Here is a 41,812-nt window from a genome sequence, read left to right on the forward strand (position 1 = left end):
AGTTGGGGAAGCCGTGGGTGGAGACCCCCCGATAGGCTTCGGCACCATCACGCCAGGCGTCCTGCAGGGACAAACCGTCCATTCCTTTGAATTCCACCGCGCTATGCATTTCGGAGGTGTTGAACCCGGTGGCGTAAATAACCGCATCAACGGGTCGGTCCACGCCGTCCTCGGCTCGCAGGCCTTCTTCACTAAACCCGGTAATGGGTGACGTCACCAGCTCGACGTTGTCCCTGACAAAAGCGCCAAAGAAATCATCCGATATTAAAATGCGCTTGCAGCCCAAACGGTAGTCCGGTGTTAGCTTGTCCCGAAGCGCCTGATCTTTCACTTCTTCTTCACGATAGTCCTTGCACCATTTCTCCCATTGCTTGAGCAGCCAGGTGGAACTATTACGCAGTACGGGATAGAACAACCACTCACCGCGCAAATACACCGTGGCGCGCGCGGCCTTCTGCGCCAGAGGCACATGCCGGTAGACCCACTTCTCCCAATCCTTGTAAGCACGGTCGTTCCGCTTGATCACATAATTTGCGCTGCGCTGATACACATGGAGTTGCTCGACCTCCTTGGCAATATGCGGGATAAACTGCAGGGCACTTGCTGCATTACCGATGACCGCGACGCGCTTTCCGCGCAGATCGTAGTCATGATCCCAACGCGCCGAGTGGAAGCTGTGACCTGCAAAACTGTCTCTACCAGGAAAATCTGGGACACTCGGTCGATTGAGCTGCCCCAGTCCGCTTACTACACTTTTGGCAGTCAGCGTTTCACCGTTGGCAAGCCTCACCTCCCAATGTCCCTCGTCCTCCAGCCACCGCGCTTCGTCGACCTCGGTGCTCAAACGTAAGTGTGATAGCAGGCCAAACTCTTCAACGCAGCGCTGAAAATAGGCTTTGATTTCGTTGTGGGGTGAAAACTTGCGTGACCAATCAGGGTTGGGTGCAAAGGAGTAGCTGTACAAAACCGACGCTACGTCGCAACAGGCACCGGGGTAAGTATTGTCATGCCAGGTCCCGCCGACCTCGGGCGACTTCTCGAGAATCACAAAGTCGGTAATGCCGCGCTCCCGAAGCTTGATCCCCATACACAGGCCAGACATGCCCGCGCCGATGATAACCACCTGATGGGTGGATGTTTTTGCGCTCATGCTGCCGCTCCTGTTGTTACTGTTAGCGCGGTGTTCTGGCGCGCGACTCTACATTTTTGCTCTGGCTAGAAGATGTTCCGAGTTTAACTATTGGGCGCTTTGTCGCGGGTGAAGACGAGCTCTCGAGCAGACGACTCGGCAGCGTTATAGCGATAGCCCGCTACACGATACTTTTTGAGTGCCGCTACATCGTTGACCTCTTTATCAATAATGTAACGCGCCATTTGTCCCCGCGCCTTCTTGGCAAAAAAGCTAATGATCTTGTACTTGCCGTTCTTGAGATCTTTAAACACCGGTGTGATCACTTCGCCATCCAAAGCACCGGGTTTGATCGCCTTGAAGTACTCGTTGGATGCAAGATTAAGGAGTACCGGCGTGTCGGTCTTTTTCAGTTGCTTGTTGAGACTGATGGTTAAAGCGTCACCCCAAAAATCATAGAGGTTCTTGCCTCCCCTATTTGCAAAGCGCAGACCCATCTCAAGACGATAGGCTTGCATCAAATCCAGCGGGCGCAGCAGACCATAAAGACCTGAAAGAATACGCAGATGCTTTTGCGCAAAAGCCAATTGGGTCGCATCCAGGGTTTCGGCTTCAAGCCCCGTGTAAACATCGCCCTTAAAGGCAAGAATGGCCTGACGTGCATTGCTTTTGTCAAAAGGTCGATGCCAGTCCATAAACCGCTGGTGATTGAGCGCCGCGATATTTTCAGACACACCCATAAGGGATCGGATATCGGCGGGATCCATACGTCGGGCGTCTTCAATCAGCGCTTGAGAGCGCTCCAAAAACTCCGGTTGCGTCGCCTTACGCGTTGTTACGGGCGAGTCGTAGTCGAGAGTTTTAGCCGGTGAGATAACGCTCAGCATTGTTAATGTCCTTGCTGCCTAATGAAGTGGGTTTTGATGCGCGTTTTGGCAGGGTTCTCAAGAGTCTATGCAAAGAGGAGACCACGCGCCTGGCTATGATACCCTCGCCTTCCGGCATTAAGAAAGGCAGTAAATGGGTGCTTAACTGGGCGTCTTTTATACAGACGGTTGACCGCTTTACCCTGCTGTCCGGACGACTACTCGCTTGGTGTGCCCTGGCTATGGCGCTGCTCACCGCCGCCATCGTCATCCTCCGCTATGGATTTTCCACCGGCTCCATCGCCATGCAGGAAGCCGTGACCTATCTTCATGGCAGTTTATTCATGCTCGGCGTCGCCTATGCCTTAAAATCCGGCAGTCACGTACGCGTCGACATTTTCTATCGTGAATTCAGTGTTAGAGGGCGCGCCTGGGTCAACGCTCTGGGAGGCATCGTATTTCTCCTTCCGCTCTGTGTACTGATTGTAATTGTTAGCTGGGGTTACGTTGCCGACTCCTGGGAGATTCGAGAGAGCTCTCCGGAACCCGGCGGCATTCCCTACCTATATCTGCTTAAAACACTGTTACCCCTGATGGCCATCAATCTCGCCTTGGCTGGTATGGCGGACATTTTGCGCAATGCCCAAATTCTCGTTCGTCGCGAGAACGTCTGATGGACGGAACTGTCGCTCTGTGGATGTTTGCGGCGGTATGCGGCTTGTTGATGCTGGGATACCCCGTCGCATTTACTCTGGCGGGAACCGCGCTGCTCTTCGCCGCGGTAGGGACCATAGCTGGCGGATTTGATCCGGCGTTTCTCGAAGCACTTCCCGGGCGACTTTTTGGCACCATCAGCAATGTCACTCTCATTGCAGTGCCTCTCTTTGTGATGATGGGTGTGGTCCTCGAAAAATCGAAGGTGGCCGAAGAGCTTCTCGAGAGTATGTCGGCTCTGCTGGGTCGACTCCCGGGAGGCCTGGCTATATCCGTGGTGCTTGTGGGCATGCTTCTGGCAGCAAGTACCGGCATTGTCGGCGCCACCGTTGTCACCATGGGACTGCTCTCACTGCCGACTATGCTCCGCGCGGGCTATGGGCCGAGTATCGCCACGGGAACAATCTGCGCGACGGGCACACTGGGACAGATCATTCCGCCGTCTATAGCCCTGGTACTCCTTGGCGATATTCTTTCCAGCGCTTACCAGCAAGCCCAGCTCAAGTTAGACGTGTTCAATCCCCAGACCGTATCTGTCGGCGATCTTTTTGTCGGTGCAATTTTTCCCGGGCTTTTGCTCGTGGCGCTTTACTGCCTCTACATTTTGGGTATGGCGCTACTGCGCCCGGATAGCGTTCCACCGATAAAGGCCCGCACCATGTCCTGGGGCAAATTACTCCACGGGCTTGTTCCGCCGCTCATCCTCATCACTGTAGTCCTGGGATCTATCCTCGCAGGAGCAGCTACACCCACCGAAGCCGCGGGCGTAGGCGCCACGGGCGCATTGATACTCGCGGCGCTGCGCGGTGAAGTGAATCGTAGAAAGCTTCAGGAGATTGTTACCAGTACTCTCGAAACCACCGCCATGGTGTTCATGATCCTTATTGGCGCCGCAGTGTTTTCCTTGGTGTTTCGCGGCTTTGGTGGCGAAGAGTTAATACAGGCGTTTTTTGCGGACCTGCCAGGGGGCGTTTTCTCTGCCACCTTACTGGTGATGGTGGTGATCTTTGCTCTGGGTTTTGTCCTGGACTTTATTGAGATAACTTTTGTCGTAGTCCCAATTGTTGGTCCTATATTGCTGATGATGGGCGTGGACCCTGTATGGCTGGGCATCATGATTGCGATTAACCTGCAGACCTCATTCCTAACACCGCCCTTTGGTTTTGCACTGTTTTACCTCCGAGGAGTGGCGCCGGATTCAGTGCCCACATCAGCGATTTATCGCGGCGTGATACCCTTCATTTTGATACAGGTGCTGGTATTGGCCCTGCTGTGGATGTGGCCCGCACTCGCTACCTGGCTGCCGGCACAACTCTAGGTGCTATCCCAATGCTATAGCTTGCAGCTAAACTGAATGTTACCCAACACCACTAGCTTTACTCACACAGAACAAACAGACCATGAACGACATAGATTCCACACCACTGCCCCAGGGCGAACTCGCCATACAAACCATTGCCATGCCCAAGGACACCAATGCCTCCGGGGATATTTTTGGCGGCTGGCTGCTGTCGCAAATGGATTTGGCCGGCGCGATCACCGCTGAAGAAGTCGCAAAGGGCAGGGTGGCCACGGTCGCCATTGATGGCATGGCGTTTATCACGCCAGTGCATGTGGGCGCCGTAGTGTCCTGTTATTGCGATGTGATCGAGATTGGCCGATCGTCGGTGCGCATCATGGTCGAGGTTTGGATTAACTCTCCGCACGATGGAGAACCCATTAAGGTCACCGAAGGCGAGTTTGTCTTTGTTGCCATTGATGATCAGCGGCGCACGCGGACCATCACTCACCAGTAGAGTTAGACGCTGGGGCAGTACAAGGAAGCGCTTGCCGTTAAACAAGCGGTCATTCTGCTTAACGCCGGAGGGGTCGCTTACTCATCGATCAGCGGCCCCATGAGATCCCTGCGAATATTGATGTAAGACTGCTCAGATATCTCGTGATAGGCACGCACATCTTTCAAGAAAGACTGGAACGAGGCGTTAACCTTGGCTGCCAGCGGATCATTCTCGATCATAGCGGCCATGGCCTCTTCACCACCGCGATAAAGAGCCTCAAGCACATCGTCTGGCAGACGTCGCAGTTTGACGTTATGGACTTCGATCATTTCGCGAAGAGCGCGATTATTCCGCGCAGTGAACTCATCGAGCATGTCCTGATTGGCCGCTCGCGCTGCGTAACGGACTATCGCCTTAAGATCATCAGGTAACGCCTTAAGCGCTTCTTCGTTCACAATAAACTCGAGCATAGAACCAGGCTCGTGCCATCCCGGGTAATAGTAGTACTCCGCGATTTCGTGCAGACCCAAGGCAAGGTCGTTGAAAGGCCCAACCCACTCCACCGCATCAATGACACCCGTCTGCAGAGCGGTATATACCTCGCCTCCGGGAATGCGCACCGCCTCACCCCCCGCCGCACTGAACACCTCTCCGGCTAGGCCGGGTATGCGCATGCGCAATCCCTTGAGATCTTCCAATGAATTAATCTCACGGTTAAACCACCCCGCCATCTGAACCCCGGTGCTACCGCCGGCAAAGGGCACCAGTCCTGATGGTTTATAGACCTCCTGCCAGAGCTCCATACCGCCACCGTAATGCAACCAGCCGTTCATTTCCTGCGCCGTCATCCCAAAAGGAACCGCTGTAAAAAACACCGAGGAGGGAATTTTGCCTTTCCAGTAGTAACTCGCACCATGACCTACCTGTGCCACGCCGGAGGACACCGCGTCGAATACTTCAAAGGCAGGAACAATCTCTCCCGCCCCATAGACACGGACATCCATGCGTCCCGCACTCATCTCTCGGATCATCTGTGCAAAGACTTCGGGAGTATGTCCAAGCCCGGGCAGATTCTTGGGCCATGTCGTTACCAGCTTCCACTCGATGGTATCTCCACCCTGACCTAGCTCGCCAGCATTGCCGGGCCCTGCCGCTCTGTCATCGGCAATGCGCTCCAGAGCCCACAGCGCAATCACTAGCACGAGTACACTGGCCAACAGCAGCACGGCCAGAGCTTCTCTGTTGATTCCTGCTGACTTACTCATATGGCTACTACCTCAGACCCGCGCGGTGACTTTTTATTGGTATGAATAAAGCGGCTGTTTTACAGCGCCTGCAGTTTCGCATACTGCACCACTAACCACTTAGTACCTTCAGACGCAAAGTTGACCTCTACTCGCGCGTTACTGCCACGACCTTCGAAGTTAAGAACAACGCCTTCACCGAACATCTGATGGTAAACCCGCTGACCTAGATTGAGACCGGTATCAGCTGCCGGTGTACTGCCGGACAGCTGACTGACGGGGCGACTAATCTTGGTCTGCAGTCGAACCTCGTTTACCAGCTCCGATGGGATTTCCCGCACAAAGCGCGACGGCGGATTGTAGCTGTCGCTACCGTGCAATCGGCGACTTTCGGCGTAAGTCATGATCAAACGCTCCATAGCCCGCGTAATACCGACATAGCAAAGGCGTCGCTCCTCCTCCAGTCGCCCAGGCTCTTCGATAGACATCCTGTGGGGAAACAGATTTTCCTCCATACCCGCCAGAATCACCAAAGGAAACTCCAGTCCCTTTGCCGAGTGCAGCGTCATCAATTGCACACTGTCTTCGTGGGGGTCTGCCTGTCCCTCACCCGCATCCAAAGCAGCGCTGTCCACAAACTGTTGCAATGGGGAAAGGTCTTCACCTTCAGGCACAAAAGTACGCGCGGCACTCACAAGTTCCTCAAGGTTTTCGACGCGAGCCAGTCCTTTTTCGCCCTTCTCTTTCTCGTGATAGGCAATCAGGCCGGAGCGCCGCACCGCTTGATCCACCAGCTCTTCAAGGGTCATGGGGTCAGTCAGAGTATCGAGCTCATCCACAATCACCCGAAACCCATCCATGGCCGTCAGTGCGCGCGCGGGTAGAAGCTTGTGGTCCTGGCAAGCCTGTATTGCCTGCCACAAGGAACACTGCTGTTCTCGTGCGGTGGCTCGCAGTACATCCAGTGTTTTACTGCCGATGCCGCGAGGCGGCGTATTAATCACTCTTTCAAAGGCGGCATCATCACCACGACTCACCAGTAGTCGCAGATAGGCCATGGCGTTGCGGATTTCGAGTCGTTCGTAGAATCGTTGACCACCGTAGATGCGGTAAGGCAGGCCGCTTCGAAGCAGCGCCTCTTCCAGCACTCGGGACTGTGCATTGGAGCGATAGAGAATTGCCACCGAGCGCCGGGCCTGGCCATTACTCACCCAGTTTTCGATCTGTTCGACAATAAATCGTGCTTCGTCCTGCTCGTTGAAGCCGGCGTACAGTTGGAGAAGCTCGCCGGTTTCTCCAGAGCTCCACAGCTCCTTACCGAGGCGGCCACTGTTATTAGAGATAACCCCATTCGCGGCCTGCAGAATCGTCTGGGTCGACCGATAGTTTTGCTCCAGTCGTACTACCTTGGTGCCACCAAAGTCCTCACCAAAGCGCTGAATGTTTTCGATTTTGGCGCCGCGCCACCCATAAATGGACTGATCGTCATCGCCCACAGCAACCACCGGAATCTGATCGCCCGCCAAAACGCGAAGCCAGGCATACTGAATCGTGTTGGTATCCTGAAACTCGTCTACGAGTATTTGGCGGAAGCGTCCCTGATAATGCGCCAGCACCTCCGGAGCCTTGAGCCAAAGCTCATGCGCTCGCAGGAGGAGCTCGGCAAAGTCGACCATGCCACCACGTTCGCAGGCCTCTTCATACGCGGCGTAAACACGCAACATGGTTTTGATGTAGAGATCGCCGAGGGGGGGCTCTATGTGCGCGGCCCGTAAGCCCTCGTCTTTTTGGGCATTGATGTACCACTGTGCCTGCTTGGGCGGCCAGCGGGACTCATCAAGCTGCATCTCTCTGCAAACACGCTTCACGAGTCGTAACTGATCGTCACTGTCGAGAATCTGAAAGTTTTGCGGTAGTCGCGCTTCCTTCCAGTGTGTTTTTAACAAGCGATGCGCCAGGCCATGAAAGGTACCCACCCACATACTATGGGTGGGGATCTGTAGCATCTGCTCAATGCGCCCGCGCATTTCCCGCGCCGCCTTATTGGTAAAGGTCACCGCCAATACTGCGTGAGGTGACAAACCCTCGGCACGAATCAGCCAGGCTATGCGATGAACCAATACTCGGGTCTTACCCGACCCCGCACCGGCAAGCACCAGCATATTGCCACTTTCCGCCGCTACGGCATCCCGCTGCGCGTCGTTTAAACCCGTCAAAATATCACTTACGTCCATGAGCACAGTCTAACCGCTTCGCTGGCTTCACTCACGGAAAACGGCAATCGCGAGCGTGACTGCTTATGCTCTGCTACTATCCACAGCGAGCCTCAGCCGGCAGTTAAAGTTAATGGCAGAAGACGAAAAAGATCCGGAAACAGGTGCCTCGCCCGAAGGCAACGACGTGGGTGGCGACGCAAGCAGCGGCGACCTGGAAGAAACCCAGCGCGAATGGTTTGTGGATCGCGACGACGATAGTAGCCCGGGGTTTATCGACAGCGACTACGGCGACGATTTCCCGGAGTCGGAAGATGAGCCGGAAGATGTAGACCCGGGTTACGCCGCATTCGCTAGCGAACTTGAGGACCCTCTTGCAGACTGGCCTGCGCCGGACGTGCCTCTGGATGAACTACCCGAGGTTCGCCAGCAAAAAGAGGCCTCTGTCTCGGAAATCACTCAATCCGAACCTTTGCCCGATAGCACCGCTGAAGCCTCCGACGAAGAATACCCGGTCACAGAGTTTCCGGAAGATGTAAACGGATCTCTTGATGAACTGGTCGGTGATGAAAGTGACCAGAACGGTGACGACCTGCTGTTTGAACCATCAAGTAACGATATGGATAGCAGTAGCGCGACGATGGCTGACGGCGACTATTTGTCCGGCGGCGAGACCTTTGACGAGTCCCCGGCAAACACCGACCCCGTGGAGCCAGAGGATCCCATCGAGCCCGAGGAGTCTGCCCAAGTCATTGTTCCCGACGAGCCTACCGATGGTTCAGACAATGGCGGTATACCAAGCTTTGGAGACAGTGATAGTTACCGCGAGCCCGAGCTTACTCAGGACGAGGGTGATGCAAACTACCTTGAAGAATCGCCGGTCGAGCAAACAGATACTTTTTCGGAAAACGAAGAGCACTTTGAAGAAGAGTTTGTCGATGACTTTCTCAATGATTTAGACCCACCGGAGGAAGAAGAGCTTCCTGCGGTCGAGGATTATGAGGAAGAGTTTGATTCGACACTGCTTGCCACAACCATGGCAGCAAGCAGTGTCGAAAGAGCCGCGCCTTTTGAAAGCCAAAGTATGACTGCAACAGATTCAGACGAGCCTATGCCAACCGACCCCATTCCCGTCACGGCACCAGAAAATGAAGCTGGCTCAACTCCGTGGGGAATGATCGCAGTGGTAGGCGTTGCGCTGGTATTGCTCGCCATTGGCGGCTTTGGTGTTATGCAGCAGCGGGGTGACATGCAGGCTGAAATTCGCGAATTGCAGGCCAAACTGGCCACTACCGTAAGTCCCGAAGAAGCAGGCATGGAACGAGAGCGCCAAAGGCAGGTCCAATTACAAAATGAGTCGCTGTCCACAGAGCTCGAAGCGCTCACTGCGGAAAACGATGCGCTGTCGCAGCGATTAGAAGAGCTGGAGTCGTTGCAGCTAGCGCAGGCTAACGCTGCGGCGGAAAAACTCGCCCAGGAAGAAGCCGCTGCAAAAGCGGCGGCGGAACGAGCAGCTCGTCAGGCGGCAGAGCAAGCCGCTGCAAAAAGCAAGGCAGCTTCTCCATCGGGCGCGGCTTCTTCAAGAAGCACGTCAACAGCAAAAGGTCCCTGGTTTGTTAACTTTGGATCCTATGCCGATCGCGGTATCGCTGATCAATGGGCAAATAAGTTGACGGTATCGAGTGGAGAGGTAGTGGTACAAACCGCGACCGCTGCGGGCAAAACACTCTATAGGGTTCGCGTAATCGGACTTTCCAACCAAGATTCAGCGGAGCGGGTTGCGACAGCGCTGGAACGACAATATCAATTGCCCAGGTTATGGGTAGGTAAAAACTAACCGTACAGGTACGACATCATGAAAAAGCAGTTAGTGGCATCACAACGAACAAGCCTTCAACAATGGGTAGCGACCCTAAGCCTGTGCGGCGTTATGGCTAGCTCGATAGCCGTCTCCGCAGATGCCTGTGAGCAACCCTCACGCCCGGAGTTACCGAATGGGGCAGAGGCCTCCATGGAAGCCATGCTCGCGGGACAAAAAGCGGTAAAAGCCTTTCAGGCTAGTAATATGGAATACATGAAGTGTTTGGAGGAACAATACTCCGCTGCCGAGATGGATGCTAAAAATGCTAAAGACGCCGATGCAAAGGCTCTGGCTAGTGGCGACTATGCCAAGTCAGTAGAGGCCTACAATGCAGCGGTTTCTGCCGAAGAAGACGTGGCAGGAGAGTTTAATGTGGCGTTGAGAGCTTACAAGGCAGCAAACAAATAGGTTTCTATTGCTGAAACCTTTATTCGCCGGTCTCTGGAGGAGGCTGATCACGCTTTTGATTTATGCGCCAGCGTGTGGGCATTAGCCTCCCAATCATCACCATCAAAATCTACGATAGTCATGTGCTCAGGCTTTTTGTCCAGACAGTTCACATTGACATCTACCCCATCCGGATTGGAGCGGGGAATATAGTAAGGTTTGATGCCGCAGTGACTACAAAAGTAGTGCTTGGCGACTCCCGAGTTAAAGGTATAGCAGCGTAGGTGCTCTTCGCCCTGAAGCAGAGTAAAGCGCGAAGCGGGCACGATGAGGTGTAGATAGCCGCCTTTGCTACAAATGGAGCAATTGCATCGTTCCAGCTCTACTGTCCCCGGCGCCTGAACGCTAAAGCGGACTTCTCCGCAGTGGCAGCCCCCGGTGTGGGTGAGTAGATTACTCATTAGTTGTTCGCCTTCAAAACTTCAGGCGAGTGTAAGCCCCGGTGCGTCCAGCATAAAGCGCGAACTGAAATTAGCTGTCAAAGATCCTGTCGTTCGGTCCGTAGAATCAACAATAGACAGCAGTTCGTCCATGAAAACCTTCTCGGAGGCCGCCGCCAGCGCGTCGAGATCGATGGGGCAGTTCTCCTGAACAATCGCCAGATCTCGTTCTAATCCATCGCGATCCTGAAGACCCAGAACTCGTACGACACGACTGCAGATTGCAGACACGGTCGACTGTTCCCGCTTACTGAAAGCCTGGTCGCGGCGCGCGGCAAGAGGCGCATCTATCACCGTATATTTCACAGAATCTCCAATCAAAACCATGGTGTTTTCTTAAAAACGCCATGCAAATCAAATCGGAGATTGCACCCTAGCGAAGCACTTACCTTCGAGACCACTCTGAAGAGAGGAAATTGTGGCTCAGGTCGCAGAAAAAACCGCAAAAGGGGTTAGCTAGGCGGTGTTTCCCTGATCACGGCACTACCTACGCGGTTTTCAGCCGGTCCGTTGCCAGATAAAGAAGCGGGCCGAATGACCCAAGAGCGAGGGTAAGAACTACCCAAATCCAGGGGTTTCGTCCGCGGGATCGAGCATGGGGCACTAAAAAGGTAAGCAGCAGAAGCAAAGCAATAACCAGGTCGACAAAAACCTGCAAACCACCGGGAGTTTTGTGTGTAGCAAAGATGCCTGCGACCCCGCCATTCATTAACGACCAAGTGGTCAGGGCGGCAAATGGAACAAGGATGATCAGGGCGAGAGTACGTTGGTTCATTTTGAATTCTCCGTTAAGAAGGTAAGAGCCTTGATAGGTTCAGCACATAGAGTGAATCGTCGGCGGAGGCGACTCAATAACCTCTGAGGTTATTGAATTGATCCGCTGCGTCGCGGCACACTGAAACCCCAGGATTAGTGTCAGCGCTTCGATTTACTGGCGCTTGGGCGACTACCGGAGTAATGCATGAGCTCACTGAACGCCTTCCCCAATCTGTGCAAGCAATGGCGGCAACGGCGACATCTGTCGCAGCTGCATCTGGCAGAGACCGCAGCCATTTCCCAACGTCACCTGAGCTGGCTTGAGACGGGCCGCAGCCAACCCAGTCGCGAAATGGTGCTCAAGCTCGCTGACGCGATGGAAGTTCCTCTGAGAGAGCGCAATACGCTGCTAAATGCCGCAGGCTTTGCGCCGCAGTATCTGGAGTCCAGTCTTGAAGAGCCGCATATGGCGCCTGTCGGTGAGGCGCTGACAGCTATTCTTGAGCATCACATGCCGTTTCCGGCTGTCGTCGTTAACCGCAAGTGGGACCGGATAATGGCGAACGCGGCGGCAGATCTGATGTTTAGCCTGGTCGACGCGAACACGGAGAAAACCGATAGAAAAGAAACGTTCAATCTGGCTGAAGCTACGCTCGCACCTCATGGACTGCGACGATATATCACCAACTGGGAGACCGCTCTGCCGATGTTCGTGAACCGTTTGCGCAGTGAGGCGCTCGCTTCCGGAGAAACGTCCACCATCGCGCATGTCGAAGCACTCATACGGAGTGCGGGAGAATTTCCCAATACTGTGCCTACGCCAGAACCGCTACTTCCGGTAATGCCGCTGGAGCTTGATATAGACGGGCTGCAGCTATCCCTGTTTACCGTAATGTCGACCTTCGGCACGCCCCAGGACATAACCACAGACGAACTGCGCATTGAGGCTTTTTACCCGGCCGACGATGCCACGCGTAATTTCTTTACAGGTACAAACGAATGACCACGCTATACATCACCGGCGCCGGCGTTAGTGCTGAAAGTGGCATTCCCACCTTTCGGGGTGAAGATGGGTTTTGGACCATTGGAAGCCGAAACTACACCCCGCAGGAAATGGCGACACGGGCAATGTACGAGCAGGATACCCTGCAGTTTCTGCGTTGGTACTATCATCGATTTGCCACATACAGGCATCACGGACCTAACCCCGTGCATCACTGGTTAGCCGACAAAGACCTCATTACTCAAAACATTGACGGCTTGGATGGCAAGGCAGGAAACAAAGACTACATCGCTATTCATGGGCGCTTGGATCAGATGACTTTGTTCCACGATCAAGCAATGGCGGAACAGGTTTCTTCGATAGAGACGCCCTGGGATGATGTCGATGAAAGCGCGCTGGATGCGAGCTTAAAATCGGTCTTTCGGATCGAAGACAAGCCGGTTCTTGGCGAGTCCTACAAACCCTACGTATTGCTCTTTGATGAGTACTACACAGAGCTGTACCGAATCTCAGAAGCAAGAGCACGAATGCTGGCTGCGCAACGGATGGTGTTCATGGGCACGTCATTTAGCGTGAACATTACGATGATGGCTTTGGACATCGCCATGGCCAGGGAAACGCCGATAGAAATAGTAGATCCGCAGCCCGTGAAGGTACCCTACGAGAACACCACCTATCATGCGATGACGGCATTGAGCTACATAGAGCAGTCATAAGTGATAGTGAGACAGGTGCCATGACGAAGCTCACAATTTACCCTTTAGTGACCGTCGCATGTAGTGGCCGTCGCGTGCATTACGACAAGCTTACTCGCGACCAGGCAGCGCAGGCTTTATGACTAAACCAGAGCATAGCTGATGTTCTACAATGAAGAGGCACTCAACAATAAACCGTAACCGGAGAAGCGCATGACATTAACTAAAAAACTGGGCGCCGAGTTTATCGGTACCTTCTGGCTGGTTCTTGGGGGCTGCGGCAGTGCCGTACTTGCGGCCGCTTTCCCTGATGTGGGCATTGGCCGTCTTGGCGTTTCTCTGGCCTTTGGACTCACGGTGTTAACCATGGCCTTCGCCATCGGACACATCTCCGGGTGTCACCTCAATCCAGCGGTCTCTCTCGGTTTGTGGTCAGGAGGCAGGTTTCCGTTATCAGAGCTGGGGCCCTACGTAGCGGCGCAAGTTGCCGGTGGCATTGCCGGAGCGGCTATTCTGTATGTCATTGCGACAGGGCAGGCAGGTTTTGATGTTACGGCAGGTTTTGCATCCAATGGCTTTGGAGAACACTCGCCGGGCGGCTACAGTTTGACTGCGGCATTAGTCACAGAGCTGGTCATGACCTTTATGTTCCTCATGATAATTTTGGGAGCCACTGATCAGCGCGCGCCTGCGGGATTCGCACCCATAGCGATTGGATTGGGACTTACGTTAATCCATCTAATCAGCATTCCCATCACAAACACGTCGGTAAATCCTGCTCGCAGTACAGGCGTTGCGTTGTTTCAGGGAAGTTGGGCGATCTCACAGCTGTGGTTGTTCTGGCTTGCTCCGCTAGGAGGAGCCCTGTTAGCAGGTCTTTGCTATCGATGGTTCGAAGCAGAAGACTGAGGACGCCAGATCGCACCAGGATCGCTGAGCGAATAGTCGTTTTCACAAAGGGGCCCGCGGTCCCTTTTTTCTGCACTCTTTAAGAGTGACCGTCAGAGAATTGCGCCACTGTCTTCCAATAACTCCGCCACGGCCGCTGCCATAATCCGGTAACCCCTCTTATTAAAATGCACAGCGTCGCTTTTTACAGACCGATCCCGCATGAGACGCGGCAGAACGGCGTCATCCATGGGCACCTCAAGTCGATCGGCAACTTCTTCGTAGTAGCTTGGCACTGACAGGGTTAAGTTTCGGCCGGGTACGCCGAGCATCATCACTTCTGCTCCGCTTTTGCGAATTGCCTGGATCATTGAGACAAGGTTCGCCTGAGTAAGGCTCGGGGAGACGTTGCGCAAGGTATCGTTACCGCCATGCACAAGCACAACCAGATGGGGTTTGTGTTCTTCAAGGACCCGGGGCAAACGCATTAAACCCTCGGCGCTCAGCTCGCCTGGAACACCCGCGTTGGTAACCTTAATGCCTGTGAGTTCCTCAAGGATCGCCGGGTAAGCATGCTGGGGGGCGGCGCCGGTGCCATAAGTTAGGCTGTCGCCAAAAGCGAGAATCCTTGCATCGCTAGCAAGGGGGTTAAGCGACGGGTCACTGCACCCGGCAAGACAGAGCACCGTAAGCAATGCATAAAACGTACGGCGCATGATGAGCATACCCGGGGCGTGTTACTCCACAGTCACCGACTTTGCCAGATTTCGGGGCTTATCTACGTCGGTGCCTTTTTGCAGTGCGACGTGGTAAGACAGTAGCTGTAACGCCACCGTGTAGATGACCGGCTGCAGTATCTCAGGCGTATGTGGCATAGCCAACACATGAACGCCGGGCTCATCTTTGAACCCTGCATCCACATCTGCAAATACATACAACTCACCGCCGCGGGAGCGAACTTCTTCCAGGTTCGACTTAAGCTTATCCAGCAGGTCGTCATTGGGAGCAACCGCCACAATGGGCATGTCCGCATCAACAAGTGCCAGCGGTCCGTGCTTCAGTTCACCGGCGGGGTACGCCTCGGCGTGAATATAGGAGATCTCCTTTAGCTTCAGCGCGCCTTCCATAGCGATGGGGTACTGAATACCGCGACCGAGAAACAAAGCATGGTGCTTCTGAATGAAGGACGCAGACATTGCTTCAATTTGTGGGTCAATTTTTAGGGTCTGCTTAACCAAATCTGGCAGTTGCGTAAGACCAGACACGAGTTGCTGTTCCCTTTCTGAACTTAAACCACGGTGACGACCCAGCGCCACGGCAAGCATCAAAAAGGCGACGAGCTGAGTGGTAAACGCTTTTGTAGACGCAACGCCAATCTCAATACCGGCGCGCGTCAAAAAGGCCATATCGCTCTCTCGAACCAGAGAACTGTTGTCCACGTTTGCAATCACAAGGCTCGCAATAAATTCATCGGGAGCCGCATGACGAAGCGCCGCCAGGGTGTCAGCGGTTTCACCGCTTTGTGAAATCGTGACCAGCAATGTACCTGGATGAGAAACACGCTTTCGATACCGAAACTCTGAAGCAACCTCGACCTGGCAGGGAATGCCCGCAATATCCTCGAGCCAGTAACGAGCCACAAGGCCTGCGTGATAACTTGTGCCGCAAGCAACGATTTGCACCGCTTTGGTTTTGGCAAAGGCCTCTGCAGCGCCTTCGCCAAACACACTGTCGTCAATTTTTTCTGCGGCGGCTTTTGCAAAGGTCGCTGCTAACGCATGCGGCTGCTCGTAAATCTCCTTGAGCATATAGTGCTCGAAATCGCCCAAATCGGCGTCTTCGATATCACCGGAAATTCGCTTCATCTCGCGCTGAACGGGCTCGCCCTCGCCATCATAAATGGCAAGCCCCGCGGCACTGCAAGCAACGAGGTCGCCTTCTTCCAGGTAGATAAATCGATCCGTCACCTGGCGAAGTGCCATGGTATCCGAGGCTAAAAAATGCTCCCCAATACCTACACCCACCACCAAGGGACTACCCGAACGTGCAGCGACAACCTCTTCTGGATTATTCGTATCAATCGCCGCAAGCGCATAAGCGCCCTCAAGGCGCGCCACCGTAGAACGCATAGCCTCAAGTAAAGTAGACCCTTCACTCACTGCCCTGTGTAGCAAGTGAACAATCACTTCGGTGTCGGTGGCCGAAACAAAGTCATAGCCTGAGTCGCATAGCTCGTCGCGCAGGGCTTTGTGATTTTCGATGATGCCATTGTGCACGACGGCAACCCGCTGCCCCGAAATATGCGGATGAGCGTTGGCTGCCGATGGCTGACCATGGGTTGCCCAACGCGTATGCGCGATACCAGTACAGCCCAGAATCGGGTTTAGTGTTTGTGCTTCTTCGAGGGCCGCCACCTTGCCTTGATACTTGTGCAGCTGCAGTCGCTGCTCGTTATCAATCAACGCCATCCCGGCAGAGTCGTAGCCGCGATACTCCAAACGTCTGAGGCCCTCAAGGAGAATTTCTGATACTTCACGCCGCGCCGTCGCAGCCACAATTCCACACATGGATCAGTCTCCTCGACCTTCGTTTTCGGCTTCTTCCGCTCGTTGCTTGGGTGTTAGCCAACCATCAATATTTCGCTGTTTGGCTCGAGACACACCCAAAGCGCTTTGGGGAACGTCCCGGGTCACCGTAGAACCGGCAGCCACAAAACCGCCATCGCCCACGTCCAAGGGGGCAACCAACGTACTGTTTGAGCCAATGAACACGCCATCCCCCAAGGCAGTCTTATACTTGTTAACGCCGTCGTAATTGCAGGTGATCGTCCCCGCACCGATGTTGACACCCGCACCCAGCTCCGCATCACCGACATAGCTCAGATGATTAACTTTGCTGCCCTCACCAATCTTCGACTTTTTGGTTTCGACAAAGTTTCCAATACGCGCGCCTTTTGCGAGGACCGTACCGGGTCGCAACCGCGCGTAAGGACCCACAGAGCACTCCGCAGCCACTTCGCTCTCATCGATATGGCTCATGGCGTGAATTTCACTTCCGGCACCGATAGCGCAGTTGGACAACACACAGTTAGGCCCTATGCGAACACCCGCACCGAGGGTGACCTCGCCCTCGAACACGCAGTTCACGTCGATAAACACATCTCGGCCACACTCCAAGCTACCGCGAACATCAATCCGGGTGGGGTCGACAAGAGAGACTCCCGCAATCATGAGATCGATGGCTGCTCTATGGCGATAGACCGCCTCCGCCTCTGCAAGCTGCACGCGATCATTGATGCCCATAACCTCGTTAGCGTCATTGGCGCGCAGCGCGGCAACGCAATGGCCCTCGCTGACCGCCATAGACAGTATGTCGGGTAAGTAATACTCCCCCTGGGCGTTCGCGTTACCCACCCGCGGCAAATACTCATTAAGCAGCGCGGCAGGATAGGCAAGCACTCCGGTATTAATTTCTGTGACGGCGCGCTGCTCTTCGCTCGCGTCTTTATGCTCAACCACTCCCAACAGCTGATCACCGCTATCACGCAGTACGCGGCCATAGCCGTCAGGATCATCAAGGTCTGCGGTAAGCAAAGCAGGGGCGTTATCTGTCAAATCCTGCAGCGTAGTGGCGCGCAGTAAGGGCACGTCCCCATACAAAACCAACACCGTAGAGTCAGCATCTACTCCGGGCATGGCCTGTAAAACCGCGTGGCCCGTGCCCAGCTGCTCTTCCTGCATGACCCACACCAGGTCTTTAGCATCCAAAGCGTCTCGAACCCGTTCTGAGCCATGCCCAACGACAACATGTATGCGCACAGGCAACAGCTTTCGCGCGCTATCGAGGACGTGTGCTAGGAGTGGTCGATTCGCGAGTGGATGCAGCACTTTGGGGAGATCGGAGCGCATTCGCGTTCCCTGACCCGCGGCCAGAATGATGACTTCAAGCTTCATGGAATAGAGCCCGGTTACCCGGCCTTAGTCAATAATCAGGCATACGATGGTACTGACTGACCGGTGCTTTACAACGCGACTAATACCGACTGGTTCACAACCTCGGTAGCCGCCCCAAATCCGAAACCCGCTAAGCAACACATCGGCGTTGATGCCGGGAAGTATCAAAACCACCATGGCATGAAACAAAAACCCCGGCATTGCCGGGGTTTCAGAGTAAACGTTTCAAAGAGACTTAGCTGCCACGACCCGCTCGGTTACGCATCTTACGCAGCGTAGCCAACTGTGCAGCCGCTTCTGCCAACTGCGAAGACGCTCGACCATAATCAAAGTCGCCTGTTTGATTAGCCAGAGCCTGTTCTGCTTCGCGTCGGGCTTCTTCCGCCGCGGCTTCGTCTACATCGTCAGCACGCATGGCCGTATCAGCGAGAACCGATACCACGCCGGGCTGTACTTCAAGGTAGCCGCCAGACACATAGTAAACCTGCTCTTCACCACTTTGCAGGGTAATCCGAATAGGCCCTGGAATCAGGGACGACAGCAATGGCGCGTGACCGTAGTTGACGCCCAGCTCGCCGACTTCGCCGGTTGCAACCAGCGACTCAATCAGACCGGAGAAGATTTCTTCCTCAGCACTGACGATGTCGCAATGGATAGTCATGGCCATACTTTCTACCTCTGGTTCTCAGCGAGTGGCGATTTACAGGTTCTTGGCTTTCTCGACGGCTTCGTCGATGCTGCCAACCATGTAAAACGCCTGCTCTGGCAGATGATCGTACTCGCCGGCCAGAATAGCGTTAAAGCCAGAGATCGTATCCTTCAAAGACACATACTTTCCGGGAGCACCGGTGAAGATCTCCGCCACGTGGAAAGGCTGTGACAGAAAACGCTCAATTTTACGAGCACGATCAACAGTTTGCTTGTCGTCCTCCGACAGCTCGTCCATACCCAAAATAGCGATAATGTCCTTGAGCTCTTTGTAACGCTGAAGAACGTTCTGGACGCCACGAGCAGCGTCGTAGTGCTCGTTACCAATCAGGAGCGGGTCCAGCTGACGGGACGTGGAGTCCAAAGGGTCTACCGCGGGGTAAATACCTTTCGCCGCAATGTCTCGCGACAGTACAACGGTGGAATCCAGGTGCGCAAAGGTCGTGGCAGGCGATGGGTCTGTCAGGTCATCGGCCGGTACGTATACCGCCTGGATTGACGTAATAGAACCGGTCTTTGTGGACGTAATACGTTCCTGAAGAGCACCCATTTCCTCAGCCAGTGTGGGCTGATAGCCCACGGCTGAAGGCATACGTCCCAGCAGTGCCGATACTTCGGTTCCCGCCAAGGTGTAACGGTAAATGTTATCGATAAACAGCAGAACGTCACGGCCCTCGTCACGGAACTTCTCTGCCATGGTCAAACCAGTAAGGGCAACACGGAGGCGGTTTCCGGGCGGCTCGTTCATCTGGCCGTAAACCATCGCTACCTTGGAGTTTGAGGGGTTCTCAATATCAACAACCTTGGACTCCTGCATCTCGTAGTAGAAGTCGTTACCTTCTCGAGTACGCTCACCCACACCCGCAAATACTGACAGTCCGGAGTGCTGCAGAGCGATGTTGTTAATCAACTCCATCATGTTGACGGTCTTACCAACACCCGCACCACCAAAGAGTCCGACCTTACCGCCTTTGGCGAAGGGACAAACCAGGTCGATTACCTTGATACCTGTTTCGAGGAGGTCATCAGAGGCTGAAAGCTCTTCGTAAGTAGGCGCAGCGCGGTGAATAGATGCGCGCTCCTGCTCACCGATAGGGCCGCGCTCATCGATAGGATTACCAAGCACGTCCATAATGCGACCCAGAGTCTCGCCTCCGACAGGAACCGCAATGGGTGCGCCTGTGTTAGCCACATCCAGTCCGCGGGACAGGCCCTCGGAGGAACCCATGGCAATCGTGCGAACCACACCATCACCAAGCTGCTGCTGAACTTCCAGAGTAATGTCTTTCTCTGTGATCTTCAGCGCGTCATAAACCTGCGGCACAGAATCGCGGGGAAATTCCACGTCGATTACCGCGCCGATGATCTGTACGACTCGTCCGCTACTCATGTGTGTTCCTCTTCTCTTTAACTGATAGCAGCCGCGCCACTTACGATCTCAGAAAGCTCTTGAGTAATCGCAGCCTGGCGGGCCTTGTTGTAAATCAACTGGAGTTCGTCAATGAGATCGCCAGCGTTATCGGTCGCGTTCTTCATTGCCAACATCCGGGCGGCTTGCTCACAAGCGGCATTTTCGATAACCGCCTGATAAACCTGAGACTCTATGTAACGAGTTAGCAAACCTTCCAAAAGGTCGCGCGCCTCGGGCTCATAGATATAGTCCCAGTGATGTTTCATTTCTTCACTGTCTTCTGCCTGCAGTGGAAGTATCTGCTCCACCGTCGGCGTTTGAGTCATCGTGTTCACAAACTCGTTGCTCACCAGGAAGAGGCGGTCGATCTTGCCTTCTTCGTAAGCATCGAGCATGGTTTTTACACCACCAATCAGGTCTTCCAGTGACGGCTCTTCGCCGATGTCGCGCGCTACGGCTATTACGTTACCGCCGTAGCTGTTGAAAAATGCAATCGCCTTGCTGCCTACAAGAGAGAGATCGATCTCTATGTCCTGATCGGCCCACTCTTTCATCGCTCGAATAGTGGCCTTGAACAAATTCATGTTCAGACCGCCGCACAGACCTCGATCAGTAGAGACGATGATGAAGCCAACGCGTTTGATCTCGCGCTCTTCCATGTATACGTGACGATACTCGGGTGCCGAGTTAGCGATGTGGCCTACAACGGAACGAATGCGGCGAGCGTAGGGCTTGCCGACTTCCATGCGGTCCTGCGCCTTGCGCATTTTACTCGCGGCGACCATTTCCATAGCACTGGTGATCTTCTGAGTACTTTGAATACTCGTGATCTTGGTGCGGATTTCTTTACCGGCTGCCATTAATGCGTCTCCGGACTCAGTAAGTCTGTGTAGACTTAAAGGTCTGAATCAGTGATTCGAAGGTACCCGCGATCTCGTCGTTGTAATCACCGGACTCGACAACCTTCTGCATAAGCTCGCCATGCTCGGCGTGTGCGTATGACAGCAGAGCAGATTCGAAGTCACCGATCTTCTCGACCTCTACATCCTTCAAATGCCCTTCGTTCGCGGCATACAAGACGAGACCCATTTCCGCGATGCTCTGCGGCGAGTACTGCTTTTGCTTCATGAGCTCGGTTACACGCTCCCCGTGATCCAGCTGAGCCTTGGTGGCATCATCGAGATCGGAAGCGAACTGCGAGAACGCCGCCAACTCACGATACTGTGCAAGTGCCGTACGAATACCACCCGACAGCTTTTTAATAACCTTGGTCTGAGCAGCACCACCCACTCGCGATACAGAAATACCTGCGTTCATCGCGGGACGAACGCCCGAGTTAAACATGTCTGTCTCGAGGAAGATCTGACCATCGGTAATGGAGATCACGTTGGTCGGTACGAAGGCCGATACATCCCCTGCCTGGGTTTCAATGACGGGCAACGCGGTCAGTGAGCCAGTTTTTCCCTTAACAGCCCCGTCCGTGAAATTCTCTACGTAGTCGGCATTTACACGGGCTGCGCGCTCCAAGAGACGTGAATGCAAATAGAACACGTCCCCTGGATAAGCTTCACGACCCGGTGGGCGACGAAGGAGGAGAGAAATTTGACGGTAGGCTACGGCTTGCTTACTCAGGTCATCGTAAATAATCAGGGCATCTTCGCCGCGGTCGCGGTAGTACTCGCCCATGGTGCAGCCTGCAAAGGGTGCCAGATACTGCATAGCCGCAGGATCCGATGCATTTGCGGCGACGACAATGGTGTGATCCATTGCGCCGTGTTCTTCAAGCTTGCGAACAACTGCTGCTACCGAAGACGTCTTCTGACCGACGGCGACGTAGACACACTTAATGCCCGTGCCTTTCTGGTTAATAATCGCGTCGACAGCAATTGCGGTCTTACCGATCTGGCGGTCTCCAATGATCAGCTCCCGCTGACCGCGACCGATAGGAACCATGGCATCAATCGCCTTGAGACCAATCTGTACTGGTTGATCAACTGACTGACGGGCAATAACACCCGGGGCAACCTTCTCGAGAGCGTCAGTTTCCGCCGCGTTGACAGGGCCCTTACCATCGATAGGCGTACCGAGCGCGTCAACAACACGACCCTGCAGCTCTGGTCCTACGGGGACTTCCAAAATTCGACCCGTGCAGCGGCAAGTCTGGCCTTCAGCCAAACCTTTATAGTCACCGAGGACAACGGCACCTACAGAATCACGCTCAAGGTTCAGTGCCATTCCATAGACACCACCATCAAACTCGATCATTTCGCCGTACATGACTTCGGTAAGACCGTGGATGCGGATAATGCCGTCCGTTACGGAGACAATCGTGCCGACGTTTCGCGCTTCGCTGCTGACGTCCAGCTGATCGATTCGCTGGCGAATCAGATCGCTTATTTCAGATGGGTTCAGTTGCTGCATGATCTGTTCCTCAAAAACTAGTTTGTCAGTGCTTCGGCCAGCTTGTTCAGCCGTCCCCGAACACTGCCATCAATAACCAGGTCGCCTGCGCGAATTAGTACGCCGCCCAAAAGACTACTGTCGATACTGGTGCTCACTACCACTTCGCGATCCAGACGCTTACCCAGGGCCTGCGCAATACGGTCTCTCACCGCATCCGGCACCTCAAAGGGCGACACCATCTCTACGTCGACACTTTGCTCGCGTTGAGCTTTTAGTTGTGCAAACTGCGTCAAAATGTTCGGCACCAGGCCCAGTCGACGGTTCTCCGCAAGCACATGCAAAAACCGTTTGCGGCTTTCTCCCAACTCATCACCCATCAGGGCGACAAAAGCATCCGCTTGCTTCTCGGTGGTCAGAGATGGGTCAGCAAGAAGGTCCTGGACGGCAGCATCAGATACCACAGCTGAAATAAGCTGCAGCTCCGTCAACCACTCATTGAGAGCGTTCTCTGTGCCGGCATATTCAAATGCTGCGCGGGCATAAGGTCGCGCAAGAGTACTGAGCTCAGCCATAAACCCGGCCTACAGCTCTGCGGCGAGCTTATCGACGATATCGGCGTGTGCCGACGCGTCTATGCTCGCGCCCAGTACCTTCTCTGCACCTACCAGAGAAAGCGCTGCGACCTGACTACGAAGTTGCTCTCGTGCCCGGTTACTCTCTTGTTCAATTTCAGCCTGCGCTGCCGCCTTCACGCGATCTGCCTCTGCCACAGCGGCATCTTTGGCTTCATCAACGATTTGAGTGGCTCTACGATTAGCTGCGTCAACGATACCTGCAGCTTCATCTTTGGCTTCTTTTAAGCGTTCAACAGCTTTCTCTTTGGCCAAATCAAGATCGTGGCTTGCCTTATCGGCAGCAGCCAGACCTTCAGAGATTTTCTGCTCACGCTCCTGCATCGCTGCCAGAATAGGCGGCCAAACGTACTTCATGCAGAAGACGACGAAGCCTACAAATGCCAGCATTTGCCCGATGAGGGTAAGGTTAATATTCACTACCTGCTCCTTGCGAAAACACGCGGACGGCGCGCGCCGTCATGGGATAAGTAATCCTGCGTATTAAGCCGCTGCACCAGGTGCAACAACAAAGATCAGGAACATAGCGATACCAACACCAATAATGGGGATAGCGTCTACCAGGCCAGCACCCAGGAAGAAGGTAGTTTGCAGCTTGGGAGCAAGCTCCGGCTGACGTGCAGAACCTTCGATCAGCTTACCGCCGAGAAGGCCTACGCCAATCGCAGCACCAAGACCGCCAAGGCCCATCATGATTGCAGCAGCAACGTAGATCAGTTCCATTGTTTTCTCCTAAAGTCTAAAAGTATCGAAAGTTACAAAAGTACGTGTGTTAATTGGTTCGTTTTAATCAGGTTCTTAGTGGTCTTCGTGGGCCATGCTCAGGTACACGATAGTCAGCACCATAAAGATGAAAGCTTGCAGCGTGATGACCAAAATATGGAAGATCGCCCAACCAACCTGCATAAGCGCGGCCGGCAACATCCAGGCAACGCCGGCACTGAACAGTGCAGCTATCAAAATAAAGATCATCTCACCGGCATACATGTTGCCGAAAAGTCGCAAGCCCAGTGAGAACGGCTTGGCCAGCAGACCGACCACTTCCATAAACAAGTTCACCGGGATAAACAAAGGGTGGTTAAACGGGTTCAGTGTGAGTTCTTTCACAAATCCGAAGCCCTTCACCTTAATGGAGTAGTAAAGCATCAGGATAAAGATGCCCACCGCCATACCCATAGTGATATTGGGGTCTGTTGACGGCACAATTTTTTGGTACTCAACACCAAACAACATCAATGTGTGCGGAATAAGGTCGACGGGTAACAGATCCATGAGGTTCATGAGAAAAACCCAAACAAAGATCGTTAATGCTAAGGGAGCCACCATAGGATTGCGGCCATGAAAAGTGTCTTTAACCGTGTTGTCGACAAAACCAACGACCATTTCTATGGCATTGGTCAATCCGGTGGGAACATCTGAAGAAGCTTTTTTGGCAATACTGCGAAACAACCAGCAGAACAATATTCCGAGACCAATAGACCAAATCATGGAATCAACATGGATAGCGTTGAAACCCATAGCAGATGCTTCTTCGCCGCCATGAGCCATAGTCCAGACACCGCCTTCCTGCACTGTGCTGCCATCATGACGATGGTAACCACCAGGAAGTTTTCCGTAGGTAAGATTCGTCAGGTGGTGGACGATATAGTCGGAAATTGTCTGAGATTCGCCTGCCATCTGTATCCTTGCCCTGCGCTCTTCCTATGACTTTCGTTTAGTTGTCGCCGTTATCTTGTTTTGCTGTTGCCATTATTAGAGGCAACCAAGAGACGAACACCATCTACTATCTGTACAACCCAAAACAATCCAAACCCCGCAAATACCAGACCCGGGTAGCTGGGTTTCAAAACCGCAAATACCAGCGCGAATGCTACTGCGCTTAATACCAGCTTTCCTACTTCGGCTGATAAACCCAGCCGGGCTGCTTGTCGCGCGCTTTGCCTGGCTGCTGCAGTAATCCGAACTGCAAAGTAAGCCTGGGGCAGCATCGCGCACATCGCGCCGCAAGCCAGAGACACCGCGCTGGGTAGTCCGGCCACCAAAAAGGTAATTGGCGCCAAAATAAACAGCAATATCACCTGGAAGAGGGTCGTCCGCAGGTAGTGCGGCCTAAGGGGCGTCTTACGCGCGGCCTGAACAGCCTTTTCACCCACCCTTTCTTGCGCCACTAAACGTACGTCCTGATTTGGGCGGCGCGCATTATAGAAGTTATACCTATCGCATTCAAGCGAAGGGGGCCCGTGTTTTCTGAAAAAACCCTTATGTCACATCGACTTGCGAAATAAGCCGTTAAGCGGGAAATCACCAAGCCAGGTCCAGAATTGCTTAAAAAACTCGATGTATGGGAAAAACACTACATCTAGATCAGCGCTTATCGATAAGAACTACATCTAGTAGCGAAAACTTTTCTTATTTTAGATGGGTCAGAATGCCGTCAAGCTCATCGAGACTACCGTACTTGACTACCAAAGTGCCCTTACCACTGGCGCTGTGCTGAATGCTCACCTTACTGCCCAGTTTTTGCGACAGTTCGTCCTGAAGACTGCGGATATTGGGGTCCAATGCCTTTGGTTCTGGCTTTGGTTTATCGCTTTGGAGGCTACGAACGAGTGCTTCGGCCTGACGAACCGACAAACCTTTGGCAACAACACGCCTGGCGATCTGTACCTGTTGCTCGGCATCAAGAGTCAACAAACAACGGGCATGTCCCATATCGAGGTCGCCGTGCTCAAGCAAGACACGCACATCTGGTTGCAAAGACGTCAGTCGAAGAAGGTTTGCGACGGCTGAGCGTGACTTACCCACAGCATCGGCGACCTGCTGCTGGGTCATCTCAAATTCATTCTGCAAACGTTCCAGCGCATAGGCCTCTTCAATGGGGTTGAGGTCTTCTCTTTGAATATTTTCGATGAGCGACATGGCGATGGTCGCCTCATCAGAAACGTTTCGGATTAAGACGGGAATGCTATCAAGTCCGGCCTGTTGCACAGCACGCCAGCGGCGCTCGCCCGCGATGATCTCAAAACGCTCGTTAGCAATGGGTCTGACGACGATGGGCTGCATAACACCTTGCGCCTTAATGCTGTCAGCAAGCTCTTGAAGGGCTACAGGATCAAAGTCACGCCTCGGTTGGTACTGGCCACGCTCTATCAGATCCACGGGTAGCTCCTGAAGGAGCCCTTTTTCATTGCTGCTTGCTTCGGCAAGAGGCGCCGCTTCGGGACGCTGACTGCCGGCCAAAAGCGCATCAAGCCCTTTGCCAAGACTGCGTCGTTTAGCCGCCATAACTACGCTCCCGAACCATTGTCAGATGAAAGAAGACGTTCCTCACGACGGATCATCTCGCCCGCAAGGGCCATGTAAGCGCGAGAACCCCGTGAATATTTATCGTAATGCATCGCCGGTACGCCGTGACTCGGCGCTTCGGCCAGGCGAACGTTGCGAGGAATGACCGTTCGATAAACCTTGTCGCCAAAGTGCTCATGGAGCTGACCGGACACCGCATTGGTCAGGCTGTTCCTGGGGTCGTACATAGTACGCAAAATACCCTCTACCTCTAGCCCGACATTAACGCTGGATTTCACCTGCTCTACGGTGTCCAGAAGTGCCGAAAGACCTTCCAGGGCAAAATACTCACACTGCATCGCGATAATCACACCGTCGGCAGCAACCAAACCATTTAGCGTCAACAAGTTCAGAGAAGGTGGACAATCAATGAGTATGTAATCGAAGTTGGACTGAACCAGCCCCAGAGCAGTGCGTAGACGCCTTTCACGACCATCCGCTTGTATGAGCTCAACTTCGGCCGCTGTCACATCGCCGTTCGCTGGAAGAACACTAAAACCACCCTCAGCGGCGGGTTGCATAGCTTCCTCAACGCTACAGGCGCCTACTAAAACATCATAACTACTGCGCTCAAGAGAATACTTGTCGACGCCACTACCCATACTGGCGTTACCCTGAGGATCGAGATCCACAAGAAGAACCCGTTTTCGCATAGCCGCCAGGGAAGCAGCCAGGTTAACGCAGGTGGTGGTTTTACCAACACCTCCTTTCTGGTTGGCAATAGCAATTATGCGAGCCAATTTAGTGCTCTCTCGTTAATCCAGGTAGTTATGTTCATCGCTGCTATTGTTCCGTTTTAGATTGTATCCGCAACAGACAGCGGTCCTCTGACAATCCGGGCACCTGTAAATCAATCATTGATATCTCAAACGCGCCAGATCCTATGCGCTGCAGCTCATCATCGGGACGTTGCCCCTTCATGGCAAGAAACTCCCCTCCAGGAACCAACAGATGCTGACAGCCCGATATCATATCATCGAGGGATGCAAAGGCTCGGGATAAAACGGCATCATAGGCTCGATCCGGAACAAACTCAGCAACTCTTGATTTAATGACGTCCACGTTACCAAGACCTAATTCATTTGAAGCGTGCACCAGAAAACGGGTCTTTTTTCCGTTACTGTCCAGCAACGTGAAATGAGAATCGGGTAAGGCTATGGCCAAAGGTATTCCGGGTAAACCAGCACCTGTACCAACGTCGATAAAACGCTGCACCTGTAAGTGAGGAAGCACCGCAAGACTGTCTAAAAGGTGCCGCGTTACCATCGCTTGCTCATCGCGAACAGCGGTAAGGTTGTAGGCCTTGTTCCAGTGGGAAAGGAGTTTTAAATATTGCAGCAATAGCTGCTGTTGCGCCTCGGACAAGTCAAGCCCGAGGCTGGTCAATCCCTGGCTGAGTTGTTTAAACACCAATCAGTGCGTTTGCTGACGAGCACTCCGAGGCTCTACAGGCGCCTCTGCGGGAGCACTCTGCTGTGAGACACCCTGCTTTCGCTTCATATGAACCAACAGTAAGGAAATAGCCGCAGGCGTAACGCCCGGTATTCTTGACGCGCGCCCCAGGGTCTCGGGTTTTTGGGCTATCAGTTTGTCGCGCACTTCGTGGGACAGCCCCTGAACCAGCGTGTAATCCATATCCAGTGGTAAGGACAGACCTTCGTAGCGTCGGACCCGATCGATCTCATCGCGCTGACGATCAATATAACCCGCATATTTGGCCTGGATGCTGATTTGCTGAGCTGCTTGTTCGTGTTTTACAGCATCGCTATCCAAACCCGCTATATCCGCGTAGTCAATCTCCGGGCGTTTTAGTAGTTCAGCGTAGCTGTACTCTCGTGCCAACGGCTTGCTCAGCTTTGCGCTTAATCCTTCGGCAGCACTACTGCCAGGGTGCACAAACGTCACCAGCAGGCGCTTTTTTTCGTTCTCGATAATGTTTTGTTTTTCGCTGAATTGGGCCCAGCGCTCATCGTCTACCAAACCGAGCTTTCGACCCTGTTCAGTTAGACGGAGGTCCGCATTATCTTCGCGTAGCAGCAATCGATGTTCAGCGCGGGATGTGAACATGCGATAAGGCTCTTTAGTACCCATGGTAATCAAATCATCTACCAACACGCCGAGATAGGCCTCATCTCTGCGCGGACACCAGGGCGCCTCTTCTCGTATCGCGAGTGCGGCATTGATACCCGCTAAAAGTCCCTGCGCGGCGGCCTCTTCATAACCGGTAGTGCCGTTAATCTGCCCGGCGAAATAAAGACCAGAAATGCTTCGTGTTTCCAGGGACGATCGCAAATCTCTCGGGTCAAAGAAATCATATTCAATGGCATAACCCGGGCGTGTGATATGCGCATTTTCAAATCCTGAGATACTGCGCACCAAAGCCATCTGCACATCGAAAGAAAGACTGGTAGAAATTCCATTCGGATAGAGCTCGTTTGTTGTTAAGCCCTCGGGCTCTACAAATACCTGGTGTGATGATTTATTCGCAAAGCGCTGGACCTTGTCTTCAACACTGGGGCAGTAACGGGGGCCCTCTCCCTCAATAACACCGGTATACAAAGGGCTGCGATCGAGCCCGCCACGAATAATGTCGTGAGTCTTCTCGTTGGTATATGCCACCCAACAGCAGCGCTGCTCCGGGTGTTCGCTACGGTCTCCCAAAAATGACATTACCGGTCGGGGAGTATCGCCCCATTGCTGCTCAAGACTATCCAGATCAATGCTGCGCGCATCCAGTCGGGGCGGTGTTCCGGTCTTCAGACGTTCAACTCTGAGCGGTAACTCTCGCAACCGCTCAGCCAAAGTATTGGAGGGGGGATCACCGGCTCGGCCTCCTGCAGAACGGGTAAGACCGATGTGCATCTTGCCCCCGAGAAACGTCCCTGTCGTCAAAATGACTCTTGGTGCTCTGAATCGTAATCCCGTTTGTGTGACAACACCCTGGATCGTGCCATTTTCGATAATCAGATCGTCAACTGCCTGCTGGAAAACCTGTAGTCCCACTTGTGCTTCGATGATTGCGCGGATGGCATTGCGGTATAGAACCCGATCAGCTTGAGCGCGAGTAGCGCGCACTGCCGGACCTTTGCGATTATTGAGCACGCGAAACTGAATACCAGCCTGATCGGTAGCCTTCGCCATGGCTCCGCCGAGGGCATCAATTTCACGAACTAGATGACTCTTCCCGATTCCGCCAATAGCCGGGTTACATGACATCTGCCCCAGGGTGTCTACGGAGTGAGTCAAAAGCAAAGTTGCACAGCCCATCCTGGCTGCGGCTAACGCGGCTTCTGTGCCGGCGTGTCCGCCTCCGATGACAATAACGTCAAACTTTGAAGGATGTTCCATGATTCGATTGTAACTGTTCCGGCGCGTCTTCTGGTGAATTAGCTGGTTTCGGATGTTGTGGAAACGGGGCGCGGATTATAAGTGGCGAGGATCATCCTGCAAGACAATAGTTATATAAGTATTAAAGTACCTTTATATAGGTATGTTTATTTATAGTTATTGTTATTAGGGGAGCCCTTTTTCGGTATAACTACGCTTTCGTTAATAAAATCAAAGCCTTATCTGTCGTGAAAGTGTGTAAATACACCCTGTATTACCTATGTAATGGCGTCGGACGCTTAGGGGATAACTTTGAGCCCGGCTTTGATGTAAGGCCTTGTCCCCAAAGGAACCGTTACCCATACCGACTCTTTACCAGCTTTTCTCGGCGACTTGCAGATTTTGTGGATAAGCTGGTTAAAACGCAGGATAAGATTTTCTTGTGGGCTTACTTGCCTATACAGAAACTAGAGAAGATCTCTCCCAGTAACGCATCACTACTAAAAGACCCTGTAATACTACCCAGGCTGTCCTGTGCATAACGCAGGTCCTCTGCAATGAGCTCTGCTGCTCCGTGGTCCTGGAGTTGATTGAGTCCCTGGTGCAGATGTTCAGCACACTCTTCCAAAGCGAGAACGTGACGCTCTCTGGCACTAAAGTCAGAGGACTCGGTATCACTCATACCCGCAGTAGCCAGCAGGTGTTTACGCAACAGCTCGATTCCTTCACCGCTAAGTGCACTAAGGAAGATTTCTGTGATGTCCCCGGTTTTTAGGGTCGCAGGTGTTTCATTGATATCGCACTTGTTGCGAACCAGGGTGATTGGCACTGCGTTTGGCAAATCACCTTCATGGCTGTTCACTAACTCAGCTGAGTCGAGATGCCCGAGTGATCCGCTGTTATCAACGACCAGAAGAATATGATCCGCAGATTGCATTTCTGTTCGCGCGCGACGAATACCTTCCTGTTCAATAGCATCTGCCGAGTCCCGAAGTCCTGCGGTGTCGACGATATGCAGCGGTAGGCCGTCAATCTGGATGTATTCTCGGAGTAAATCTCGGGTGGTGCCGGGGATGTCGGTGACAATAGCCGTATCTTGCTCTGCAAGTTGATTGAGTAAGCTGGATTTTCCCGCATTGGGCGCACCGGCGATCACCAGTTTCAGACCGTCTCTTAATGTTCGGCCTCGTCGAGCACTCTGTAAGAGCGCAGTGATTGATGACTCAAGTGCTCGTAGTCGTTGCAGAACATCACTTTCAGCGATGAAGTCGATTTCTTCTTCTGGAAAATCAATAGCTGCTTCGATGAATACCCGCAGACGAATGAGTTGCTCAAGGAGGGCATCAACCTTTGTCGAAAACTCGCCGCTTAATGAGCGACTGGCACTGCGCGCCGCAGCTTCGGTACTGCTGCTAATCAGATCTGCTATTGCTTCAGCCTGCACCAGATCGATTTTGTTGTTGAGAAAAGCTCTTTGGCTGAATTCACCGGGTAAAGCTTGTCGTGCGCCGAAGTTTATACACTCCCGAAGGACGGTGCGTAGAAGAACGGGTCCTCCATGACAGTGGAGTTCCGCGACGTCTTCGCCCGTAAAGGAGTTTGGTCCGGGGAATTGAATCAGTAAGCCCTGATCCAGGACCTTGTCCTGACAGTCAGCTATGGAGACAAAGTGCGCCTGTCGAGCAATTGCATCCAGCTTCGTCAACTTCCTGGCGACAGAGAAAGCTTCAGGCCCCGATAAGCGGATGATACCGACGCCACCAGCACCGGGGCCGGTGGCAATAGCGGCGATAGTATCGCTGTCGCTCACCATAAGGTTCACGACAAGAGAGTCAGGCTTTGGCGCCGGCGTTCTCTATCTGCCGGGTAATAACGTATTGCTGGGCCATAGATAGCAGGTTGTTAACTACCCAATAAAGAACCAATCCAGCGGGGAACCACAGGAAGAAGAAGGTAAATATAACGGGTAGCCATTGCATGATCTTCGCCTGCATGGGGTCGGGTGGCGGCGGATTGAGCTTCTGCATAAAGAACATGCTCGCACCCATCATCAACGGTAAGACAAAGTAGGGATCCATGACCGAGAGATCATTAATCCAAAGCATAAAGGGCGCTTGTCGAAGTTCGACGCTCTCCATGAGCATCCAGTACAAAGCGATAAACACGGGCATCTGAACAAGAATAGGTAAGCAGCCACCCATCGGGTTTATCTTCTCTTTCTTATAAAGCTCCATCATGGCTTGAGACTGCTTTTGTTTATCGTCGGCGTATTGCTCTCGAATGTCGGCCATTTTTGGTTGGACCCGCCGCATGTTGGCCATGGACTTGTAACTCGTCGCAGATAGCTTGAAGAAAACAGCCTTAATCAGAACAGTTAGCAGGATGATTGCCGCACCCCAGTTACCCACGATGGCATATATTTTTGTGAGCAACCAAAACAGTGGTTGAGCAACCCACCACAGCCAACCGTAGTCCACGCTGAGCTCCAGAAAAGGAGAGATTTCCTGAAGGCTGTACTGATCCTTTGGCCCAGCATAGAAGCGAGCACTCACTTCAGATTGCGTACCGGGGTCTACAGTCACTGCCGGACTAGTAAAGCCAGCAATATTAAAACCGCTGTTGGTAACCCGGGTACTGTAGGTATGGGTCTGCTCTGGATTAGGAACCCAGGCACTTAAGAAGTAGTGCTGGATCATAGCCATCCAGCCGCCCGTGATCTGCTCGCGAAAGGGCTCTTTACGCATCTTATCGAAGCTGAACTTTTTAAACCGATCGTCGGGTGTTGTCGTTGCGGCTCCCAGAAATGGCTGCATACCCATGCCACCGCCACCACTCGTATCTGCGGCCGTACTGTCTCGTTTGATCTGCCCGAACAGATTGCCCTGCCACCGCTCACTGCTCTGGTTATCGATAATGAAATCCACATCGATGAGGTAGCTGTCGCGGCTAAAGCTGAAACGTTTTGTGATTCGGACGCCGGTCTTGTCTATCCATTCCAGATCAACCTGAAGAGTGTCTGCAGCACCCATGTCGTAACGGTTTGTTGCGCTTTGATAGGTAGCACGGGTCTTGCTGTCGATACCGTCTTTACCGATGAGGCCGCTCTGAGCGACATACACGCGCTTCGCGTTGTTTTCTAAAAGAACAAAAGGGGTGTCCGGGTCGTCGATTTGCGCGAGAAACTTTGCCAGAGCTACTTCGACGATGTCGCCGCCATTGAGATCAATAGCCACTTGTAGACTATCGGTGTAAACCTGGACGATATTATCCATCGTCGACGTGACGGGAGTCGTTGCTTCGGTGTCGGTCGGCGCACTGACCGCAGGTAAATCGTCAATATTGCTGCTATCGGCAGCAGTAACCGGTGTAGCGGGCGGTACATCAGCAGGAAGGTCACCGTTAAGGTTTGCTCCCATGGGAGCACCCGGGGTGCTATCTGAAGAAAGCCCAGGGTCCGCTGTTAACCGAGTCTCGGTAGATATTGTGCCCTCTTTGGCATCCTGAAAATTCACCCACTCGGTCAGCAACATAAATGACAAGAGCATGATCGCGCCGATAAGCAACGTGCGTTGGATATCCATTAACAATTAATCCTGATGATGACAGGCTGGAGGAACGGGGTCTGCGCCCCCTTCATGCCAGGGGTGACAGCGTAGAATTCTAGCGGAAGCAAGCCGAAACCCTTTCCAGGGCCCATGCTCTTCTATGGCTTCAATAGCGTAACTGGAGCAGCTGGGATAATAACGGCAGTGATTACCCATAAAAGGGCTGAGTAGCAGCTGGTATCCGCGAATAAAAACTGTAAGCAGTGTTTTTAGAAGCGCTGTCATGAAGAAGTCGCCGTTAAGCCTAAACGCGCGAACTGTTTGTTCAGGGCTTCTTGTATGTGGGCGCTACTAGCGTCGCGGGCACCAGGACGTGTGAGAACGACGATATCAAGAGACGGCATTTTCGGAGTCAGAACGCGAAAGTGCTCGCGCGCCAAACGCTTGATGATGTTTCTTTTCACTGCTGTGGGAACGTGTTTTTTAGCCACTGCCAGTCCGAGCCTATGTTGAGACAAGTCGTTATGACGAGCTAACAGTAGAAGCTCTTTTTGCCCGGCTTTGTGGTCTGGGTCTTTAAAAACCTGCCGATAATCGGCTGCAGTAAGGAGCCGTTGACTGGGCCGAAACATCGCAGCCACAACAACGGACCTGACGCGCTATTCAGGATTGGTCTGAATTACGCGGCGAGACGCTTGCGGCCTTTAGCACGGCGGCGTGAAATAACGGCACGACCACTTTTTGTAGCCATGCGGCTGCGAAAACCGTGGGTACGCTTGCGCTTTAATACGCTGGGCTGAAATGTTCTCTTCATGTTACTACTCGCTTAAGTCTTTTTTACCGAAACCACCGAACGCTTTGCAGACCTCTGGGCCTGAAGATACGAACGAAAACTTCGTCATTTATGTACTGCCTGGATAAAACTCCGCCACTACCGACGGTACAGGCAAAATTGGGCCGCGCATTGTAGTGAATCGGCGCCGGTTATTCAATGCATGTATCAGAAGATGCTTTGCGTATTTTGCCGCACTTATGGCGGCTCCCAATGGCCCGTCTATCGGGGAGTTTTGCACAGAGCGCACTTCTCGCTGTTGGCGCGGCCTCTGGCGATTGATGAACACTTTTCCCAAAAGATACACACAAGTTATCCACAAAAACAGCGAGCGTGGGAAAACGAAAAGTTTTTTCACCAGAATCCCGCAAAAAAACGTAAACTATTGATTTTTATAACAATACTTCGGTGTTTTTTTTGTCCAGAGATGTGGATAAGTCTGCTGCGGGGGGTTATGATGACCCAATCGACGGTGCACAAGCCCAGGATATCAACAAGTTCACCCGCAGACGGCTTTTTGCTTGTTAGTGGGTGAAAGAGGGGCATTTTGGCAAGTCGTTACGTTTCGGCAGTGAATTTTGATAGAGAGTCTCCAGGCACGACGAAAATCGCCACAAAAGCGGTTGCGGTTTGGAGAAGGGCTCTTTTTGCTATGAACTTCAGCCGATGACCTGTAATAACCATGAAAACTGACCGTCTGGCAGGGTTTTTCGTGATCAGACGGCGTGAAGAGAGTGAACCTTGTCAGAGACAATATGGGCACACTGCAAAAACCGTTTGCAGGATGAGTTACCAGCGCAGCAGTTCAACACATGGATTAGGCCACTTCAGGCTACTTATACAGAGCAGTCCTTACAGCTTTTAGCGCCCAACCGATTTATCTGTGACTTCGTTACGGATAAGTATGGTGACCTGATCGGACAGTTGTTGCGTGAAGTTCAAAGTGGCGAAGCAGAGCTTCAGCTGGAGATTGCCGCTGGCGTTGCGCGATCTGGCGCTTCGACCGCAGTCCCTCTGGCAAACCCCCCTGTTTCTCGAGGCCCTGCTCTTGCGGTAGTGGGTGGCACTGCCGCTGCTGCTGAGGCTGAGTCGGCGGGGGAGATCCCGCAGTCAGGAGTGGAAGCCTTTAGTAACCGAAAGGCGCCATCTCTGGTGGAGAGCACCTTGCACTATGGTCAGGCTAGTAAGTCTGAGGTGCATGAGGCCTTGCAGCACCAGCACAACCTGGTGAGTAACTATACGTTTAATAACTTCGTTGAAGGTAAGTCAAACCAGCTTGCCCTGGCCGCGGCTAATCAGGTGTCAGAGAACCCGGGCGGAGCCTATAACCCACTGTTTCTTTATGGCGGCGTTGGTTTAGGTAAAACCCACCTGATGCACGCGGTCGGTAATGCCTTAAAGATTAATAAGCCGGATGCACGGATTGTGTACCTGCACTCCGAACGCTTTGTCGCCGACATGGTGAAAGCACTGCAACTCAATGCCATTGCAGACTTCAAGCGCTACTATCGATCGGTGGATGCACTGTTAATTGATGACATACAGTTTTTTGCCAAGAAAGATCGTTCCCAGGAAGAGTTTTTCCATACCTTTAATGCCCTGCTGGAAGGTGGCCAGCAAATGATTTTGACCTGCGATCGCTATCCCAAAGAGATTGATGGTCTGGAAGAGCGTCTAAAGTCCCGTTTTGGCTGGGGCCTCACGGTCGCTGTTGAGCCCCCGGATCTCGAAACACGGGTAGCTATTCTGATGAATAAAGCGACCCAGGCGCGCCTTGATTTACCGCCAGATGCGGCTTTCTTTATTGCCCAGAGAATCCGATCAAACGTCAGAGAGCTAGAGGGCGCGCTTAAGAGGGTGATAGCAAGCGCTAACTTCACCCGACGGCCTATCGATGTCGATCTTGTAAAAGAGAGCCTGAAAGACTTGCTTGCCTTGCAGGACAAACAGGTGAGCCTGGATAACATTCAGCGCACCGTAGCCGAGTACTACAAGATTAAGGTCGCTGACCTTAACTCCCGTCGGAGGAACCGATCGGTGGCTCGCCCTCGGCAGGTGGCTATGGCGCTGGCAAAGGAGCTCACGAACTACAGCCTGCCGGAGATTGGCGACAGCTTTGGCGGCCGAGACCATACAACGGTTCTTCATGCCTGTCGGAAGATCCGAGAGCTGCGAGAAATGAGTTCTGATATCCACGAAGACTATAAGAACCTGTTACGGCTCTTAACAACCTGATCGCGCGTTTTGCTCCGCTGTTAAGGGTGGCAATGAGAGGGCTAAATTCTTGCTTTTTTCATCGCCACGATGTGTGCATGATGCGCTAAACTAGAGTGCTTTTTTATCTTGTACGCGGCTGGTTAAGGACTTTTAATGAAATTCCGAGTTTCTCGTGACGCCCTGCTTAAGCCCCTGAATTTGGTGGCCGGGGTGGTAGAGCGTCGACAAACACTTCCGGTGCTCTCCAATGTGCTACTCAACCTTGATGGCAACCGATTATCGATTACCGGCACGGACCTTGAGGTAGAGCTAGTCGGGCGCGTTAATTTGGAAGCAGCCGGGGATGCTGGCGAGATTACGGTCCCTGCGCGAAAGCTGGCGGATATTTGTAAGAGCTTACCGGACGGCTCTGACCTGGAAATTTCAGTAGCGGATAGCAAGGCCACGGTGCGCAGTGGCAGGAGCCGCTTTACCCTGGCGACACTTCCCGCGCGCGAGTTTCCCAACATCGAAGACAGTATTGGGACTCATCAATTCACGCTGAAGCAAAGTGAGCTGCGTCGCTTGATTGAGCGAACGGGCTTCGCCATGGCTCAGCAAGACGTCCGCTATTATCTTAACGGGATGTATTGGGAGTTGCGAGCGGGGCGTTTGCGAGCGGTGGCGACCGACGGACATCGATTGGCGATTTGCACGTTCCCAGGAACGCTCAAAGACCTCGAAGATACACAGGTGATTCTGCCAAGAAAAGGTGTACTTGAGCTATCCCGCTTGATGCAGAACGATGATGAGGAAGTCACGATCATCCTTGGCAGCAATCATCTGCGCGCGACAACCGCCGAATTTACCTTCACATCCAAGCTGGTAGATGGAAAGTTCCCCGATTACGAGCGCGTGCTTCCCAGAGCAGCCGATAAAATTGTGCAAAGCTCGCGAACTGAGCTGCGCCAGTCGTTTACGCGAACGGCAATTCTTTCTAACGAAAAGTATCGCGGTGTTCGACTCAAGTTGTCTGAAGGCAGCCTTGAGATTGTTGCGAACAATCCTGAACAGGAGCAAGCCGAAGAGAGTCTGCCGGTGGAATATTCTGGTGATCCATTGGAAATAGGCTTCAATGTTGGCTATCTCCTTGATGTATTGGGTGTTTTGAGTGGCGAAGAGATACGCTTTTCCTTGTCGGACCCCAACAGCAGCGCGCTTCTTGAGGAAACTGACGGCGGTGATTCGCTATACGTCGTGATGCCTATGCGGCTTTAGGCTGCCTCCGCGTCGGCCGTGCGGAGGAGCATGCCTGTGCTAGCTTCGCTGAATATCCATAACTTGAGAAACCTTACCCAGGCGAATCTGGGGCCTTTGTCTCTGCATAATGTTATTTACGGCATTAATGGAAGCGGTAAAACCAGCTTGCTGGAGGCGGCACACATTCTCGGCACCGCGCGATCTTTTCGGTCCGGCGGAGCGAAATCGCTCATTACTCATGGTGAGCAAAGCTATGTAATCCATGGGGAGCGGCGCTTGCCGGCTGGTGGTGTTGTTTCCATGGGGGTGCAGCGAGAAAAGGCTGGCGGCATGACGCTTCGCTTGGCGGGAGAGCCCTCGCGCTCGGTGTCTCAGCTCGCGGATGAATTGCCGCTTTTACTTATAAATGCAGATAGTTTTGATCTTTTGGTCGGAGAACCAGCGAACCGCCGGCGTTTTATGGATTGGGGAGTGTTTCACGTGGAACATCACCTTCGTGATCACCGTCGACGCTTTCAGCGGGCATTAACACAAAGGAACCATCTTCTCCGTCGTGGTAAACTTGACCCTTCTGAATTAGATGTGTGGACTCGGGATTTAGCGACCCACGCCGAGTTGGTGTCAGAAGGCCGAGAGCGCTTTTTATCAGCACTCAGACAGGCTTTTGAGCCACTCATTAGTGAGTTGGCACCGGAGATTGGTCCGGTAACCCTGAGTTATCGTCGCGGCTGGGATGCCAGCAGTACCTATAGTGAGGCACTGCAACGCAGCTTAGAGAGTGACCAGGAGCAAGGGTTTACTCAGTCGGGTCCTCAGCGCGCTGACATTAAGGTAACGGTAAGTGGTTACTCGGCAGCGGATACTTTGTCGCGAGGCCAGCAAAAGCTGCTGGTTTGCGCGCTTAAGCTCGCACAGGGCCAAATTTTGGCAGGTGAGCAGGGCGACGTGCTCTATTTGATTGATGATCTGCCGTCCGAGTTGGACCCGGAGCGTTGCGAGCGTGTTTGTACGGCGCTTGCGCTTATGCAGGTGCAAACCCTGATCACCTGTGTAAGTCCGTCAGCTATTCCTATGGATTGGCTGGGCTCTGATGCAGAAGTAGCGATGTTTCACGTGAAACAAGGGTCTGTGGCCCCTGTTTCCACCGCAGTTGATAACGGAAAAATGGCTTAAAGCCGCTAAAACACTGGAGTAAGTCTAATGAGCGATGCATCTGATAATTACGATGGATCGAAGATCAAAGTACTTAAAGGCCTTGATGCGGTGCGAAAGCGCCCTGGTATGTATATCGGGGATACCGATGATGGTACGGGCCTGCATCACATGGTTTTTGAGGTTGTCGATAACTCCATTGATGAAGCATTAGCGGGCCACTGCGCCAAGATTCTTATTACGATTCATCCAGATGAGTCGGTGTCCGTGCAAGATGACGGTCGTGGTATTCCCACGGAGATGCATGATGAGGGTGTTTCCGCGGCAGAAGTGATTCTTACCGTGCTTCACGCAGGTGGAAAGTTTGACGATAACACCTACAAAGTGTCCGGCGGGCTGCATGGTGTGGGTGTTTCTGTTGTAAATGCGCTTTCTGAAGAGCTTTGGCTGACAATTTGGCGTGGCGGACGGCGTTTTGAGCAGCGCTATGCTCATGGTGTGCCACAAGGAGCGCTCCAGGATGTTGGTGAATCTGATCAGACCGGAACGCTCATCCGTTTTAAACCTTCAGCAGAAACCTTTACCAATATTGAGTTTGAGTTCGACATACTCGCAAAACGTCTGCGAGAGCTGGCATTTTTGAACTCGGGAATAGAAATTCTCCTGAATGACGAGCGCTCCGGTAAAGAAGACCGTTATTTCTACGAGGGGGGCCTCAACGCCTTTGTTGACTACCTAAACCGCAACAAAACCCCCATGCACAAAGCATTTCATTTCCAAAGCGAAACTGAAGACGGAACCGCCGTCGAAGTAGCACTGCAGTGGAATGACTCCTACCAGGAAAATATTTTCTGTTACACGAACAATATCCCTCAGCGAGATGGTGGAACGCACCTGGCGGGTTTTCGTTCCGCATTGACACGGACTCTCAACGGTTACATTGAGCGCGAAGGTTTGGCGAAAAAAGCCAAGGTAAACACTACCGGCGACGATGCTCGGGAAGGTTTAACAGCAATCGTCTCTGTAAAAGTGCCTGATCCCAAGTTTTCGTCGCAGACTAAAGACAAACTGGTCTCTTCAGAGGTGAAAACGGTTGTAGAGCAGGCCATGAACAGCCGCTTTAGCGAGTATTTACTCGAGAGTCCTGGCGAAGCCAAAGCGATTGTGACCAAAATGCTCGACGCAGCGCGCGCAAGAGAGGCTGCACGAAAGGCTCGGGAGATGACTCGCCGCAAAGGCGCTCTGGATATTGCCGGATTGCCGGGAAAACTGGCGGACTGCCAGGAAAAGGACGCCTCGCTCTCCGAGATCTATCTGGTTGAGGGTGACTCGGCCGGTGGTTCAGCAAAACAGGGCCGTAACCGGCGCTTTCAGGCAATCCTGCCTCTTAAAGGTAAGATTCTGAATGTCGAAAAAGCACGTTTCGACAAAATGCTGGCTTCGGTCGAAGTAGGAACGCTGGTAACCGCACTGGGTTGTGGTATTGGCAAGGAAGAGTTTGATCCCGATAAGTTGCGTTATCACAGCATTATCATCATGACGGACGCGGACGTGGATGGTTCACACATTCGCACACTGTTACTGACGTTCTTCTTCCGTCAGATGCGAGAGCTTATTGATCGTGGCCATATCTTTATTGCGCAACCACCGCTGTACAAAATCGCCAAGGGCAAGCAGCACCAGTATCTGAAAGATGACGCGGCTTTGGCTGAGTTTCTGACGGCTTCTGCGTTGGAGGGTGCCGCGCTCTATGTGAACGCGGATGCGCCTGCGATCAGCGGTGAGTCTCTCGCCGAACTGATTCGACAGTATCAGTCTGTAGAGGCGATTGTGACGCGTCGCAGCCGGCACTACCCCGAAGAACTGGTGTGGGAGTTGGTGTTTGGTCCTCGCCTAAGCGAGGCAGATCTTGGTGACAAATCCGCGGTCGAACAGTACTGTAGCGATATGAGTGAGCGCTTACTTACCCTAAAGACCAAGGGTACTAGCTACTCTGTGGAGCCAAGAAGTGATGATCAGGAAAACTGGTATCCATTGGTTCGTATGATTGCGCACGGCGTGGAGCGTCCAATCCAGCTCAAGCCAGAGTTTTTCCGATCAAAAGACTACGCGGCTATGGCGGCGCTCGGCGAGACTCTTAACGACCTGATTGACGAAACGGGTTACTTTCAACGCGGTGAAAAGACCCACCAGACTCAAAGCTTTGTATCCGGCTTGGAGTGGCTCATGACAGAAGCGCGCCGGGGTTATTACATTCAGCGTTATAAGGGCCTCGGTGAAATGAACCCAGAGCAGCTTTGGGAAACCACCATGGACCCTGAAAGCCGTCGGATGCTGCAGGTGACTGTCGATGATGCTATGCGAGCGGATGAGATATTCACCACGCTGATGGGTGATCAGGTAGAGCCGCGCCGGGAGTTTATCGAGGAAAACGCGCTTTACGTGTCCAATTTGGATGTGTGAGGCGTGCTACTGCCAGTCATTGCTGATGGCCGGCTGAAGCAGTGGATTCCAAAAACGGCAACTCAAATGGTACAAAGCAACTGCCGTAGCGTTCGATTCGGTTATGAGCGTAGGTTTCCATGTACGGCGTAAACTCTTCGATGTAGGTGTCATCTGCGCTGTAGCCGATGACTTCTATTTGCTCCAGGGTTTGTCTCGCTATACGTTCAAGAAAACCGCTCTGTAGGTCGGAGTAATGCAGTAACTCCAGGTATCGAGTTCGATCACTCGCGCTGATGTCTCGCGCTACAGCTAGCACCTTAAGTTTGGACAATGCCTCGAAGATATCCTGCTGCTTGAGCCGGATTAAGTTCGTGCTTGTGAATATGTTATCCAAAGCGCGTCGGCGGTCCGCGTCCATGAGGCCAATAGCTTCGCCACCTTGCTCTGCACTCCACACCGGAGACCCCCACATCCGATATGGCGTGGGGAGAAAGAAATGGACCCCATAAATTGGACAGCTCGATAAGTGCATTCCCAAGTTATGCCGCAAACCTGACGGCAGATTCGTA

General features: G+C 53.1%; 41 protein-coding genes (1 of these 41 cut by a window edge). 12 read left to right on the forward strand and 29 right to left on the reverse strand.

Features of this window, described 5'->3' with window-relative positions; translation table 11 throughout:
* Nucleotides 1–1,150: the 5' portion of a flavin-containing monooxygenase gene (locus ACTG39_RS05320; RefSeq protein ID WP_439106501.1), read on the reverse strand. 323 nt of this gene lie to the left of the window's left edge; 1,150 of the gene's 1,473 nt are visible here — the first part of the coding sequence; the start codon lies at nt 1,148–1,150; the stop codon falls past the left edge of the window.
* Nucleotides 1,151–1,233: 83 nt separating this feature from the next.
* On the reverse strand, nt 1,234–2,016 hold the full coding sequence (yaaA, locus tag ACTG39_RS05325; RefSeq protein WP_439106502.1) for a peroxide stress protein YaaA: 783 nt from the start codon (nt 2,014–2,016) through the stop codon (nt 1,234–1,236).
* A gap of 5 nt (nt 2,017–2,021) precedes the next feature.
* On the opposite strand from yaaA, the gene ACTG39_RS05330 reads away from it, so the two are divergent.
* The 3 genes from ACTG39_RS05330 (at nt 2,022) to ACTG39_RS05340 (ending at nt 4,505) form a co-directional block, all read left to right on the forward strand.
* Nucleotides 2,022–2,669, forward strand: coding sequence for a TRAP transporter small permease subunit (locus ACTG39_RS05330; RefSeq protein ID WP_439106503.1), 648 nt, complete (start codon nt 2,022–2,024; stop codon nt 2,667–2,669).
* The gene (locus tag ACTG39_RS05335; protein WP_439106504.1) at nt 2,669–4,027 is read left to right on the forward strand and encodes a TRAP transporter large permease; all 1,359 of its coding nucleotides are present in this window, start codon (nt 2,669–2,671) and stop codon (nt 4,025–4,027) included. Before ACTG39_RS05330 ends, ACTG39_RS05335 begins: the two co-directional genes overlap by 1 nt.
* An 82-nt stretch (nt 4,028–4,109) precedes the next feature.
* Nucleotides 4,110–4,505: an acyl-CoA thioesterase gene (locus ACTG39_RS05340; RefSeq protein ID WP_439106505.1), complete on the forward strand. Its 396-nt coding sequence runs from the start codon at nt 4,110–4,112 to the stop codon at nt 4,503–4,505.
* A gap of 77 nt (nt 4,506–4,582) precedes the next feature.
* On the opposite strand, the gene ACTG39_RS05345 is transcribed toward ACTG39_RS05340, so the two are convergent.
* The gene (locus ACTG39_RS05345) at nt 4,583–5,752 is read right to left on the reverse strand and encodes a TRAP transporter substrate-binding protein (protein WP_439106506.1); all 1,170 of its coding nucleotides are present in this window, start codon (nt 5,750–5,752) and stop codon (nt 4,583–4,585) included.
* Nucleotides 5,753–5,811: 59 nt separating this feature from the next.
* On the reverse strand, nt 5,812–7,965 hold the full coding sequence (gene uvrD, locus ACTG39_RS05350; protein WP_439106507.1) for a DNA helicase II: 2,154 nt from the start codon (nt 7,963–7,965) through the stop codon (nt 5,812–5,814).
* Between the two features lie 112 nt (nt 7,966–8,077).
* Between uvrD and ACTG39_RS05355 the strand changes: the two genes are divergently transcribed.
* Together ACTG39_RS05355 and ACTG39_RS05360 are read left to right on the forward strand one after the other, a co-directional pair.
* Entirely contained in the window at nt 8,078–9,781 is a 1,704-nt protein-coding gene (locus ACTG39_RS05355; RefSeq protein ID WP_439106508.1) for an SPOR domain-containing protein, read from the forward strand.
* Between the two features lie 18 nt (nt 9,782–9,799).
* Nucleotides 9,800–10,213: a hypothetical protein gene (locus tag ACTG39_RS05360; RefSeq protein ID WP_439106509.1), complete on the forward strand. Its 414-nt coding sequence runs from the start codon at nt 9,800–9,802 to the stop codon at nt 10,211–10,213.
* A gap of 47 nt (nt 10,214–10,260) precedes the next feature.
* Here the strand turns inward: ACTG39_RS05360 and ACTG39_RS05365 are convergent, their stop codons facing one another.
* The 3 genes from ACTG39_RS05365 to ACTG39_RS05375 all read right to left on the reverse strand — a co-directional run bounded on the left by ACTG39_RS05365 (nt 10,261) and on the right by ACTG39_RS05375 (nt 11,467).
* Complete coding sequence (locus ACTG39_RS05365; RefSeq protein ID WP_439106510.1) at nt 10,261–10,653, reverse strand: GFA family protein; 393 nt, start codon at nt 10,651–10,653, stop codon at nt 10,261–10,263.
* Nucleotides 10,654–10,674: 21 nt separating this feature from the next.
* Nucleotides 10,675–10,998: a DUF6874 family protein gene (locus ACTG39_RS05370; protein WP_439106511.1), complete on the reverse strand. Its 324-nt coding sequence runs from the start codon at nt 10,996–10,998 to the stop codon at nt 10,675–10,677.
* Nucleotides 10,999–11,179: 181 nt separating this feature from the next.
* Nucleotides 11,180–11,467 (reverse strand): hypothetical protein, encoded by a 288-nt coding sequence (locus ACTG39_RS05375; RefSeq protein WP_439106512.1) that lies wholly within the window; start codon nt 11,465–11,467, stop codon nt 11,180–11,182.
* 186 nt (nt 11,468–11,653) lie between these two features.
* On the opposite strand from ACTG39_RS05375, the gene ACTG39_RS05380 reads away from it, so the two are divergent.
* From ACTG39_RS05380 to aqpZ, 3 genes are all read left to right on the forward strand, one after another.
* Complete coding sequence (locus tag ACTG39_RS05380) at nt 11,654–12,451, forward strand: helix-turn-helix domain-containing protein (RefSeq protein ID WP_439106513.1); 798 nt, start codon at nt 11,654–11,656, stop codon at nt 12,449–12,451.
* Nucleotides 12,448–13,167 carry an SIR2 family NAD-dependent protein deacylase gene (locus ACTG39_RS05385; protein ID WP_439106514.1) on the forward strand — a complete coding sequence of 240 codons (720 nt, stop codon included), beginning with the start codon at nt 12,448–12,450 and terminating at the stop codon, nt 13,165–13,167. Before ACTG39_RS05380 ends, ACTG39_RS05385 begins: the two co-directional genes overlap by 4 nt.
* Nucleotides 13,168–13,359: 192 nt before the next feature.
* Nucleotides 13,360–14,055 (forward strand): aquaporin Z, encoded by a 696-nt coding sequence (aqpZ, locus tag ACTG39_RS05390; RefSeq protein ID WP_439106515.1) that lies wholly within the window; start codon nt 13,360–13,362, stop codon nt 14,053–14,055.
* A 92-nt stretch (nt 14,056–14,147) separates the two neighbouring features.
* Here the strand turns inward: aqpZ and ACTG39_RS05395 are convergent, their stop codons facing one another.
* The 21 genes from ACTG39_RS05395 to rpmH all read right to left on the reverse strand — a co-directional run bounded on the left by ACTG39_RS05395 (nt 14,148) and on the right by rpmH (nt 34,172).
* Nucleotides 14,148–14,750, reverse strand: a complete 603-nt coding sequence (locus ACTG39_RS05395; RefSeq protein WP_439106516.1) for a GDSL-type esterase/lipase family protein — start codon at nt 14,748–14,750, stop codon at nt 14,148–14,150.
* 21 nt (nt 14,751–14,771) lie between these two features.
* A complete protein-coding gene (gene glmS / locus ACTG39_RS05400; RefSeq protein ID WP_439106517.1) occupies nt 14,772–16,601 on the reverse strand; it encodes a glutamine--fructose-6-phosphate transaminase (isomerizing) in 1,830 nt (609 codons plus the stop codon).
* 3 nt (nt 16,602–16,604) lie between these two features.
* Nucleotides 16,605–17,987: a bifunctional UDP-N-acetylglucosamine diphosphorylase/glucosamine-1-phosphate N-acetyltransferase GlmU gene (glmU, locus tag ACTG39_RS05405; protein ID WP_439106518.1), complete on the reverse strand. Its 1,383-nt coding sequence runs from the start codon at nt 17,985–17,987 to the stop codon at nt 16,605–16,607.
* A 235-nt stretch (nt 17,988–18,222) separates the two neighbouring features.
* Nucleotides 18,223–18,654, reverse strand: coding sequence for a F0F1 ATP synthase subunit epsilon (locus ACTG39_RS05410; RefSeq protein ID WP_439106519.1), 432 nt, complete (start codon nt 18,652–18,654; stop codon nt 18,223–18,225).
* 33 nt (nt 18,655–18,687) lie between these two features.
* On the reverse strand, nt 18,688–20,085 hold the full coding sequence (gene atpD / locus ACTG39_RS05415; RefSeq protein WP_439106520.1) for a F0F1 ATP synthase subunit beta: 1,398 nt from the start codon (nt 20,083–20,085) through the stop codon (nt 18,688–18,690).
* Between the two features lie 17 nt (nt 20,086–20,102).
* The gene (gene atpG, locus ACTG39_RS05420) at nt 20,103–20,966 is read right to left on the reverse strand and encodes a F0F1 ATP synthase subunit gamma (RefSeq protein ID WP_439106521.1); all 864 of its coding nucleotides are present in this window, start codon (nt 20,964–20,966) and stop codon (nt 20,103–20,105) included.
* A gap of 16 nt (nt 20,967–20,982) precedes the next feature.
* Nucleotides 20,983–22,527, reverse strand: a complete 1,545-nt coding sequence (atpA, locus tag ACTG39_RS05425; RefSeq protein WP_439106522.1) for a F0F1 ATP synthase subunit alpha — start codon at nt 22,525–22,527, stop codon at nt 20,983–20,985.
* A 17-nt stretch (nt 22,528–22,544) separates the two neighbouring features.
* Entirely contained in the window at nt 22,545–23,081 is a 537-nt protein-coding gene (locus tag ACTG39_RS05430; RefSeq protein ID WP_439106523.1) for a F0F1 ATP synthase subunit delta, read from the reverse strand.
* A gap of 9 nt (nt 23,082–23,090) precedes the next feature.
* Nucleotides 23,091–23,561, reverse strand: coding sequence for a F0F1 ATP synthase subunit B (locus ACTG39_RS05435; RefSeq protein ID WP_439106524.1), 471 nt, complete (start codon nt 23,559–23,561; stop codon nt 23,091–23,093).
* 63 nt (nt 23,562–23,624) lie between these two features.
* Nucleotides 23,625–23,864 (reverse strand): F0F1 ATP synthase subunit C, encoded by a 240-nt coding sequence (gene atpE, locus ACTG39_RS05440; RefSeq protein WP_008293388.1) that lies wholly within the window; start codon nt 23,862–23,864, stop codon nt 23,625–23,627.
* Between the two features lie 75 nt (nt 23,865–23,939).
* Nucleotides 23,940–24,818: a F0F1 ATP synthase subunit A gene (atpB, locus tag ACTG39_RS05445; protein ID WP_439106525.1), complete on the reverse strand. Its 879-nt coding sequence runs from the start codon at nt 24,816–24,818 to the stop codon at nt 23,940–23,942.
* Nucleotides 24,819–24,868: 50 nt separating this feature from the next.
* Nucleotides 24,869–25,309 (reverse strand): ATP synthase subunit I, encoded by a 441-nt coding sequence (locus ACTG39_RS05450; protein ID WP_439106526.1) that lies wholly within the window; start codon nt 25,307–25,309, stop codon nt 24,869–24,871.
* A gap of 241 nt (nt 25,310–25,550) precedes the next feature.
* Nucleotides 25,551–26,426, reverse strand: a complete 876-nt coding sequence (locus ACTG39_RS05455; protein WP_439106527.1) for a ParB/RepB/Spo0J family partition protein — start codon at nt 26,424–26,426, stop codon at nt 25,551–25,553.
* A gap of 2 nt (nt 26,427–26,428) precedes the next feature.
* Nucleotides 26,429–27,226, reverse strand: a complete 798-nt coding sequence (locus tag ACTG39_RS05460) for a ParA family protein (protein ID WP_439106528.1) — start codon at nt 27,224–27,226, stop codon at nt 26,429–26,431.
* A 43-nt stretch (nt 27,227–27,269) separates the two neighbouring features.
* Nucleotides 27,270–27,896 (reverse strand): 16S rRNA (guanine(527)-N(7))-methyltransferase RsmG, encoded by a 627-nt coding sequence (gene rsmG / locus ACTG39_RS05465; RefSeq protein ID WP_439106529.1) that lies wholly within the window; start codon nt 27,894–27,896, stop codon nt 27,270–27,272.
* 3 nt (nt 27,897–27,899) lie between these two features.
* Nucleotides 27,900–29,834 carry a tRNA uridine-5-carboxymethylaminomethyl(34) synthesis enzyme MnmG gene (mnmG, locus tag ACTG39_RS05470; RefSeq protein ID WP_439106530.1) on the reverse strand — a complete coding sequence of 645 codons (1,935 nt, stop codon included), beginning with the start codon at nt 29,832–29,834 and terminating at the stop codon, nt 27,900–27,902.
* Between the two features lie 427 nt (nt 29,835–30,261).
* Nucleotides 30,262–31,626, reverse strand: a complete 1,365-nt coding sequence (gene mnmE / locus ACTG39_RS05475; RefSeq protein WP_439106540.1) for a tRNA uridine-5-carboxymethylaminomethyl(34) synthesis GTPase MnmE — start codon at nt 31,624–31,626, stop codon at nt 30,262–30,264.
* Nucleotides 31,627–31,645: 19 nt separating this feature from the next.
* Nucleotides 31,646–33,394 (reverse strand): membrane protein insertase YidC, encoded by a 1,749-nt coding sequence (yidC, locus tag ACTG39_RS05480; protein ID WP_439106531.1) that lies wholly within the window; start codon nt 33,392–33,394, stop codon nt 31,646–31,648.
* 6 nt (nt 33,395–33,400) lie between these two features.
* Nucleotides 33,401–33,643: a membrane protein insertion efficiency factor YidD gene (gene yidD, locus ACTG39_RS05485; RefSeq protein ID WP_439106532.1), complete on the reverse strand. Its 243-nt coding sequence runs from the start codon at nt 33,641–33,643 to the stop codon at nt 33,401–33,403.
* A complete protein-coding gene (rnpA, locus tag ACTG39_RS05490) occupies nt 33,640–33,990 on the reverse strand; it encodes a ribonuclease P protein component (RefSeq protein ID WP_439106541.1) in 351 nt (116 codons plus the stop codon). Before rnpA ends, yidD begins: the two co-directional genes overlap by 4 nt.
* A gap of 47 nt (nt 33,991–34,037) precedes the next feature.
* Nucleotides 34,038–34,172: a 50S ribosomal protein L34 gene (gene rpmH, locus ACTG39_RS05495; RefSeq protein WP_084566938.1), complete on the reverse strand. Its 135-nt coding sequence runs from the start codon at nt 34,170–34,172 to the stop codon at nt 34,038–34,040.
* Nucleotides 34,173–34,931: 759 nt separating this feature from the next.
* Between rpmH and dnaA the strand changes: the two genes are divergently transcribed.
* From dnaA to gyrB, 4 genes are all read left to right on the forward strand, one after another.
* Complete coding sequence (gene dnaA, locus ACTG39_RS05500) at nt 34,932–36,425, forward strand: chromosomal replication initiator protein DnaA (RefSeq protein WP_439106533.1); 1,494 nt, start codon at nt 34,932–34,934, stop codon at nt 36,423–36,425.
* Between the two features lie 135 nt (nt 36,426–36,560).
* Nucleotides 36,561–37,664 (forward strand): DNA polymerase III subunit beta, encoded by a 1,104-nt coding sequence (dnaN, locus tag ACTG39_RS05505; RefSeq protein ID WP_439106534.1) that lies wholly within the window; start codon nt 36,561–36,563, stop codon nt 37,662–37,664.
* Nucleotides 37,665–37,694: 30 nt separating this feature from the next.
* Nucleotides 37,695–38,819, forward strand: a complete 1,125-nt coding sequence (gene recF / locus ACTG39_RS05510) for a DNA replication/repair protein RecF (RefSeq protein WP_439106535.1) — start codon at nt 37,695–37,697, stop codon at nt 38,817–38,819.
* A 27-nt stretch (nt 38,820–38,846) separates the two neighbouring features.
* Complete coding sequence (gyrB, locus tag ACTG39_RS05515) at nt 38,847–41,261, forward strand: DNA topoisomerase (ATP-hydrolyzing) subunit B (RefSeq protein ID WP_439106536.1); 2,415 nt, start codon at nt 38,847–38,849, stop codon at nt 41,259–41,261.
* A gap of 16 nt (nt 41,262–41,277) precedes the next feature.
* Here the strand turns inward: gyrB and ACTG39_RS05520 are convergent.
* The coding region (locus ACTG39_RS05520) for a hypothetical protein (RefSeq protein WP_439106537.1) at nt 41,278–41,812 on the reverse strand (535 nt) is incomplete at its 5' end.

The sequence above is a fragment of the Congregibacter sp. genome (genome assembly GCF_965662665.1).
In the GTDB taxonomy this organism is placed as follows: Bacteria; Pseudomonadota; Gammaproteobacteria; order Pseudomonadales; family Halieaceae; genus Congregibacter.

Bases quoted from the DNA above. Each gene is read 5' to 3' on its own strand.
- yidD (WP_439106532.1), bottom strand. From the start codon at position 33,643: ATGACAGCGCTTCTAAAAACACTGCTTACAGTTTTTATTCGCGGATAC.
- atpB (WP_439106525.1), bottom strand. From the start codon at position 24,818: ATGGCAGGCGAATCTCAGACAATTTCCGACTATATCGTCCACCACCTG.
- uvrD (WP_439106507.1), bottom strand. From the start codon at position 7,965: ATGGACGTAAGTGATATTTTGACGGGTTTAAACGACGCGCAGCGGGAT.
- ACTG39_RS05355 (WP_439106508.1), top strand. From the start codon at position 8,078: ATGGCAGAAGACGAAAAAGATCCGGAAACAGGTGCCTCGCCCGAAGGC.
- dnaN (WP_439106534.1), top strand. From the start codon at position 36,561: ATGAAATTCCGAGTTTCTCGTGACGCCCTGCTTAAGCCCCTGAATTTG.
- yidC (WP_439106531.1), bottom strand. From the start codon at position 33,394: ATGGATATCCAACGCACGTTGCTTATCGGCGCGATCATGCTCTTGTCA.
- mnmE (WP_439106540.1), bottom strand. From the start codon at position 31,626: ATGGTGAGCGACAGCGATACTATCGCCGCTATTGCCACCGGCCCCGGT.
- ACTG39_RS05340 (WP_439106505.1), top strand. From the start codon at position 4,110: ATGAACGACATAGATTCCACACCACTGCCCCAGGGCGAACTCGCCATA.
- atpE (WP_008293388.1), bottom strand. From the start codon at position 23,864: ATGGAACTGATCTACGTTGCTGCTGCAATCATGATGGGCCTTGGCGGT.
- ACTG39_RS05410 (WP_439106519.1), bottom strand. From the start codon at position 18,654: ATGGCCATGACTATCCATTGCGACATCGTCAGTGCTGAGGAAGAAATC.
- yaaA (WP_439106502.1), bottom strand. From the start codon at position 2,016: ATGCTGAGCGTTATCTCACCGGCTAAAACTCTCGACTACGACTCGCCC.
- ACTG39_RS05360 (WP_439106509.1), top strand. From the start codon at position 9,800: ATGAAAAAGCAGTTAGTGGCATCACAACGAACAAGCCTTCAACAATGG.
- ACTG39_RS05385 (WP_439106514.1), top strand. From the start codon at position 12,448: ATGACCACGCTATACATCACCGGCGCCGGCGTTAGTGCTGAAAGTGGC.
- ACTG39_RS05345 (WP_439106506.1), bottom strand. From the start codon at position 5,752: ATGAGTAAGTCAGCAGGAATCAACAGAGAAGCTCTGGCCGTGCTGCTG.
- ACTG39_RS05375 (WP_439106512.1), bottom strand. From the start codon at position 11,467: ATGAACCAACGTACTCTCGCCCTGATCATCCTTGTTCCATTTGCCGCC.
- atpA (WP_439106522.1), bottom strand. From the start codon at position 22,527: ATGCAGCAACTGAACCCATCTGAAATAAGCGATCTGATTCGCCAGCGA.
- glmU (WP_439106518.1), bottom strand. From the start codon at position 17,987: ATGAAGCTTGAAGTCATCATTCTGGCCGCGGGTCAGGGAACGCGAATG.
- ACTG39_RS05365 (WP_439106510.1), bottom strand. From the start codon at position 10,653: ATGAGTAATCTACTCACCCACACCGGGGGCTGCCACTGCGGAGAAGTC.
- gyrB (WP_439106536.1), top strand. From the start codon at position 38,847: ATGAGCGATGCATCTGATAATTACGATGGATCGAAGATCAAAGTACTT.
- ACTG39_RS05380 (WP_439106513.1), top strand. From the start codon at position 11,654: ATGAGCTCACTGAACGCCTTCCCCAATCTGTGCAAGCAATGGCGGCAA.
- ACTG39_RS05335 (WP_439106504.1), top strand. From the start codon at position 2,669: ATGGACGGAACTGTCGCTCTGTGGATGTTTGCGGCGGTATGCGGCTTG.
- mnmG (WP_439106530.1), bottom strand. From the start codon at position 29,834: ATGGAACATCCTTCAAAGTTTGACGTTATTGTCATCGGAGGCGGACAC.
- atpD (WP_439106520.1), bottom strand. From the start codon at position 20,085: ATGAGTAGCGGACGAGTCGTACAGATCATCGGCGCGGTAATCGACGTG.
- ACTG39_RS05455 (WP_439106527.1), bottom strand. From the start codon at position 26,426: ATGGCGGCTAAACGACGCAGTCTTGGCAAAGGGCTTGATGCGCTTTTG.
- aqpZ (WP_439106515.1), top strand. From the start codon at position 13,360: ATGACATTAACTAAAAAACTGGGCGCCGAGTTTATCGGTACCTTCTGG.
- recF (WP_439106535.1), top strand. From the start codon at position 37,695: ATGCCTGTGCTAGCTTCGCTGAATATCCATAACTTGAGAAACCTTACC.
- rpmH (WP_084566938.1), bottom strand. From the start codon at position 34,172: ATGAAGAGAACATTTCAGCCCAGCGTATTAAAGCGCAAGCGTACCCAC.
- ACTG39_RS05395 (WP_439106516.1), bottom strand. From the start codon at position 14,750: ATGCGCCGTACGTTTTATGCATTGCTTACGGTGCTCTGTCTTGCCGGG.
- ACTG39_RS05330 (WP_439106503.1), top strand. From the start codon at position 2,022: ATGTCCTTGCTGCCTAATGAAGTGGGTTTTGATGCGCGTTTTGGCAGG.
- atpG (WP_439106521.1), bottom strand. From the start codon at position 20,966: ATGGCAGCCGGTAAAGAAATCCGCACCAAGATCACGAGTATTCAAAGT.
- glmS (WP_439106517.1), bottom strand. From the start codon at position 16,601: ATGTGTGGAATTGTGGCTGCGACGGCGCGGCGTGAAGTATCAGAAATT.
- ACTG39_RS05430 (WP_439106523.1), bottom strand. From the start codon at position 23,081: ATGGCTGAGCTCAGTACTCTTGCGCGACCTTATGCCCGCGCAGCATTT.
- rnpA (WP_439106541.1), bottom strand. From the start codon at position 33,990: ATGTTTCGGCCCAGTCAACGGCTCCTTACTGCAGCCGATTATCGGCAG.